55 protein-coding genes, 1 tRNA gene and 2 riboswitches (2 of these 58 cut by a window edge) are annotated in these 55,404 nt (G+C 63.5%); of the genes, 24 read left to right on the top strand and 32 right to left on the bottom strand.

The features are described from left to right. From LRQ04_RS04230 to LRQ04_RS04220, 3 genes are all read left to right on the top strand, one after another. Nucleotides 1-416, top strand: the 3' end of a protein-coding gene (locus LRQ04_RS04230; protein WP_235518668.1) for an ROK family transcriptional regulator. It extends 853 nt beyond the left edge of the window; only the last 416 of its 1,269 coding nucleotides appear in the window; its start codon lies beyond the left edge, outside the window; the stop codon is at nucleotides 414-416. Nucleotides 417-519: 103 nt separating this feature from the next. Beyond that, entirely contained in the window at nucleotides 520-1,599 is a 1,080-nt protein-coding gene (locus LRQ04_RS04225) for a YihY/virulence factor BrkB family protein (protein ID WP_235517892.1), read from the top strand. After that, nucleotides 1,571-1,822: a hypothetical protein gene (locus tag LRQ04_RS04220; protein ID WP_235518659.1), complete on the top strand. Its 252-nt coding sequence runs from the start codon at nucleotides 1,571-1,573 to the stop codon at nucleotides 1,820-1,822. Before LRQ04_RS04225 ends, LRQ04_RS04220 begins: the two co-directional genes overlap by 29 nt. A gap of 73 nt (nucleotides 1,823-1,895) precedes the next feature. Here LRQ04_RS04220 and LRQ04_RS04215 read toward each other — a convergent pair whose 3' ends face one another. Genes LRQ04_RS04215 through LRQ04_RS04205 form a run of 3 tightly spaced genes read right to left on the bottom strand, consistent with a single transcriptional unit; the run spans nucleotide 1,896 to nucleotide 5,118 of the window. Next, nucleotides 1,896-2,738, bottom strand: coding sequence for a sugar phosphate isomerase/epimerase (locus LRQ04_RS04215; protein ID WP_235517891.1), 843 nt, complete (start codon nucleotides 2,736-2,738; stop codon nucleotides 1,896-1,898). Then, nucleotides 2,735-3,949, bottom strand: a complete 1,215-nt coding sequence (locus tag LRQ04_RS04210) for a dihydrodipicolinate synthase family protein (protein WP_235517890.1) — start codon at nucleotides 3,947-3,949, stop codon at nucleotides 2,735-2,737. The genes LRQ04_RS04215 and LRQ04_RS04210 overlap by 4 nt, the downstream gene beginning before the upstream one ends. Then, complete coding sequence (locus LRQ04_RS04205) at nucleotides 3,949-5,118, bottom strand: Gfo/Idh/MocA family protein (RefSeq protein ID WP_235517888.1); 1,170 nt, start codon at nucleotides 5,116-5,118, stop codon at nucleotides 3,949-3,951. Before LRQ04_RS04205 ends, LRQ04_RS04210 begins: the two co-directional genes overlap by 1 nt. Before the next feature lie 199 nt (nucleotides 5,119-5,317). Here LRQ04_RS04205 and LRQ04_RS04200 point away from each other — a divergent pair, with 199 nt between their 5' ends. After that, complete coding sequence (locus LRQ04_RS04200) at nucleotides 5,318-6,355, top strand: LacI family DNA-binding transcriptional regulator (RefSeq protein WP_235517887.1); 1,038 nt, start codon at nucleotides 5,318-5,320, stop codon at nucleotides 6,353-6,355. 90 nt (nucleotides 6,356-6,445) lie between these two features. Here the strand turns inward: LRQ04_RS04200 and LRQ04_RS04195 are convergent, their stop codons facing one another. The 3 genes from LRQ04_RS04195 to LRQ04_RS04185 form a co-directional block, all read right to left on the bottom strand. Then, entirely contained in the window at nucleotides 6,446-7,219 is a 774-nt protein-coding gene (locus LRQ04_RS04195) for a sugar phosphate isomerase/epimerase (protein WP_235517886.1), read from the bottom strand. Between the two features lie 366 nt (nucleotides 7,220-7,585). Beyond that, entirely contained in the window at nucleotides 7,586-8,158 is a 573-nt protein-coding gene (locus LRQ04_RS04190; protein WP_235517885.1) for a GNAT family N-acetyltransferase, read from the bottom strand. Between the two features lie 48 nt (nucleotides 8,159-8,206). Further along, on the bottom strand, nucleotides 8,207-9,061 hold the full coding sequence (locus LRQ04_RS04185) for a LysR substrate-binding domain-containing protein (RefSeq protein ID WP_024818365.1): 855 nt from the start codon (nucleotides 9,059-9,061) through the stop codon (nucleotides 8,207-8,209). Between the two features lie 166 nt (nucleotides 9,062-9,227). On the opposite strand from LRQ04_RS04185, the gene LRQ04_RS04180 reads away from it, so the two are divergent. Next, nucleotides 9,228-10,628, top strand: coding sequence for an MFS transporter (locus LRQ04_RS04180; RefSeq protein WP_235517884.1), 1,401 nt, complete (start codon nucleotides 9,228-9,230; stop codon nucleotides 10,626-10,628). 51 nt (nucleotides 10,629-10,679) lie between these two features. Here LRQ04_RS04180 and LRQ04_RS04175 read toward each other — a convergent pair whose 3' ends face one another. The 4 genes from LRQ04_RS04175 to LRQ04_RS04165 form a co-directional block, all read right to left on the bottom strand. Next, nucleotides 10,680-11,837, bottom strand: a complete 1,158-nt coding sequence (locus tag LRQ04_RS04175; RefSeq protein ID WP_235517883.1) for a N(5)-(carboxyethyl)ornithine synthase — start codon at nucleotides 11,835-11,837, stop codon at nucleotides 10,680-10,682. Further along, on the bottom strand, nucleotides 11,834-11,968 hold the full coding sequence (locus LRQ04_RS20575) for a hypothetical protein (protein WP_011776304.1): 135 nt from the start codon (nucleotides 11,966-11,968) through the stop codon (nucleotides 11,834-11,836). The genes LRQ04_RS04175 and LRQ04_RS20575 overlap by 4 nt, the downstream gene beginning before the upstream one ends. 211 nt (nucleotides 11,969-12,179) lie before the next feature. Further along, nucleotides 12,180-12,253 (bottom strand) — tRNA-Gly (locus tag LRQ04_RS04170). 99 nt (nucleotides 12,254-12,352) lie between these two features. After that, complete coding sequence (locus tag LRQ04_RS04165) at nucleotides 12,353-13,810, bottom strand: D-alanyl-D-alanine carboxypeptidase family protein (protein WP_235517882.1); 1,458 nt, start codon at nucleotides 13,808-13,810, stop codon at nucleotides 12,353-12,355. 241 nt (nucleotides 13,811-14,051) lie between these two features. Here LRQ04_RS04165 and LRQ04_RS04160 point away from each other — a divergent pair, with 241 nt between their 5' ends. After that, a complete protein-coding gene (locus LRQ04_RS04160; RefSeq protein WP_235517880.1) occupies nucleotides 14,052-14,495 on the top strand; it encodes an SRPBCC family protein in 444 nt (147 codons plus the stop codon). Between the two features lie 51 nt (nucleotides 14,496-14,546). Here the strand turns inward: LRQ04_RS04160 and LRQ04_RS04155 are convergent, their stop codons facing one another. Then, nucleotides 14,547-16,475: a CAP domain-containing protein gene (locus LRQ04_RS04155; protein ID WP_235517879.1), complete on the bottom strand. Its 1,929-nt coding sequence runs from the start codon at nucleotides 16,473-16,475 to the stop codon at nucleotides 14,547-14,549. A gap of 125 nt (nucleotides 16,476-16,600) precedes the next feature. On the opposite strand from LRQ04_RS04155, the gene dcd reads away from it, so the two are divergent. Next, nucleotides 16,601-17,176, top strand: a complete 576-nt coding sequence (gene dcd / locus LRQ04_RS04150) for a dCTP deaminase (RefSeq protein ID WP_011776299.1) — start codon at nucleotides 16,601-16,603, stop codon at nucleotides 17,174-17,176. 180 nt (nucleotides 17,177-17,356) lie between these two features. Further along, entirely contained in the window at nucleotides 17,357-18,298 is a 942-nt protein-coding gene (locus tag LRQ04_RS04145) for an endonuclease domain-containing protein (RefSeq protein ID WP_235517876.1), read from the top strand. Between the two features lie 106 nt (nucleotides 18,299-18,404). Here the strand turns inward: LRQ04_RS04145 and LRQ04_RS04140 are convergent, their stop codons facing one another. Genes LRQ04_RS04140 through LRQ04_RS04130 form a run of 3 tightly spaced genes read right to left on the bottom strand, consistent with a single transcriptional unit; the run spans nucleotide 18,405 to nucleotide 21,541 of the window. After that, the gene (locus LRQ04_RS04140; protein ID WP_235517872.1) at nucleotides 18,405-19,604 is read right to left on the bottom strand and encodes a cation:proton antiporter; all 1,200 of its coding nucleotides are present in this window, start codon (nucleotides 19,602-19,604) and stop codon (nucleotides 18,405-18,407) included. Between the two features lie 5 nt (nucleotides 19,605-19,609). Beyond that, a complete protein-coding gene (locus LRQ04_RS04135; protein WP_211713611.1) occupies nucleotides 19,610-20,092 on the bottom strand; it encodes a cation:proton antiporter regulatory subunit in 483 nt (160 codons plus the stop codon). A gap of 48 nt (nucleotides 20,093-20,140) precedes the next feature. Then, nucleotides 20,141-21,541 carry an MFS transporter gene (locus tag LRQ04_RS04130; RefSeq protein WP_235517871.1) on the bottom strand — a complete coding sequence of 467 codons (1,401 nt, stop codon included), beginning with the start codon at nucleotides 21,539-21,541 and terminating at the stop codon, nucleotides 20,141-20,143. Nucleotides 21,542-21,700: 159 nt separating this feature from the next. On the opposite strand from LRQ04_RS04130, the gene LRQ04_RS04125 reads away from it, so the two are divergent. Genes LRQ04_RS04125 through mnhG form a run of 6 tightly spaced genes read left to right on the top strand, consistent with a single transcriptional unit; the run spans nucleotide 21,701 to nucleotide 27,985 of the window. Further along, on the top strand, nucleotides 21,701-24,706 hold the full coding sequence (locus LRQ04_RS04125; RefSeq protein WP_235517870.1) for a Na+/H+ antiporter subunit A: 3,006 nt from the start codon (nucleotides 21,701-21,703) through the stop codon (nucleotides 24,704-24,706). Next, nucleotides 24,703-25,203, top strand: coding sequence for a Na(+)/H(+) antiporter subunit C (locus tag LRQ04_RS04120; protein ID WP_235517869.1), 501 nt, complete (start codon nucleotides 24,703-24,705; stop codon nucleotides 25,201-25,203). Before LRQ04_RS04125 ends, LRQ04_RS04120 begins: the two co-directional genes overlap by 4 nt. Then, nucleotides 25,200-26,768: a Na+/H+ antiporter subunit D gene (locus LRQ04_RS04115; protein WP_235517868.1), complete on the top strand. Its 1,569-nt coding sequence runs from the start codon at nucleotides 25,200-25,202 to the stop codon at nucleotides 26,766-26,768. The genes LRQ04_RS04120 and LRQ04_RS04115 overlap by 4 nt, the downstream gene beginning before the upstream one ends. Next, the gene (locus LRQ04_RS04110) at nucleotides 26,765-27,331 is read left to right on the top strand and encodes a Na+/H+ antiporter subunit E (RefSeq protein ID WP_235517867.1); all 567 of its coding nucleotides are present in this window, start codon (nucleotides 26,765-26,767) and stop codon (nucleotides 27,329-27,331) included. Before LRQ04_RS04115 ends, LRQ04_RS04110 begins: the two co-directional genes overlap by 4 nt. Beyond that, nucleotides 27,328-27,606, top strand: a complete 279-nt coding sequence (locus LRQ04_RS04105; protein WP_235517866.1) for a monovalent cation/H+ antiporter complex subunit F — start codon at nucleotides 27,328-27,330, stop codon at nucleotides 27,604-27,606. The genes LRQ04_RS04110 and LRQ04_RS04105 overlap by 4 nt, the downstream gene beginning before the upstream one ends. Continuing rightward, a complete protein-coding gene (mnhG, locus tag LRQ04_RS04100; RefSeq protein ID WP_235517862.1) occupies nucleotides 27,596-27,985 on the top strand; it encodes a monovalent cation/H(+) antiporter subunit G in 390 nt (129 codons plus the stop codon). The genes LRQ04_RS04105 and mnhG overlap by 11 nt, the downstream gene beginning before the upstream one ends. 83 nt (nucleotides 27,986-28,068) lie before the next feature. Here mnhG and LRQ04_RS04095 read toward each other — a convergent pair whose 3' ends face one another. Both LRQ04_RS04095 and LRQ04_RS04090 read right to left on the bottom strand, forming a co-directional pair. Next, nucleotides 28,069-28,329: a DUF4235 domain-containing protein gene (locus LRQ04_RS04095; RefSeq protein WP_211713619.1), complete on the bottom strand. Its 261-nt coding sequence runs from the start codon at nucleotides 28,327-28,329 to the stop codon at nucleotides 28,069-28,071. Nucleotides 28,330-28,365: 36 nt separating this feature from the next. Continuing rightward, nucleotides 28,366-29,049, bottom strand: a complete 684-nt coding sequence (locus LRQ04_RS04090) for an NUDIX hydrolase (RefSeq protein ID WP_235517861.1) — start codon at nucleotides 29,047-29,049, stop codon at nucleotides 28,366-28,368. 199 nt (nucleotides 29,050-29,248) lie between these two features. Beyond that, a riboswitch (TPP riboswitch) is annotated at nucleotides 29,249-29,385 on the top strand. Nucleotides 29,386-29,461: 76 nt separating this feature from the next. Here LRQ04_RS04090 and LRQ04_RS04085 point away from each other — a divergent pair. Genes LRQ04_RS04085 through LRQ04_RS04075 form a run of 3 tightly spaced genes read left to right on the top strand, consistent with a single transcriptional unit; the run spans nucleotide 29,462 to nucleotide 32,438 of the window. Beyond that, entirely contained in the window at nucleotides 29,462-30,082 is a 621-nt protein-coding gene (locus LRQ04_RS04085; RefSeq protein ID WP_235517858.1) for an ECF transporter S component, read from the top strand. After that, nucleotides 30,082-31,647, top strand: coding sequence for an ABC transporter ATP-binding protein (locus LRQ04_RS04080; protein ID WP_235517856.1), 1,566 nt, complete (start codon nucleotides 30,082-30,084; stop codon nucleotides 31,645-31,647). The genes LRQ04_RS04085 and LRQ04_RS04080 overlap by 1 nt, the downstream gene beginning before the upstream one ends. Continuing rightward, a complete protein-coding gene (locus LRQ04_RS04075; protein WP_235517854.1) occupies nucleotides 31,644-32,438 on the top strand; it encodes an energy-coupling factor transporter transmembrane protein EcfT in 795 nt (264 codons plus the stop codon). The genes LRQ04_RS04080 and LRQ04_RS04075 overlap by 4 nt, the downstream gene beginning before the upstream one ends. Here the strand turns inward: LRQ04_RS04075 and LRQ04_RS04070 are convergent. After that, the gene (locus LRQ04_RS04070; protein ID WP_235517852.1) at nucleotides 32,435-33,034 is read right to left on the bottom strand and encodes a GNAT family N-acetyltransferase; all 600 of its coding nucleotides are present in this window, start codon (nucleotides 33,032-33,034) and stop codon (nucleotides 32,435-32,437) included. The two genes, LRQ04_RS04075 and LRQ04_RS04070, sit on opposite strands and share 4 nt — an antisense overlap. Before the next feature lie 49 nt (nucleotides 33,035-33,083). Beyond that, nucleotides 33,084-35,201, bottom strand: coding sequence for a penicillin acylase family protein (locus LRQ04_RS04065; protein ID WP_235517850.1), 2,118 nt, complete (start codon nucleotides 35,199-35,201; stop codon nucleotides 33,084-33,086). Nucleotides 35,202-35,290: 89 nt separating this feature from the next. On the opposite strand from LRQ04_RS04065, the gene LRQ04_RS04060 reads away from it, so the two are divergent. Then, nucleotides 35,291-36,025, top strand: coding sequence for a siderophore-interacting protein (locus LRQ04_RS04060; protein ID WP_235517849.1), 735 nt, complete (start codon nucleotides 35,291-35,293; stop codon nucleotides 36,023-36,025). Here LRQ04_RS04060 and LRQ04_RS04055 read toward each other — a convergent pair. Further along, nucleotides 36,022-36,375: a hypothetical protein gene (locus LRQ04_RS04055; RefSeq protein WP_235517844.1), complete on the bottom strand. Its 354-nt coding sequence runs from the start codon at nucleotides 36,373-36,375 to the stop codon at nucleotides 36,022-36,024. The genes LRQ04_RS04060 and LRQ04_RS04055 overlap by 4 nt on opposite strands. A 116-nt stretch (nucleotides 36,376-36,491) precedes the next feature. Beyond that, nucleotides 36,492-36,941 carry a hypothetical protein gene (locus LRQ04_RS04050; protein ID WP_235517843.1) on the bottom strand — a complete coding sequence of 150 codons (450 nt, stop codon included), beginning with the start codon at nucleotides 36,939-36,941 and terminating at the stop codon, nucleotides 36,492-36,494. A 371-nt stretch (nucleotides 36,942-37,312) separates the two neighbouring features. Here LRQ04_RS04050 and LRQ04_RS04045 point away from each other — a divergent pair, with 371 nt between their 5' ends. Beyond that, nucleotides 37,313-38,836, top strand: coding sequence for a UDP-N-acetylglucosamine 1-carboxyvinyltransferase (locus LRQ04_RS04045; protein ID WP_235517842.1), 1,524 nt, complete (start codon nucleotides 37,313-37,315; stop codon nucleotides 38,834-38,836). Between the two features lie 11 nt (nucleotides 38,837-38,847). Here LRQ04_RS04045 and LRQ04_RS04040 read toward each other — a convergent pair whose 3' ends face one another. Genes LRQ04_RS04040 through LRQ04_RS04030 form a run of 3 tightly spaced genes read right to left on the bottom strand, consistent with a single transcriptional unit; the run spans nucleotide 38,848 to nucleotide 40,727 of the window. Next, nucleotides 38,848-40,056: an O-succinylhomoserine sulfhydrylase gene (locus tag LRQ04_RS04040; protein ID WP_235517841.1), complete on the bottom strand. Its 1,209-nt coding sequence runs from the start codon at nucleotides 40,054-40,056 to the stop codon at nucleotides 38,848-38,850. Next, a complete protein-coding gene (locus tag LRQ04_RS04035) occupies nucleotides 40,057-40,467 on the bottom strand; it encodes a rhodanese-like domain-containing protein (protein WP_235517840.1) in 411 nt (136 codons plus the stop codon). It lies immediately after the preceding gene. Further along, on the bottom strand, nucleotides 40,464-40,727 hold the full coding sequence (locus tag LRQ04_RS04030) for a DUF1737 domain-containing protein (RefSeq protein WP_211713632.1): 264 nt from the start codon (nucleotides 40,725-40,727) through the stop codon (nucleotides 40,464-40,466). Before LRQ04_RS04030 ends, LRQ04_RS04035 begins: the two co-directional genes overlap by 4 nt. A 13-nt stretch (nucleotides 40,728-40,740) precedes the next feature. Next, a riboswitch (SAM riboswitch) is annotated at nucleotides 40,741-40,854 on the bottom strand. Nucleotides 40,855-41,019: 165 nt separating this feature from the next. Here LRQ04_RS04030 and LRQ04_RS04025 point away from each other — a divergent pair. Genes LRQ04_RS04025 through LRQ04_RS04015 form a run of 3 tightly spaced genes read left to right on the top strand, consistent with a single transcriptional unit; the run spans nucleotide 41,020 to nucleotide 44,980 of the window. After that, complete coding sequence (locus LRQ04_RS04025) at nucleotides 41,020-42,348, top strand: NtaA/DmoA family FMN-dependent monooxygenase (RefSeq protein WP_308194871.1); 1,329 nt, start codon at nucleotides 41,020-41,022, stop codon at nucleotides 42,346-42,348. After that, entirely contained in the window at nucleotides 42,348-43,913 is a 1,566-nt protein-coding gene (locus tag LRQ04_RS04020; RefSeq protein ID WP_235517838.1) for an aromatic amino acid ammonia-lyase, read from the top strand. Before LRQ04_RS04025 ends, LRQ04_RS04020 begins: the two co-directional genes overlap by 1 nt. Next, a complete protein-coding gene (locus LRQ04_RS04015) occupies nucleotides 43,907-44,980 on the top strand; it encodes a PLP-dependent cysteine synthase family protein (protein WP_235517837.1) in 1,074 nt (357 codons plus the stop codon). Before LRQ04_RS04020 ends, LRQ04_RS04015 begins: the two co-directional genes overlap by 7 nt. Before the next feature lie 151 nt (nucleotides 44,981-45,131). On the opposite strand, the gene LRQ04_RS04010 is transcribed toward LRQ04_RS04015, so the two are convergent. From LRQ04_RS04010 to LRQ04_RS04000, 3 genes are all read right to left on the bottom strand, one after another. After that, nucleotides 45,132-45,614 (bottom strand): carboxymuconolactone decarboxylase family protein, encoded by a 483-nt coding sequence (locus tag LRQ04_RS04010; protein WP_235517836.1) that lies wholly within the window; start codon nucleotides 45,612-45,614, stop codon nucleotides 45,132-45,134. A 193-nt stretch (nucleotides 45,615-45,807) separates the two neighbouring features. Further along, entirely contained in the window at nucleotides 45,808-47,262 is a 1,455-nt protein-coding gene (locus tag LRQ04_RS04005) for an amino acid permease (RefSeq protein WP_235517835.1), read from the bottom strand. A 251-nt stretch (nucleotides 47,263-47,513) separates the two neighbouring features. Further along, on the bottom strand, nucleotides 47,514-48,455 hold the full coding sequence (locus LRQ04_RS04000) for an aminodeoxychorismate lyase (protein WP_235517834.1): 942 nt from the start codon (nucleotides 48,453-48,455) through the stop codon (nucleotides 47,514-47,516). A 29-nt stretch (nucleotides 48,456-48,484) separates the two neighbouring features. On the opposite strand from LRQ04_RS04000, the gene cls reads away from it, so the two are divergent. Then, on the top strand, nucleotides 48,485-50,014 hold the full coding sequence (gene cls, locus LRQ04_RS03995; protein WP_235517833.1) for a cardiolipin synthase: 1,530 nt from the start codon (nucleotides 48,485-48,487) through the stop codon (nucleotides 50,012-50,014). Between the two features lie 4 nt (nucleotides 50,015-50,018). Here the strand turns inward: cls and pabB are convergent, their stop codons facing one another. From pabB to LRQ04_RS03980, 3 genes are all read right to left on the bottom strand, one after another. Continuing rightward, a complete protein-coding gene (gene pabB, locus LRQ04_RS03990; RefSeq protein WP_235517832.1) occupies nucleotides 50,019-52,052 on the bottom strand; it encodes an aminodeoxychorismate synthase component I in 2,034 nt (677 codons plus the stop codon). Further along, on the bottom strand, nucleotides 52,049-52,609 hold the full coding sequence (locus LRQ04_RS03985; protein ID WP_235517831.1) for a low molecular weight protein-tyrosine-phosphatase: 561 nt from the start codon (nucleotides 52,607-52,609) through the stop codon (nucleotides 52,049-52,051). The genes pabB and LRQ04_RS03985 overlap by 4 nt, the downstream gene beginning before the upstream one ends. Nucleotides 52,610-52,703: 94 nt before the next feature. Continuing rightward, nucleotides 52,704-53,330 (bottom strand): TetR/AcrR family transcriptional regulator, encoded by a 627-nt coding sequence (locus tag LRQ04_RS03980; RefSeq protein WP_235517830.1) that lies wholly within the window; start codon nucleotides 53,328-53,330, stop codon nucleotides 52,704-52,706. 100 nt (nucleotides 53,331-53,430) lie between these two features. Between LRQ04_RS03980 and LRQ04_RS03975 the strand changes: the two genes are divergently transcribed. Then, the gene (locus tag LRQ04_RS03975) at nucleotides 53,431-53,751 is read left to right on the top strand and encodes a hypothetical protein (protein ID WP_235517829.1); all 321 of its coding nucleotides are present in this window, start codon (nucleotides 53,431-53,433) and stop codon (nucleotides 53,749-53,751) included. 53 nt (nucleotides 53,752-53,804) lie between these two features. On the opposite strand, the gene LRQ04_RS03970 is transcribed toward LRQ04_RS03975, so the two are convergent. The 3 genes from LRQ04_RS03970 to LRQ04_RS03960 form a co-directional block, all read right to left on the bottom strand. Next, entirely contained in the window at nucleotides 53,805-54,128 is a 324-nt protein-coding gene (locus LRQ04_RS03970) for a hypothetical protein (RefSeq protein WP_235517828.1), read from the bottom strand. Nucleotides 54,129-54,244: 116 nt separating this feature from the next. Then, nucleotides 54,245-54,739 carry a GNAT family N-acetyltransferase gene (locus LRQ04_RS03965; protein WP_235517827.1) on the bottom strand — a complete coding sequence of 165 codons (495 nt, stop codon included), beginning with the start codon at nucleotides 54,737-54,739 and terminating at the stop codon, nucleotides 54,245-54,247. Between the two features lie 30 nt (nucleotides 54,740-54,769). After that, nucleotides 54,770-55,404 carry the 3' portion of an AraC family transcriptional regulator gene (locus LRQ04_RS03960; RefSeq protein ID WP_235517826.1) on the bottom strand. It continues 232 nt past the right edge of the window, so only the last 635 of its 867 coding nucleotides appear in the window; its start codon lies off the right edge, out of view — the gene reads right to left on this strand; its stop codon occupies nucleotides 54,770-54,772.

Here is a 55,404-nt window from a genome sequence, read left to right as displayed (position 1 = left end):
GGTGCCTGGAAACCTTCGCTGGTCAAGAGGCGATATTCGAGGCGGCGGGCATTCCGCCCGGCGCGTTGGAGGAGCGCGCTGAGTTGCTGCTCGCGGCTCTTCGGCAGCGGGACCCGCAGGCCAGGAAGGCAGTCGACGACGCCGGACGTTACTTGGGAGTCGCACTGGCCTCCTCTGCCCGGTTGATGGATATCGAGGCTGTAGTGCTCGGCGGACACTTTGCCGTGCTGGGAGAGTGGCTGCGACCAGCCCTGTTGGCCAGTCTGGAGCGCCACGCGCCCGGGCTCCTGGATCCGGAGAACCTGACATTGTCCGGCTTGGAGCATTCCGGAACGCTTCTGGGGGCAGCCGGCCAGGTGATCCGTTCTGTGATTGAGTCGCCGTTCGAGTTCCTGCTGGCCGCGAAGCTGGCGTAGTTTCCGGTGAAAGTCGGCGTGGGTTCTTCCTAAAGAATCATCAGCATGCTTAGTATTGATGGGTCAGTTGTTCGCGCAACCTACCCCCACGGACGAGTGCCCCATGACTACACAAGATTCAGCCCACACAAGCACTGCGAAGGCGCGGACCGCACCTTCCCCGGAAGACTCGCGCAAGCCGGACAGTCCCAACGACCTCGTCAAGCCCACTTGGATGTACATCGCCAAGAGGACCCTGAGGGAGTTCACCAAGGACCAGTGCCCGGACGCTGCGGCAGGCTTGACGTACTACGGTGTGCTCGCGCTCTTCCCCGCCCTCCTTGCCTTGGTTTCGCTTCTCGGCATATTTGGCGATGCAGGCAAGACCACCTCGGCGTTGCTGGACATCGTCCAGCAATTTGCTCCCGGACCGGGCGTTGACACCCTCCGAAAGCCCATCGAGGAACTGACCCAGTCCAATGCGGCCGGCTTCGCCCTGTTCTTTGGAATCGTGGTGGCCCTATGGTCGGCCTCCGGCTATGTTTCCGCTTTCAGCCGCGCAATGAACCGCGTCTATGAGGTGGACGAAGGGCGTGGTTTCATCAAGCTCCGCGGCACGATGCTGGCAGTGACGGTGGTTGCCGTGGTTGGCGCCGCCCTGGTCGCTGGCATGCTGGTCCTCAGTGGGCCAGTGGCAGAAGCGATCGGCGGTGCCATTGGATTGTCCCAGGCGTTCCTGACGGTCTGGAACATCGCCAAATGGCCGGTGCTCATCGTCATTGTGGTGGCCATCATCGCCGTCCTTTATTACTTCACCCCTAACGTCAAACAGCCCAAGTTCCGCTGGATGAGCATGGGCTCCCTTATCGCCCTAATCATTTTCGCCCTTGCTTCGCTGGGCTTCGGCTTCTACGTCGCCAACTTCAGCAACTACAACAAGACCTACGGCGCCCTGGCCGGCGTCATCATCATGTTGCTGTGGCTCTGGATTCTGAACATGTCCTTGCTGTTCGGCGCCGAATTCGATGCTGAAATGGAGCGTGGCCGCCAGTTGCAGGGTGGCATTGAGGCTGAAGAGAGCATTCAGCTCCCGCCCCGCGACACCAGGAAGAGCGACAAGATGCAGGAAAAGGAAGATGAAATTGTCAGGACCGGAGAGGAAATCCGTGAAAATCATGGCCGGGAACCGCGGAAAGACAAGTAGCCGGAACCCTGCCGCCGACGCCGTCACAACCAAGCTCAAAGCGATCAAGCACGGGGATAGCGTGAAGATCCGGAGCGAGGTGTTCCGGGTCCGTTCGGTGCAGTCCACGGGAGACTCCTCGAACATCACCCTGGAACTGCAAGGGCCCGACGGCGGTTCGGTCACCTTTATCGGTCTGCCGAAGGCCCGGCTGGAGCTGGCAGGAAGCGGGTCCCTGCCGTGACCGTGGCAGGGACCCGCTGGCTTTGGAGCGATCCTCCCGCGGCGCTTAGGGCATCCGCGGGAGGATCACGTAGTTACGCGAACGGGAGGACGAGCTCCGCGTAGCGCTGCTTCATGGTTTCCAGGACGCTGTCCCCATCGGCATCCCAGATCTCCTGGTTAAAGATTTCAACCTCAATGTCGCCCCTGTATCCGGCGTCCCTGACCCAGGCACCGATGGTCGCGAAGTCGATGACGCCGTCGCCCATCATGCCGCGGGACAACAGCGCGTCAGCGGCGATCGGCAGGTTGAAATCGCACACCTGGTAGGACGCGATGCGGTTCTCCCGGCCAGCACGTTCAATCTGGGCCTTGAGTTCCGGATCCCACCAGACGTGGAAGGTGTCGACGGCGACGCCAACAGCCCTTGCGTCGTAAGGCGCCGCGAGATCGAGTGCCTGGCCCAAAGTGGAGATCAGGGCGCGGTCAGCGGCGTACATCGGGTGCAGGGGTTCAAGAACCAAGCGGACGCCGTTCTCGGAAGCGAAGGGAACCAGCTCTTCCAGGCGATCGGCCACGCGTTGACGGGCCGCAACCACATCCTTTTCGCCGGGGGCGAGGCCACCCACCACCAGGAACAGCTCCTGGGTGTCGAGCGCTACTGCTTCGCGGACGGCGTCGAAGTTGTCTGCCAGAGCGGCGGCCTGTCCTTCGGCATCGGCCGCTGTAAGGAAACCGCCGCGGCACAGCGAGGAAACCCGGAGCCCGGCGTCCTTGATGAGCTTGGCTGCTTTGTCCAAGCCAGCCTCGGCCACGCGGTCACGCCAAGGGCCAATCGCGGGAATGCCGGCGCGGGCACAGCCGTCGACGGCCTCGGCAAGTGTCCACTTCTTGGTGGTGGCGCTGTTCAAGGACAGTCGCGAGAAATCGGTGCTCATGCGCCTACTCCGTTGATCCGGAGGTAGTCCGACATGCGGAAGGCTGCCAGTGACGGATCCTTCAACAATCCTGCCTTGTCCGCCAGTTCGAAGGTCTTGGCCAGGTGCAGGACCGACCGGCCGGAATGGAGCCCGCCCACCATTTGGAAACCGGGCTGCTTTCCGTTGAGCCAGGACATGAACGCGATCCCGGTTTTGTAGTAGAACGTGGGGGCGCTGAAGATGTGCTTCCCGAGCTCGCGGGTGGAGTCCAGGATGGCGCGGCCCTCGGCGCCCTGACCGGCGTCGTACCTCTGCAACGCAACCGAAGCGGCCGGGTAGATGGCGGCGAAGATGCCCAGGAGGGCGTCCGAGTGGTGCGTCTCGTCGCCGTCGATCAGTTCCGGGTAGTTGAAGTCGTCTCCGGTGTAGAGGCGGACGCCTTCCGGCAGGTTGGCGCGGAGGGCGACCTCGTGGGAAGCATCCAGCAGCGAAACCTTGACGCCGTCAACCTTGTCCGAGTGCTCGCGGATCAGGCTAAGGAACGTTTCGGTGGCGACGGAGACGTCATCGGAGCCCCAATACCCGGCCAGTGCGGGGTCGAACATGGTGCCGAGCCAGTGCAGGATGACGGGCTGGTCAACTTCCTGCAGGAGCGTGGAGTAGACGTGCAGGTAGTCGTCGGCGCCATTGGCCACCTTGGCGAGGGCGCGGGAAGCCATCAGGATCACTTTGGGTCCGGCTTCGCTGACGACGGCGATCTGCTCGCGGTATGCCTCGATGACTGCCTGGATGCCGGCTGTGCCGTCAGGCAGTGCCGTGATGTCCAACTGGTCCGTTCCAGCGCCGCAGGACACAAGGTCCTGGACGGACTTGCCTGCGACGGCGGCGTTTCCGGCGGCCACCACGGAGGCAGCCTCGGCACCCGTGCGCTTGATGAGCTGCTGGGTTGCTGCCCAGTCCAGGCCCATGCCGCGCTGGGCAGTGTCCATGGCGTCGGCAACGCCCAGGCCGTAGGACCACAGCTCGTGGCGGTAGGCCAACGTGGCCTCCCAGTCCAGTTGTGCGGGGGCGCCGGGGGTGTTGTCTGCGGCAACCTCAGGGATGACGTGGGCTGCGGCGTAGGCGCGGCGGGCAGTCAACGGAGCCGTGGGCTTGGCCCACGAAGTTGCGGGCTTGAGGCGGTACTCGCGGGTGCCGCCGTCGTCAGTGGGAAGAATCAGTGACGTCATTAGAGGGTGATCTCCGGGATGTCGATGGTGCGGCGTTCAGCCGAGGACTGCAGGCCAAGCTCAGCCAGCTGCACGCCGCGGGCTGCGGACAGCAGGCCGAAGCGGTGCTCACGGCCGGCGACGACGTCCCGCAGGAATTCTTCCCACTGCAGCTTGAAGCCGTTGTCCAGCTCGGCGTTGGCGGGAACTTCCTGCCACTGGCTTCGGAAGGATTCGGTGACGGGCAGGTCCGGGTTCCAGACTGGCTTGGGGGTGTGGGCGCGCTGCTGTGCAACGCACTTGTTCAAACCGGCGACGGCGGAACCGTGCGTGCCGTCGATCTGGAACTCAACCAGTTCGTCGCGGTAGACGCGGACCGCCCAGGAAGAGTTGATCTGGCCGATGACGTCGTCGCCGCCCGGGGTTTCGAGCTCGAAGATGCCGTAGGAGGCGTCGTCTGCGGTGGCCTTGTATTCCTTGCCGGCCTCGTCCCAACGGGCGGGGATGTGCGTGGCTGTCTTGGCGTTGACGCTCTTGACCTTGCCGATGATGCCTTCAAGGACGTAGTTCCAGTGGCAGAACATGTCCGTGGTCATTCCGCCGCCGTCTTCCTTGCGGTAGTTCCAGGAGGGGCGCTGTGCAGCCTGCACGTCGCCTTCGAAGACCCAGTAGCCGAACTCGCCACGGATGGAGAGGATGCGGCCGAAGAAGCCTTCGTCCACCAGGCGGCGAAGCTTGACCAGGCCGGGGAGGTACAGCTTGTCGTGCACAACGCCTGCGGTGACGCCGGCTTCCTTGCCGATCTGTGCGAGCTCGATGGCCTCTTCGAGGGTTTCGGCCGTGGGCTTCTCGGTGAAGATGTGCTTGCCGGCGCGCATGGCCTTCTTCAGGGTGGCGGCGCGGAGGCTGGTCATGGAAGCGTCGAAGATGATGTCCACGGTGGGATCGGCGATGGCGGCATCCAGATCGGTGGTCCATTCGGAAACCTTGTGGAGCTCGGCGAGTTCGCGGATCTTCGCTTCATTGCGGCCTACGAGGATCGGTTCGACCTGGACCTTGGTGCCGTCCTCAAGGGTAAAACCCCCAGCGTCGCGGATGGGAAGGATGGACCGCAGCAAGTGCTGGCGGTATCCCATGCGGCCGGTGATGCCATTCATGGCGATGCGGATCGTCTTTGTTTCGAAACCCATGTTTTCTCTCCAGTACCTTGTGTGCCGGTCGCTCTGCGGTTGCCGGTGCTTGCTCTTGCATGTGTGGGAAAGCGCATTCCCATTGCAAAGAATCATGCACCATGGCGCGACAGCTTGGCAAGCGCTTTCCCAAAATCCGGAATGAACTGCCATAATTTCCCTAGCGCCAGTCCCGACGCCTGCAGACAAGGAGGGCCCCGTGGCCGCCAGCACACTCAGTGAAGTTGCCCGTTTAGCCGGAGTTTCCCTGGCCACAGCCTCCCGGGTCCTCAACGGCTCATCCCGCAAGCCCGCGGAGGACATCGCGGAGCGCGTCCGCGAGGCCGCCGACAAACTTGGCTACGTCCCCAATGCGCAGGCCCAGGCGCTCGCGAAGTCCAGTTCGGGCTTGATCGGCCTAATTGTCCACGACATCGCCGATCCCTACTTCTCGGCCATAGCCCGTGGAGTGCAGGAAGCCGCGCGGCAGCAGAATCGCATGGTGCTGCTGGCAAGCACCTCAGGCGCCCCCGCCGATGAGCGCGAGGCAGTAGCAGCCTTCGCTGCCCGCCGCGCGGACTCAATCGTGATTGCCGGTTCACGCTCCGTGCGGGCCGAGGACCGGCAGGGCAACGCCGAGCTCGCCGCCGAGTTGGATCGGTACTGCCGCAACGGCGGACATGTGGGGGTGGTGGGGCACCCTATCGTCGGCGCTTCCGCCTCAGAGGGCTACCACGTAGTGAAGGTCCCTAACGAGGAACTCGCGGCTGGCCTTGCCGCAGAACTGGCTGCCTCCCATGATGGCCCGTTCCTGATCATCGCAGGCCCTGAAGGCCTGTACACCTCCGACGACAGGGTCCGCGGATTCCAGCGCGGACTCGGCGACGCCGGCAGGGCACCGGCCGAGGTTATCCGCACCGGCTTCAACCGCGCCGGAGGATACGACGCCGGCCTGGCGCTCGCGGAACGCATCAAGTCTTCCGAAGAGCGGCTCTGCATCTTCGCGGTCAACGACGTCATGGCTATCGGAGTCACAGCGGCGCTGCGGCCGGAAGGGGTGTGGATTCCCCGCGACGCCAACATCGCCGGCTTCGACGATATCGAGACCCTGCGCGACTTCCGTCCGGCGTTGTCCACAGTCCACCTGCCGCTTGAAGACATTGGCCGGCTCGCTGCCGGAGACCCGGATACGCCACCTGTCAGCGGCGTGGTCAAGCTTCGCCGCAGTACTGAGGCCCCGTCGCGGAATCCCGCATAACCATGCCGCCGCGCGGGCGACCCGGGCATTCGCGGTGATTACCGACGTCGGGCGTTCCGGTGTGGTTCCGCCGGGCACGCGGCGTTCGCGCTAGTCCTCGCCCAGGGTGATGGTGTGCAGGAACGCGGCGTCATTGAGGACGTTCTCCGGGAGGTCGTCCTCGACGAATTCCAACATGATGTCCATATCCTTGCCGTTGCCCCGCAGGACGTCGGTGACGGTCTGCCATAGCAACTTGCGGTTCCGCAGCGGGAACCGTTCGGCTTCGGGCCCCCACGAGAAGCAGTGGACGCCCACCACGTGCGGCAGGACCTGGTGGAGCGAGTCGAGTGCCTGCTGGTCGGAAAGCCCGACGGCGGGTTGCCAGTAGGTGCCGACGTTGGCGTGGTTGACGCGGTTCAGCAGCTCGAGGGTAGTACCGGGGGAGTCGGTGAGGGTGTTGCCGTGGTATTCGAAGGCGATGGTGACTCCGCGTTCGGCCCCAAGATCGGCAATACGCTGGGTGTCGGTCACCACCGAGTCCCAGTGCTCCGGGCCGGCACCCTCGGATCCGAGTTCCCCGGCCCATACCCGGATCCTGGGGGCGCCCAGTGCGGTGGCTAGATCCAAGGCCCGTCCGAAATCTCCGAAAGCACCGCATCGGTAGTACGAGCCAAGCGACAAGACCCTGAGCCCAGCGTCTTCCGTCGCGCGTTTGGCGTGGGCGGCTGATTCCGTGTCACTTACGTGGACATCGGTGCCCCATTCGATGCCAGCCAGGCCAGCCTCGGCGGAAACCCGCACAACGTCGTCTATCCCGTGCGCTCTGAGGGTGACGGAACAGATGCCAGGCGTGAGGTCAGCCAACGTGGTGAGGTCGATCATGCTTCACAGGATACCGGGAATGCGCTTACCCAGTAAGGGCGTATCGCCTGCTGAACATTGTGCCGCACCCTTTTGCGCCTAGTGCGCCGGGTATGACCGGGCGCCGCACCCTTTTGCGCCTTGTGCGCCGGAGGTTACTGGTGCGCACGGCGAAAAGGGGTGCCGTCGAAAGGGTATGCCCATACGCCGCACCAGTTCGCGCCCCGTACGCAGGGCACGCGGACGTGCCGCACCCGTTCGCGCCCGGGGCGCCGGGTATGCCCGTACACCGCACCCGTTTACGCCCCGTGCGCCGGAGGTTACTGGTGCGAACAGCGGAAAGGGGTGCCTCGGGAAGGGTGCCCGGACGTGCCGCGCACACGCACGCTACAACTGGACCCAGTAGCGCCGGATCGCATCGGTGACTCCCAACTCCGGGGCAAAACTCTCCGGTGGCCGGACGCTTTCAAGAACGCCGCCGCACGCCTCGATGGTGCGGGCCGACGCCACGTTCGGCTGCTTGCAGGTCACGAGCACTCGTTCCATGCCAAGGTCACGACCCTCCAGAAGGGCGCTTTTCAGTGCTAGTTTGGCAAGCCCCCGGCCCCGCGCACTGGGCCGGATGCCGTAGCCGATGTTGCCTCCCACCTCAACGAGGTAGTCATTGACCAACGAGTGCCTGAGGCTGGCGGCGCCCAGGTAGGTGTCATCCTCGACTACCCAGATGGTGGTCTGGTTGGCCAAGCCTTCGGGAGGTTGGAAGCTCCCCTTGGGCAACTCGTGCAGCAGGCCAACCCATTCCGCGAAGTCGCTGCTGTCGCGTAGATCCAGGCCGTACCTCGCGGCCACAAAAGCCGCCGAGCCATCCTGATTAAGGGTCCCCCACTCGTTCCAGCTCTCCACCCAGGAAGCATGGAAGTTTGCGGACGGCCTCGTGAGCTTGGCGTCAGCGTCAATCATTTGGTGAGCGTACTACGGCCGCTTCAACGGGACCGGCACACGTGGCCATTAATTCGACTTACTCAGTGTCCGGCCCATGATGGCCTGGGTCAGGGCATCGATCACCTCTGCGTTCGCCAGCGGATTCCGGATCAGGGTGAAGTCGACGTCACCCACCGGGGGCAGGCCGAAGCGCTGGGTGATGACTTTCAGGTCTTCCGGTACCAGCGAGGCAGGCATCACGGCCACGCCAATACCTGCCCGCACAGCAGCCAGGACCCCGCTGATCTGCTTGGTACTGCAGGTGATCCGCCAGGTGCGGCCTTCGGCTTCCAAGGCATCGATGGCGAGCTTTCGGCTGAGGCTGGGTGCCGGGTAGGCAATGAGCGGCACCGGAGCGCCCGGTTCCAGCACGGTCTGCTCGACGCCTACCCATGCGAAGTTGTCATGCCGAACCACCGTACCTTCCTTTGCTCCGGCCACCCACTTCACGAACACGAGGTCCAGTTGCCCCGCATTGAGCCTCTTGTACAGCTGATCGCTTTGGCTGACGGTGAGCTCCAGGTTGATCTGCGGGTACAACTGCCGGAACTCGCGCAGGATCCGCGGGAGGCCCGTGATGGCGAGGTCGTCGGCGGTACCGAAGCGGAGTCGGCCGCGCATGGCCGAACCCGAAAAGTATCGTGCGGCGGAGTCGTGGGCGGCAAGGATACTTCGGGCAAAGCCGGCCATGGCGTCACCGTTGTCCGTCAGCCTGACTTCGCGGGTATCGCGGGCCACAAGCACCCGTTTCGCGGCAGCCTCGAGCTTACGGACGTGCTGGCTGACCGTCGGTTGCGCAAGTCCCAGACGCTCTGCGGCTTTGGTGAAACTCAGCGTCTCTGCGACGGCCAAAAAGGAACGGAGCTGGACAGGTTCGAACACGGAACTCCTAAAGCGCAGGTCAACGCCGGGTCGGAGCACTGCGCCACCGAACACCGCTCATTGCATTCCGCAATGCTAGTTATAGGCGCAATACGCTTCCATAATTGCTGCTGGCAACCATAGCGTTAAACGCATCCCACCGAAACTCTCCATCCGAGGACTACTTTTGGCACCCCCACCGCCTTCAGCGGCACACGTCAGCCAGCCCGTCATCGATTCTCTGTCCGCCCGTCCCTTGCCGGACACAAACCAACCGGACACCGTCACCCAGCCACTCGCCGTCGTGAGTGAAAAGCTGCCCTGGCGGCATACCTTCATCTCCCTGAAGGTCCCCAACTTCAGGATTTTCGCGATCGGCCACTTCATCGCCGTGATCGCCATCTGGATGCAGCGCATCGCCCAGGACTGGATGGTGCTGGAACTTTCCGGTTCCGTTACCGCCGTCGGAATTACCGTGGCGCTGCAGTTCATGCCGTCGCTCTTCCTGGGACCGTGGGGCGGCATGATTGCCGACCGTTTCCCCAAACGGAAGATCCTCATCATCTGCCAGTCGGCAGCTGCGGTGCTGGCTGCCCTGTTGGCCGTGCTGTCACTGAGCCAGCGGGTTGAAGTCTGGCACGTGTATGCCATTGCCCTGGCGTTGGGCTTCGTGACGGTCCTCGACCAACCGGCACGGCAGGTCTTCGTCAATGAACTCGTCGGACCAAAATACCTGCGCAACGCCATCAGCGTGAACTCAACGACCTTCCAGCTCGGCGGCCTGATCGGGCCGGCCCTGGCCGGTGTGCTGCTCACCGCTGTGGGTGCAGGCTGGGCCTTCGCTGCCAACGCGGTTGCGTGCTGCTCTACCGTGACCATGCTGCTCATCCTGCGCAAGGACCAACTGCACCTCAGCCAGCCCACGCCACGCAAGAAGGGCATGCTGCGCGAAGGCCTGAACTATGCGCTCAGCAAGCCCACCATCTACTGGCCTTGGCTTATGGCGGGCTTCGTCGCAGTTTTCGCGATGAGCCTTCCGGTGCTGTTGGCGGCTTTTGCGGACCACGTGTACGACGCCGGAGCCGGAGGCTACGGCCTGCTGAACGCGATGGTTGCGCTCGGTGCACTGACCGGCGCGGTGGCGTCCACCCGACGTCGGCAGTTGAGGTTACGTTCGGTGGTCACGTCCGCCGGGTTGTACGGCCTGATGCTTTGCCTGTCCTCGATCATGCCGTCCATGGTGTGGTTCAGCGTCATCATGGTGCTCGCCGGATTCTGGTGCCTGATGTTCCTGACCGCCGCCAACCAGATGGTGCAGACCAGTTCCAACATGAGTATCCGCGGCCGCGTCATGAGCCTGTACCTCGTGGTGCTGATCGGTGGCCAGGCCATCGGCGGGCCCATGATGGGCTGGCTGGCCGAGCACCTCGGTCCGCACCTGGCTATTTTGATAGCGGGCGGCGTGCCGGCCATCGCGGCCGCGGTAGTCGCCGTCGTACTGGCCAGGAAGTCGTCCTTGCACCTGAAGGTAGACCTGCGCGACCGGCGCCGGGTGCTGCGGATTGTGCAGGAGCCCCAGACGGCTTAACAGAGAAGGCAGCGCCGGTGGCGAACCGCGGGCGCTGCCTTCTGTTTGGTGCTATGACGTTGCGAGGTGCGGGTACTCCGCCGAGCGACCTTGGAACTCCAGGACGTCTAAGTTGCGGATGACGCCGTCGCGGATTTCGATAGCGCGGCTGATGGTCTCGTTGGCATCCCACGCGTCCGGTCCCGCCACCACAGTGTCCAGGAAGGGCAACAAAGCCTCGCTGATTTCCCAGCTGGCCGAGTTCCACAGGTAGGACGGACTGTGGTCCACCGCGTAGTAATTGACGTGTCCACCCACGCGGAACATGGGCTCGTCGAACGTGGTGGTCCGCGCCCAGCTGAAGCCCATGCCTTCGTCGCAGGAAACATCCACGATCAAGCTGTCCGGCTGGAATTCAGCCAGGTCCTCGGTCCGCAAGTATGTCAGCGGCGCGTTCGGGTCCTGCAGGGTGCAATTGACCACGATGTCGGCCGCCGCAAGGAAGGGCGCCAACGGCTTGCGACCGTTGTTCGTGATGACTTCGCTGAGGAAAGGGGCCTTACTGTCATGGTCGAACTGTACGATTCGCACTGAATGGATCGGCGATCCCACGGCAGCGACACCCCGGTTGGTCAGGACCTGCACATCGTGGACGCCATGGGCGTTCAACGCGGTGACGGCACCGCGGGCAGTGGCCCCGAAACCGATGACCACCGCACTCAAGCGCCGGCCGTAGTCGCCCGTGGAACCCGTCAGGGCCAAGGCATGCAGCACGGAGCAGTACCCGGCGAGTTCGTTGTTCTTGTGAAAGACGTGAAGGCCAAAACCGCCGTCCCCTGCCCAATGGTTCATTGCCTCGAAGGCAATGAGCGTGAGCTTCTTATCTATCGCCAACTGGGTGATAGCTCGGTCCTGCACGCAGTGAGGCCATCCCCACAACGTTTGGCCGTCGCGGAGTTCGGCCAAATCCTGGGCCTGCGGCTTCGGGAGCAGGATGACGTCGCTGTTGGCGATCAACTCCTCGCGCGTCCCGAGCCCGCCCACCAAAGATTCAAGTTTGCTGTCCGGGACGCCGAACCGTTCGCCGTAGCCGTATTCGAACCGGAGCTGTTGACGCACTTCCGGAGCAATGCGCTCCAAATGCTGGGGATGGATGGGCAGGCGGCGCTCATTGGGCTTCAGCGAGGAAGCGAGGACGCCTATGCTCAGCTGGCCAGTTGGCGCGGTCACTTCTTGTTGCCGGTGGAAGGCTTCGCGGCCTCGGTGGCGGAGGACTCGGAAGCCCGCTTGTCCGCCCGCTTTTCCTTGATGGACTTACTGGACTTTTTCGATGCAGTTTGGCGCGGTGATTTGTCGCCCATGATGGCTCCCTTAGAGCGGAGTCGACATGACTCCTGACTCCTGACGATACACCTCCGTGGAACACGCTGTGGCCGGGGTCACTGGGGATCTGCGCGCAAGGGAGAGGTGAGCCTCGGGCAGGCGGCCCGCGGGGCGGTCAGCCTCGGGCAGGCGGCCGGAGATCAGGCCTGGGACAGAAGAAACCCCGGATCGCTGGATCAGGGGTTTCCTTGGAGCGGGCGACGGGAATCGAACCCGCGTATCGAGCTTGGGAAGCTAGCGCTCTACCATTGAGCTACGCCCGCACTGCCCAGGGAAAATCCCCTGAGCGAGTCCTAGCTTAGCGCAGTTCCAGCGCTGCTCTTGACCGCGCCGCGGTTCCCGTGCGCCGCTCCCTGTGGCATTTACTTGAACAGCTTCATGCCGCTCCAACCGTTGCCCACCTGGCGTTGCGTCGTCCAAGCGCCCAGTCCCAAGCCGTAGCTGACCAGGTAGCCGTCCACGGTTTGGGCCGTGATGCTGCGCGTACCGGGCCCGGACAATCCGAAAGTGGGGACCAACGCCTTCATGGTTCCCCAACCTGAGCCCGCCGTGACAGGGAGGCCCGCAAAGCCGCCCGCGCCGTTGCCGCGGTAACTGAGGAGTTGCCCGGACGTGTTGGTGGCAAGGATGTCGTTGGCGCCATCAGCGTCCCAGTCGGCCATGGTCAATCCCATGCCCGCCCACCCACTGCCGATGTCGACGCGGTAAGTCAGCGCCCTCCCGGACGTGTTGGGGTAATAGCGGAGCCCGCCATCCGGGAAGTAACCCACGATGCCCGGGTAACCCTGGGCATTCGACCATTTACCTACCGTGATGGTCATCTTGTCCCAGTCGCCCGTTCCCACCACAATTTGGGTTGAGAAAGCCCCGCCCGGCCAACCTTTGAACAGGCCAAGGGTGCCGTTGTTCCACTGAGCAAGAATGTCGTAGACGCCATCGGAGTCCCAGTCCACAACGAATGCCTGCTTCAGGCCAGTCCAATTGGAACCAATCTGCACGGGGGCTCCGTAGCCTCCCCACGCCTGAGCCGGATAACGCAGAAGCCGGCCGTTCGGGTCTGCGGCCACCAGGTCCGCTCCGGAAGTAATACTTGCATAGGCCGACGGATTACCGGCGAAATAATGCTCCATGGTGGGTATGCCGCGACGTTTCATATCGGTGGCCAAATCCACGCCCACATAGCGCAGGTGCCACGGCTCATAGCTATACCCCGTGGTGCCCGTGTAACCGTTGGGGTAGCGGACAATGAAGCCGTACTTATAAGCGTTGGCAGCCACCCAAATACCAGCCGTGGTGTCCCCAAAGCACGTGCTCAATCCGCACGAGCCGTTGGCATTCCCGACATCCACGGCCAGGCCTGTCTGATGCTCGCTGTACCCGGGACGGGCGGAGATCAAATCGGCTTGCGCCTGACCATAAATGCTGACGTAGTACGCATACAACTGCTGCTGCTGGGCGTATGAGCGGTAACCGCTGACCACCGCAAGCCCGCCCGTTCCGGCGTCCGCAGCACCCTGGAACAAACCATTCAGCCATGCCGCTGCTTCCGCGCGCAAATACTGCCCCGAGCCGCGGGCATTGACGAGGTCGCCGGGTGCGTAACTTGCCGGGTTGAGCGGTCGCGACTTGTTGACCAGCACAGACAGGCCGGCCGGATCGCCCAAGGGGTCCACGCCAGGGAGCGGATTCGCCGCAGCCGGAACCGCTGCCGCGACCCGGGTATCCACCGCCGACGCAGGAGCGGCGAGCACGGCTCCGCCAACCACCGCAAGACTGAGGAAAGCTGCGCACGCCGCAAGCCGCCGTCGGACGTTCCCCATGGAAACCCGACCGTTATAAACCCGCATTACGCCCCCAATTTTGGTTTTAGCCAGCGGCAGGCACTTTACCGGGCCAAGCCGCGCATGTCAGCCATGCCCCGAAAATTCGCAGGTAACCATTCGGTCAAGGCTCGTCAGTCCTGTGTCGAACACGTTCGAGGCTGACTATTCTGAAGGTGTTAGCTGCAGTGTATGGGGAACCCGGCTACGACAATTGAACCGTGCGCCGAAAGAGGTTTCCGTGGCATTCGCAGCCCATGAAGTGGTGATCAACAAGGATGCCATGACTGTTTTCCAGTTCCTGATGGATGGCACCAACAATTCCCTCTGGCGGTCAGGTGTTCGCAGCATCTCGCTCCGATCGGGAATTCGCGGAGAAAAGGGTGCTGTGTACCAGCAGACGCTCACCGGGCCCGGTGGCCGCCCGATTGCCGCCGACTTCAAAATCACCGACGCCCGACCCGGCGCTGAAGTCCGCTTTGAGGTAGTCAACGGACCGGCGAAACCCACCGGGGGTTATTACCTCAGCACCGAGGGCGCCACCACGCGCCTCCGCTTCGCGCTGGAATACCACCCCAAGGGCCTGCAGAAGCTGATGAATGGCATGATCCAGAAGACCATGGAAAGCGAAGTAGCCCAGCTGGAACGGCTCAAAACAGTGATTGAGTCGCGCTCGGCGGCTTAGGCCGCGTTAATTCACGACGGCGGTAGCCAGCCTTGGGTGCCCCAAACTGGTCTACTGCGCGAACTTCAGTCCGCCCCAACCAACCCCGATGGTCACGGGGGTTGTGAGACGCCCGGTAGTCAGGTCCCAATATTCCACCACTCCGTTGCGGTCCAAGCCGGCGATCCCCACCGAATCGGGCCCTGTGACACCCCGCAGGGCGCGCAATCCCGTGTAGTCGGTCCAGGCTGCGCCGACTGCCGGCCGTGATTCCTGTTTCGGAGTGCCCAGGCCGCTGCCGCGATAGAGCCGCAAGGTGCCGTTGGCCTCGGTGGTCAGTAGGTCCTGGAAGCCATCCGCGTTGTAGTCCACCATGCTCAGACGGATCGCTGGGTTGCCGGTACCGATGGCGGACTGCGTCTTTATGGGGCCCAAGCCCGCGTTTCTGTACAAATAAAAGTTGCCGCCGGAGTCCATGGCCACAATCTGGGGGAGCCTGTTGTTGGCGCACCATGTGCCAATTGCAATGTTGAGCGTCCCCCATCCCTGGCCCAACGTGATCGGCGGCTTGAAACCACCGCCCTGGAGGCCGGGGAACACCAAGAGGGCGCCATCGAGCCTCTGCGAGACGAGGTCGAATACGCCATCACGGTCCCAGTCCACGATGAAGAGGTCCTTGATGCCGGTGAACCCACTACCAATCGTTCTGCCCGCACCGTAGCGGCCGCCGCCCAAGGACGGGTAAGCCACCACGGAGCCGTTCCCGGAAATGGAGACAAGATCGGCCGCACTGCGGATGGATGCTTTGCTCAAGTTCACGGTTGGGGGTTGGTATTTGTTGTCGGGTTGGCACACAGCCACCGGATCGGTGGGCGGTGTGACCGTTCCCCCGGGCCGTGTGGTGGTCCCCGCCGGGAGGGTGGTGTAGCCAAAGAAGTTCACCACACCCCAAATCGTGTATCGGTTCGGCGTGGTCTGCCAGTTGCCGTCCGTGTACGTGATGCCAATGCCCATCACGTTGAACCGCGGATCCCGGAGGAGGGCATCGTGGCCCGGTGACTGCTTCCACCACTCCACAAGCTGCGCGGCGTCACGGTCCCAGCGGACTGCGATGACTTCACCCGCGCCGTTGTTCGGGTTGAGTGCCCGGGGGTCGGTCCAGAAATTAGGACGGTGCTGGATCACTTCGCGGGTCGCGATGTTGTTGGACCACTCCTGGGCCAGGCTTGCCACCGTTGCGTGGTACTTCACCGGTGCCAGGCCGAGGGACGCGCGGTAGCTGTTGATCGCGTTGAAGACCGTCAGGATCGCGGCCGCATTGCTGTCAGGAAGGAGCGCCAATGCTCCATTGTCGGGTCCGGTTGACTCGCTGGGTGCCTTGCCAGGGAAGGGGGTTGGGGTTGTCGTGGGTGATGTCGGTTTCGGGGTTACCACCGACGGCGTTGGGCTTGGCGTCTGGGTAGGGGCGGACGGCGCGGGGCTTGGCGTTGTTGCCGCGGACGGCGTTGGAGTCGGCGTCTGCTGTGGAACCGGTCCGATAGCGGGAGCCGTTGGCGCGGGATCGGGTACCACGGCGGATGTGGTGTCCCTTGGTGCGGGCTCAGCATCCGCTGAGGGAGGGTCAGTGATGCCGGTATCCGGGACACTGGGGTTGTCCGGTCCCCACGACGGGCCGATGTTCGGTACCGGCGGCGGCGTCTCGAACACTGGATCAATCGCTACCGGCCCACCGCCGCCAGCTGGTTCGGCAGCCGGAATGCTAGCGGGATCATCGGCGCTGCCGACTACTGGAGGGGCTTCGGAAGGTACAGGGTCGGCGATCGGTGCCGGGTCCGCCGTCGTGCTCGCTTCCGGGGCGTTCAGTCCCGACGGGACGCCGGCTGAAGAAGCCGTGCCGTCAGGGACGGTTTGGGTGGCCGGGAGGAGCTGGCTTGAAGCAGCCACGCACAAGGCCAGCGCTCCGGCCAGCACAATAGCGGCAGGCGCTGCCAGTTTTTTCACAATTACCCCGCGAATGCTCGATGCCCCCAGGTACGGGCGCGGTTCTACATGTCCGGGAACTATAGTCCCATGGGGCGGCCCGGACAATGCATCGGGTATTTGGTGCATGGGGTATTTTTGATGCTGTGCTGATCTCTGACCGCGATATTCGTGCCGAAATAGACTCCCAACGGATTGTTCTTGAACCGTACGACCCTGCGATGGTCCAGCCGTCTTCCGTGGACGTCCGGATTGACCGGTTCTTCCGGCTGTTCGACAACCACAAGTACGCCCACATTGACCCCGCCGAAGAACAGCCGGAACTGACGCGGCTGGTAGAGGTCGAAGGTGACGAACCCTTCATCCTGCACCCCGGCGAATTCGTACTGGGCTCCACCTACGAAACAGTCAGCCTGGCGGACGATATCGCCGCGCGCCTCGAAGGAAAGTCGTCCTTGGGCCGTCTCGGGCTGCTGACGCACTCCACTGCCGGCTTCATCGACCCCGGATTTTCCGGGCACGTGACCCTGGAGTTGTCGAACGTCGCCACTCTCCCCATCAAGCTGTGGCCGGGCATGAAGATCGGCCAGCTCTGCTTCTTCCGGCTCACGTCGTCCGCCGAGCACCCCTACGGCTCCGGCGAATACGGCAACCGCTATCAGGGCCAGCGCGGTCCCACCGCCAGCCGCAGCCACCAGAACTTCCACCGGACGTCCATCTAGTTCCATTGCGTCGAGGGTTAGCTCTCGCGTCTTTCGTCGGCGCTGAGGGGTGAGCTCTCGGCCCTTTTGGGTGGTGCTTTCTCCCGAGATCTCACCCCTCGATGAGGTCCCAAGGCCCCACTATCCCTCCACACTGTGGGTAACCCCATAGGTGCTGCTCAAACGTGCCAACAATGGCTGATGAGGATCACTCCGCCGCTTCCGCCTGAACTTCGAGGACGTTCGTTCACGCTCGCCGAACAACGAGCTGCCGGCCTCCCGGACCACCGGGCGTGGAACGATGATCTCCGCGTTGCCAGCAGGGGAGTTCGCGTTCCATGGGGCCAGGCGCAGGATCCCGCGCATACAGCCCGGCTCCTTACGGCTCTAAGTGAGGGTGCAGTGTGCTGCCGTGAAACCGCGGCGACACTGTGGGGTTGCCCGTTGCCGTGGGATTCCCAGCACGACCTCCTGGTGCATTTGACCAGGCTTGACGGCAGTTTTCGACCCCAGCGCAAGGGGGTTCGAGGCCACCGGATGGTTCTATCGCGTGGGGATGTTTGCCAAGTGGACGGCATTCCTGTCACCAGTCCTGCCAGGACATGGCTCGATCTCGCCGCGGTGCTTCCCTTCGAGGACCTCGTTGCGGCCGCGGATCACTTCATCTGTCGGCAGACGCGAAGCTTTGGGCATAACAGGGTGCCGTTCTGTTCTGCCGAGGATTTGAACGCCCAGGTCGATCGGCATCGCGGCGCACGAGGCATTCGGAAGGCACGTGCGGCGCTGGAATTGGCACGCGTGGGAGCCGATTCCGCCCCAGAGACAAGGCTGCGACTCGCCATTGGCCGCGCGTTCCTGCCCGAACCGGTGCTGAGCTACGTCGTTCGCGACCCCTTTGGCCGGGAAGTGGTGTGGCCCGATCTCACCTTTCCGGAGTTCAAAGTCGCAATAAATTACGACGGCGGTCATCACCTCAGCGCCGCGCAGAAGGAATCCGACCTCCGACGAGAGGCTTTGCTCGCAGCAAACGGCTGGATCTCCGTGGTGATTACGGTCGAGCAAGTTCGCGAGCATGGGTACGACGGCGTTGCCCGGCTCATCCGGCGGGCCCTCATCCGTGGTGGGTGGTCTCCGAGGGGTTAGCTTTCGGCTCTTTCGCGGGCCCTCATTCAGTCGAGACGTCGCCCCTCGGGGGAGGGTGGGGGTGAGATGTCGCCCCTCGGCGGGAGGGGAGGGTGGGCGGGGTGGCTTAGGCGGGGGCGCGGTCGGGGCGGCGGGGTGGGGCTCCTGGGGTTTTGCGGAACACTTTGACCACGGGTTCGACGAACCGTGCCGCCAGCGGACCGAGGATGGCCATGATGAGGACGTACGCCGTGGCCAGAGCGGCGACCTGGCCCGGGACTGCCCCGGACGTGACGGCGAGGCCTGCGATGACGATGGAGAACTCGCCGCGTGCGATCAGCGCTGCCCCTGCCCGGAAACGGCCGGGCACTGCGATGCCGGCACGTTTCGCAGCCCAGAATCCCGTGAGCATCTTGGTGAGGGTAGTGACCACGGCGAGGATAAGGGCCCACCCGAGCACAGGTGGGATGGACGTGGGGTCTGTGTTGAGCCCGAATGCCACGAAGAAGATGGCCGCGAAAAGGTCCCGCAAGGGTTCCAGGATCCGGACGGCGTTGTGGGCGGTCGCCCCCGAGATCGCGATGCCCAACATGAAGGCACCCACAGCGGCCGATACCTGCAATGCCGAGGCTATGCCTGCTACCAAGAGGGCGAGACCCAGCACGTTGAGAAGGAACACCTCGGAGTTTTCGCTGTGGATTGCTTGGGATACGCGGTGGCCGTGCTTGAGGGCGATCACCAGCACCACCGTGACCACTGCCAGGGCGATGCCCACGGTCTGCAATCCGCCCAGGAAGCCAACGCCGGCAAGGATCGCGGTGAGGATGGGGAGGTAGATGGCCATGGCGAGGTCCTCGAACACCAGGATGGACAGCACCACCGGCGTCTCGCGGTTACCGATGCGGCCCAGGTCGGTGATGACTTTTGCTGCAATGCCAGACGAGGAGATGTAGGTGACGCCGCCCATGACGATGGCGCCAACCAGGCCCCACCCTAGGAGGACAGCTATGCCGGCTCCTGGAATGAAGTTCAGGATGAAGTCCAGGACGCCAGCCTGCCAGGAGCGCCTCAGCCCGGTAACGAGCTCTGAAGCCGTGTATTCCAGTCCGAGCATCAGCAGGAGCAGTATGACGCCGATTTCGCCGGAGAGGTGCGAGAACTCGTGCATGCCGTCCAGCTTGACGAACCCACCGGCACCGAAGGCCAAGCCGCCCACGAGGTAGAGCGGAATGGGCGACATACCAATCCGACCCGCTAACCGAGCCAGGAGACCGAGGCAGAAGACGACGGCCCCCAGTTCAACGAGGGCTAGGGCCAGCGGATCCATCCGGGTTAGCCGTTACGCAGGATGTCGGCTGCTGAGTCAAGACCTTCCTGCGTGCCGACTGCTACAAGTAAGTCACCGGTGTGGAGTACGACGTCGGGCGCGGGCGAGGGGACGACCTCGCCTTCCCGCATGATTGCGACGATGGAAACGCCACTGCGGGTACGAACCTGGGCTTTGCCCATGGGCTGGTTGACGAAGGGCGAATCCGGGGTAATGGAGAATTGCCGGGTGACGATGCCCGGGACCTCGCGGTGGGCTTCGGCCAGGCGCATGGCAATGTGCTGGCCGCCGAGGAGGTTGCCCAGGGCGGCTGCTTCATCGGCTGTCAGGGGTATGGTCGCCTGGCACGTGTCGGGGTCGTCCCACGTGGAGACGAAGAGTTGGGTTTCACCTTCCCGCAGTTCCACCACGCCGATACGCCGGCCGGAGGCCGTGACGAAATCCTTGCGGACACCAAGGCCCGGGAGTTCAGTCTCATCCACATTCATAGTTACACCCTAACTCTGGGGACCGGTCCCTCCGCCGGTCCTATGTAGTTAACGCTCTGGCACCACAGCTATTTCCACTTTCGCGGGCGGCTTTACGGGCAGGATCACCAACAGCCCGGCGAGGAGAACCACCATGATCCCAAGGATGCCCCAACGTTGGGCCTGACCCTCCGCAACAAGGGGAGAGGCAATGGCGATGCAGAGGGTAAAGAGCGTAGGAGCCAGGAAGCTCACGGCACGTCCCGTGGTGGCGTAGAGGCCGAACAGTTCACCGGATTCGCCGGCTGGTGCAAGCCTGGCCAAATACGCGCGTGAGGATGACTGGGCAGGTCCCACGAACAAGCAAAGCATCAGCCCGAAGACCCAGAACGTGGCGGACCCCGGCCAGTCTTTGCCGAAGAACACGTAGTCCCCGTTGCCCAAGACCAGGATGAGCGTACCTGCCACGAGGAGGCCCACCAAAGACAGGACGATGACGGCCTTGGGACCGATCCTGTCGTCAAGGAAGCCGCCGATGATGGCACCGACTGCTGCGACAACGTTGCCGAAGATCGCAAAGAAGATGACGTCCTTGAGCTCAAAACCGAAGGTGCCCGCCGCGATGACGCCGCCGAAGGTGAACACGGCGGCCAGGCCGTCGCGGAAGATGGCACTGGAGAGCAGGAAGTAGATGGTGTGCGGGCTGGTCCGATAGATGGCCGCGATGCGCCGGATGAGCAACTTGTAGGACGCGAAGAATCCCAGCGAGGCGGTTGCTTTTTTCACGGATACTTCGGGTACCGCGAACATGACCGGCAGGGCAAAGATGAAAAACCAGAGTGCCGAGAAAATCGCGACGAGCCGGATGTTGAGGGAGTCCTGGGTGGACGCACCGAACCATTCAAACGACGGCTGGACAAAGAGTTGGAGCACCAGCAGGAGCGCCACGATTCCGCCGAGGTATCCCATGCCCCAACCGAAGCCGCTGACCTTGCCGATATTCCGCGGCGTCGAGATCTGGGCGAGCATGGCGTTGTAATTGACGCCTGCGAACTCGAAGAAGATGTTGGCCAGTGCAATGAGGCAGACGCCCAGCAAGAGAAACTCCGGGCGGGGGAAGACGAAGAAGCACAGCGCCGTGAGGACCGCAGTGGCGGCAGTGTTGACCCCGAGCCACAGCTTGCGCCGACCGCCCGCATCCGACCGCTGACCTGTCACGGGAGCAAGCAGGGCAATGGCGAGGCCCGCGATCGCCAAGGCGGCTCCCAACGCTGCCGACGCTGCGTCTTCTCCGCCGAAAGCATTCGATGTCAGGTAGACGGTGAAAACAAAGGTGGTCATCACCGCATTGAAGGCTGCCGAACCCCAATCCCAGGAGGCCCAAGCAAGGATCTGGCCCTTCTTTGACGCGACGGGACCGGAGGCGAGCTCGGACGATGGGTGGGTTTCTGGAACTGCAGCCGCGTTCATAGCTTGAATGCTATCGGGAGCACGCGAACAGCGCTGGCATGACAGACCCTATGTGGATATGACTGTCCGTGCCCCTTGATAAACTGTATGAACCGAACCCGACGTATGACCGCTTGCTCCAACTTTTGACAATTCGTTCCTGACTTTGCGGAGAAAACAGTGATCACAGTTCTCGCCATCACCTTTGTAGCGGCAACTGTGGCGCCCTTGATCTTCCGCAAATTGGGCCGGAACGCGTTCTACGTCCTGGCTGCGGTTCCCGCGGCGGCATTCGTGTGGCTGCTTTTCCAGTATGAATCCGCATATTCCACCGGCGGCATAGAAGAGATCCTGCCGTGGATACCCACGCTGAAGCTTGAGCTCGCGTTCCGTATGGACCCCCTGGCATGGGTGATGTCCTTGCTGATCCTCGGGGTGGGTTCATTGGTGCTGGTCTATTGCGCCCGGTACTTCAAGGACAAAGATCCCGATCTTGGTGGATTCGGCGCCCAACTCCTCGCCTTTGCGGGAGCCATGTTCGGTTTGGTTACCTCCGATGACCTCCTGATGCTCTTCATTTTCTGGGAGCTCACCACCATCCTGTCCTACCTGTTGATCGGCTACGCCCGGACCCGTCTGGCCGCCCGCCGATCGGCGCTTCAAGCCCTGATGGTCACCACAGCCGGTGGCCTTGCCATGCTGGTGGGCCTCATCATCCTGGGCCAGGCCGCGGGAACGTACCGCATTTCAACCATCCTGGACCAAGCCGGGTCCCTCATGGCCGGGCCCATGCAGGGGGCGGTTGCTGCCGCCGTCGTGCTTGTCCTGGCTGGTGCGGTGACCAAATCGGCGCTGGTTCCGTTCCATTTCTGGCTGCCGGGCGCGATGGCTGCCCCTACTCCCGTGAGCGCCTACCTGCACGCGGCCGCCATGGTGAAGGCGGGCATCTACATTGTGGCCCGTTTGGCCCCTGGGTTTGCCGAATCGCAGTTCTGGCTGCCCGTGGTCCTGGGGCTTGGCCTGGCCACCATGCTTGTTGGCGGTTACCGGGCGCTCAGGCAGACCGACATCAAGCTCATCCTCGCCTACGGCACGGTCAGCCAACTCGGCTTCCTGACCATGGTGGTGGGGCTCGGGCGTCCCGATGCTGCGCTGGCGGGGCTCGGGCTTCTTCTGGCTCACGGCCTGTTCAAAGCGGCGCTCTTCCTGGTGGTGGGCATCATCGACCACCAGTCCGGCACCCGCGATATCCGTAAGCTATCCGGTGTTTTCCGGTCTTCGCGGGCATTGGGTGTTGTGGCCGCAATCGCCGCAGCGTCCATGGCCGGCGTCCCGCCCTTGGCAGGTTTCGTGGCCAAGGAGTCGGTCTTTGAGGCATTCGTCCACTACGGAACAGGCCATGACGCACCTGTGTGGGGTATCTGGATACTGGTTGGCCTGGTGGTGGGATCGATCCTCACCTTCGCCTACAGTGCCCGGTTCATGTGGGGAGCCTTCGCCACGAAGCCCGGTGTGGAGCCCACACCGTTCAAGCCCATCAAACCCGCATTTCTTGCAGCCCCCGCCATCTTGAGCCTGCTCACGATCGCCTACGGCGTGTGGCCCGTGCCGGTGGATACGTGGATCCAGCCTTACGCGGCATTGTTCGCCGACCGTCCGGACGCGGTCGACGCCGGACACTTGGCTTTGTGGCACGGCGTCACCCCGGCTTTGGGCCTGACCGCGATAACGTTCGCGGCCGGCGCCGCGATGTTCTACGGCCGCAATCTCGTTGCCCGCGCCCAAGGCCTGGTCCCGGACTGGGTGGACGGCGACCGCGCCTACCAAAACACTATCGGCGCCTTGGACGATATTGCCGTGTGGGTCACGGGCCGTACCCAGCGTGGTTCGCTGTACTTCTACCTGGCTGTCATCCTGACGGTCGCGTTCGCGGTCCCGGCCACGGCGCTGATCATGGCCAACAAGCCCTTGCCGGAGGGCATCTATTTCATCGACCCCAATTCCCCGCTGCAGATAGTGGCCGGTGCGGGCATCGTGGTGGGAGCTCTTGCGGCCGTTCGCGCCAACAAGCGCTTCCTTGCCGTGCTCATGGTGTCCGTGACGGGCTACGGAATCGCCCTCATGTTCGCGCTGCAGGGTGCACCGGACCTGGCCCTGACGCAGATGCTGGTGGAGACCATTGTGCTGGTGGCCTTCGTGCTGGCCATGCGCAGCCTCCCCGCGGAGCTGCGGGACAGGACCGGAGGCAGGCTAAGGGTGATCCGTGTGATCATCGGTGCAGCGTTCGGCATCACCATGATCTTCGTCGCGATCTACGCCATGGGCGCCCGCGTGGCAACGCCTGTTTCCCTGGATTTCCCGCGCTTGGCCTACGAAGGCGGCGGGGGATTGAACGTGGTCAACGTGACCCTCGTGGACATCCGTGCATGGGACACCTTTGGTGAGATCTCCGTGTTGGCTATTGCGGCCACGGGTGTCGCCAGCCTGATCTTCGTCCGCAGCCGTGGCGACCGGATCAAGACCTCCGAAGCGGTGCCCGAAGGCAGCGTGGGGCGCCGCACCGGCGTCGAACGCGGTTCCCGGGCCGATGCCACGCTGGCCGTGGCGAAAAAGTTCACCGGCGTGACCCGCGACGCCTGGCTCGTGGCCGGCCGCACCTTGGCGCCGGAGCGGCGTTCGATCATCTTCGAAGTGGTGACCCGGCTGATCTTCCACTCGATGATCGTGTTCTCCCTTTACCTTCTCCTGGCTGGGCATAACCTGCCCGGTGGCGGCTTCGCGGGCGGCCTCACCGCGGGACTCGCCCTGACCATCCGTTACCTGGCTGGTGGACGGTTCGAGTTGAGCGAGGCAGCGACAGTAAGTGCCGGAACCCTTTTGGGGACGGGTCTTGCGACGGCGGCGGCCTCCGGCGTCGTTCCGCTCTTCCTGGGCGGGCAGGTTTTCCAAAGCGCGATTATCGAGTTCTGGCTGCCGGTGTTCGGCAACATCAAGTTCGTCACCTCGACCATTTTCGATATTGGCGTGTACATCGTGGTGGTGGGCTTGGCCCTTGACGTCCTCCGCAGTCTGGGCGCCGAGATCGACGAACATTTTGAAGGCCAAAATTCGCTGGCAGAGGAAGACGCCGGCGGGCTGGCCCAAGAAGCAGCCGAATCGGCCGCATCCGGGAAAGGTACCGCATGAGCATCAACCTGACCCTGCTGATCGTCATGGGCGTGCTCTACGCCTGCGGCATCTACCTGATCCTTGAACGCAGCCTGACGCGTGTGCTGTTGGGATTGATGTTGCTGGCCAATGCCACCAACATCCTGATCCTGAGCACCGGAGGCTACGCAGGGCTGGCACCCCTGTTCAGCAAGGAAACGAACCCCGAGGCCTACAGCGATCCCTTGCCGCAGGCACTGATCCTGACGTCGATCGTGATCTCGTTCGCGGTGACCGCTTTCATGCTGGGCATCATCTACCGGACGTGGGTCCTGGCCCGCCAGGACGAGATCCAGGACGACCTTGAGGACGTCCGCGTGGCCAAGACTCCGAGCTTCGACGCCGAGGATGACGCCATTGTTCCTTTGGAAACGTCGGAGTTCGCCGTAACACCCACCACGACGACGGACCGGAGCCATCCGGAAGCCACGGAGAAGCCGCACACCAGTACCACCCAGGAAGGAGGCAGCGCGTGAACCTCGCGAACCTGTCGCCGCTCGCTGTCCTCCTGCCGATCCTGGGTGCAGCTCTCGCATTCCTGTTGATCAGGCACCACTCTGCGCAGCGGGCGGTGAGCATCGGCATCCTCAGCGTGACTCTCCTGCTCGAGTGCCTGCTCCTGGTTTCCGTATGGAACGGCGGTACCACGTCCGTCACCCTGGGTGGTTGGCTGCCTCCGTGGGGTGTGGTGCTGGTTGTGGACCAGTTCTCCTCGCTGATGCTGGTTGTCTCAACGGTGGTGAGCCTGGCAGTGTTGATCTACGCCACCGGCCAGGGCATGGCTGACGGCGACCAGGAAGCACCGGTCTCGATCTTCCACCCCACCTACCTGATCCTGGTGGCGGGCGTGTCCAACGCGTTCCTCACCGGCGACCTCTTCAACCTTTACGTTGGCTTCGAGATCCTGCTCACGGCAAGCTACGTCCTGATGACCTTGGGCGGGACGGGCCCACGTATCCGGGCCGGCGTCACGTACGTGGTTGTCTCGGTGGTGTCGTCCGTGTTGTTCCTGGTGGCCATCGCCATGATTTACGGTGCCACCGGAACCATCACCATGGCCGACCTTGCGGTAAAGCTCGCCGAATTGGACCAAGGCACCCAGAACCTCCTGCACGTTATGTTGCTGGTGGCGTTCGGCATCAAGGCCGCTGTGTTCCCGCTGTCCTTCTGGCTTCCCGACTCATACCCAACAGCGCCTGCCCCCGTGACCGCGGTGTTCGCCGGGTTGCTTACCAAGGTGGGCGTTTATGCCATGGTCCGCACGGAGACGTTGCTGTTCCCGGGGGATACCCTCAACGTTCCCCTGATGGTGGTGGCGTTGCTGACCATGGTGGTGGGTATCTTGGGCGCGTTGGCCCAAAGCGACATCAAACGTCTCCTGTCCTTCACGTTGGTGAGCCACATCGGCTACATGGTGTTCGGCCTCGCCATGAGTTCCGTGGCCGGCCTGGGTGCCGCTGTCTTCTACGTGGCGCACCACATTACGGTGCAGACCAGCCTGTTCCTGGTGACCGGCCTTATCGAGCGCCGGGGCGGCAGTTCGTCCATCGACCGGCTGGGCGGTTTGGCCAAACTCTCGCCGCTGCTGGCCCTCTTGTTCTTCGTTCCAGCCATGAATTTGGCGGGCATCCCGCCCTTCTCCGGCTTCCTTGGCAAGTTGGGCCTCCTGCAGGCAGGCGTGGAACTGGGCACCCCGCTGGCGATCACTTTGGTGGTCGGCGGCGTGGTCACGAGCCTGCTGACGTTGCTGGCAATCGCCAGGGTCTGGAACAGGGCCTTCTGGCGCAAGCCCGAGGACGCTGAATACCCGGATCCTGTGCTGTTGGCCAGCGGGAACGTTGGGGTGCTCCCGCGGACCATGGTCGGTTCGACGGCGGGACTGGTGGTTTTCGGGGTGGCGTTGACGGTGTTTGCCGGGCCGCTCTTCCACCTCGCGGACGGATCAGCGGAGATCATGCTGGACCGCTCGGCTTATATCCATTCTGTCCTGGGTGATTCGGTGGAGGTTCCGGCGTTGCCGCAGAGGGATGGTGCCAAATGAGCCGTAAACCGAACTCCTTCCGTACTGAACTGCCTCTGCTCATCTGGCTCGTCATTGTCTGGGGTGCCCTGTGGCGGGATTTCAGTCCAGGCAACCTGTTGTTCGGCGCTCTGATTGCGGTGCTGGTGGCAAAGTTCTTCTACCTGCCTCCGGTTGAGCTCAGCGGCAGGTTCAACGTACTGCGCGCCATTCCGTTCGCGCTGATCTTCCTCGCCAAAGTGGTGGCAGCGAGCTTCCTTGTGCTGTACCTGGCTGTGGTCAAAGGGCCAAAGGTGCGCAGCGCCGTCGTCGCCGTTCCGTTGCGTAGCCATTCCGACCTCATGGTGACGGCAACAGGGCACGTCATCTCCCTGATTCCGGGTTCTTTGGTGGTGGAAGTGGACCGGTCGACGTCCACGCTGTACCTGCACGCGCTCAACATTTACCAAGAGGCTGACATCGAAAAGATCCGTCAGGAAGTCCAGAACATTGAAGCCGGCTTGATCCGGATCATGGGCACCCGCGAGGAAGTCCAGGCGTTGGGAGCCGAGATCAGTTCCGGCGTGAAAGGGGCAGCCCTGTGAAGGAAATCGTCCTCATAGTTACGGCCGTGATTCTCAGCCTGGCCGCTGCCGGTGCCATCGTGCGGATCGCGATTGGTCCCTCGTTGCTGGACCGGGTCTTGGCATCCGACGTGTTGCTGGCCATTCTCGGGGCAGCCTTGTCGATCGACATGGCGGTGAACCGGCACCTGAATAATCTGATGCTGCTTGTAGCGCTGGCCGTGATCGGTTTTATTGGCTCGGTGACAGTAGCCCGGTTCGTGGCTGAGCGGAGGGAACAGAGCAATGAGTCCTGATGCCACCGGCGTGGATGCCGTCATCGATGGTGTGACCGCCGTGTTCCTGGTGGTGGGAGCGCTGATGTCCCTTGGCGCTGCGGTTGGTTTGCTGCGTTTTCCTGACCTGATGAGCCGCATGCACGCTGCTACCAAACCGCAGGTCTTGGGCTTGTTCCTCATGCTGGCGGCGATCGGCCTGCAGATGCGGACCTGGTGGGTGTGGCCCGTGCTGCTGGTGGCGTGGATTTTCCAGCTGCTCACCGCGCCAGTGTCGGCCCATATGGTGGGCCGGGCCGCGTACCGCACCAAGCATGGCCATCGGGAGATGCTGACCAAGGACGAACTTGAGGCCGTCGTTCAGAGGGCGGCAGCCGGACAAGCCGACCCTGAGGGTTAAAGCCAAAGCGGGGTCACTTCCGGCCCATCCCACGGGGATTTATGGGCCGGGAGTGACCCCGCGTTGCTTCAAACGGTGATGCCTTAGACGATGTCCTGGGACTTCGCGAAGCGGGCGATGGCACGCTGGGTGCCCCTGCTGGCCAGGACCTGGATGAGTGTGCTCACGAACGCCGAGATCAGGGCGAAGGTGAGGGCGGAGCGAAGGCTCGTTTCCATGTCATCGTTGCCTACGGGCGGCTTGTTGCCTGTGGCCTTTTCCCACCCTTTGTTGACGAGTTTTGTTCCGACGAAGCCCGCCCCGAGGCTCACTCCGGCGCCGATCAGCTTGAAGAAGAGGTTCATGCCACCAGCCTAGCTGCAACGCGTGGACCGGCAACGCTAGCGGCGGCTTTCCCGTTCCGCGAGGAACGCGGCCAGGGAGCCTACGGGTGCCAGGACCGGGACGACAGTGTGCTCGGCGGACCATATGGCATCGACGGTCCCGTATCCGGCGATTTCCTTGAGGAGGTAGAAAGTGGGCGGCATCAGTTTCAGGGTGCCTGCTGCCTCTGCCGCGAGGATTCCCGCAACGGGCATCCACAGGGATTGCCACGCTTCGGTTGTTTGGTGATGGGGCTCCATGTCCGTCGAGGGCCTGGCCACGTAGAAGAAGGTGTCGAACCGCTTGGGCATGTCGATCGGCGTAATCCAGTTGGCCCATGGGCGCAGGTCACCGGCGTCGATGCTCAGCCCGGCTTCCTCACGGACCTCCCGAATCGCGGCGGTGAGCACGGTCCCTGCTTTAGTAGCGGCATCGTCGGAACCGATGGAGCTGGCCTGCCAGTCCGCCGCATGGCTGCTGAGCAGTCCGGGGGCGTAATCCCACCCCGAGTGGTCGGCAGGGTCCACACGTCCTCCCGGGAAAACCACCATTCCTGCGGCGAAGTCCATGGTGCTGACCCTGTGCTGGACGAACGCCTCAAGCCCTGACGGGGTATCCCGGAGCAGGATGACGCTTGCGGCGAGGCGTGCTTCCGCCACGTCAACGTTGCCTGGAAGGCCAGAGCCGGGTTGGTCCGTCATGAAGTGTGCCCCTTTGCGTCGGTGGTTGTTGCTGGATCATTCTCTCAGGTCCCGTTGCGAGGCCCGGTGTGCAGGGTATGTGCCCGAAGAAGGGTGTTCAGCCGGCCTCGCAACGGTGCGGGTGGGCCGGATTGTGACTGCGCGGCCGTCCTCACCGCGGAGTACAGGTGTAAACTGAACCAGCCCAGCAGGGCAGATTTAATAACGACAGGGGAGCGCCGCCGTCGGAACCTGCAGAGATGCGGGAGCCGCGAGGGCGCTGAGAGTGCGGACAGCCGCAGACCCTCGAACCTGATCCGGTTAGTACCGGCGCAAGGGAGTCGAGCTTCTCAGAGTGTCCGGAACCGGGCGGCGCAGGCCGGCCGGGAATCCGGGGAGCACTTTCCCCTCCTGTAACTCAGGAGGCAGAAAAATGACCACGGTCAGCGTGAAGAAGACCAGTTATAACTGGCGTGTTGTAGACATTGTGGTGGCAGCATTGATCGCCATCGCCGGCGGCGTGATTTTCTGGGCATGGTCCCAAGGCGCCGCACTGGTATCCATCCCCATGAACGCGGCCTATCCTCCGCTGACGGGCCTGATCGCTGGCGGTTGGATGATTCCGGCGGTCCTGGGCATGCTCATCATCCGTAAGCCGGGTGCCGCCCTGTTCTGCGAGTCCGTTGCAGCCACGGGCGAACTCATCATGGGCTCTCAGTACGGCACCACCGTACTGATCTCCGGCGTCCTGCAGGGCCTTGGCGCGGAGCTCATCTTCGCCGCGTTCCTCTACAAGAAGTTCAACCTGCCCACCTCGCTCCTTGCCGGTGCAGGTGCGGGTCTCTTCTGCGGCCTCAACGACTCGTTCCTTCCCTGGGGCTGGAACATTGCCTACGAGGCAATCGACAAGCTCACGTACATCACGTTCACCACGATCTCCGGGGCGATTATCGCGGGTGCACTGTCATGGATTGCCACCCGCGGCCTGGCGAAAACCGGTGTCCTGAGTTCCTTCGCTTCGCGCAAGGCCGCTTCGGAGCCCGTCTTCAGCTGATGCCCGTCATTGAACGCGGCGGCCACGTCCGGCCTGCCGCCATCACAGCCGAGGGCTGGGGATGGCGGCACGCCGGCAGGGCCACGCCAGCCATCCAAGGCCTTGACCTCAGGATCGAACCGGGGGAGCGGGTACTGCTGCTCGGCCCCTCGGGTGCGGGCAAGTCCACGCTCCTGCATGCCCTCGCCGGGGTGTTGGGGGACGAGGAAGACGACTCGGACGAGACCGGCTCGCTGCTGCTGGACGGCGCTTCTCCCCGCGAGCAGCGCGGCCGCGCCGGCCTGATGCAGCAGGACCCCGAAACGCAGGTTGTCCTGTCCCGGGTGGGGGACGACGTCGCCTTCGGCGCCGAGAACCTGGCCGTGCCGCGGGAGGAAATTTGGGCCCGCGTCCATGAAGCGCTCGACGACGTCGGGTTGCGGACCGCTGCCGGCGGCGGACTCGCGTTGGATCATCCGACCTCGGCCCTGTCCGGCGGGCAGAAACAGCGCCTCGCGCTTGCGGGAATTTTGGCGATGCGGCCCGGGCTGATCCTGCTGGACGAACCAACGGCCAACTTGGACCCTGCAGGGGTCCTGGAGGTGCGGGACGCAGTGGGCCGCTGCCTCGACAAGACCGGAGCCACCCTTGTTGTGGTGGAACACCGCGTGTCCGTGTGGAAGGACCTGGTGGACCGGATTGTGGTGTTGCAGCCAGGATCCGCCGGTAACGGCACTCCGGGCGTCCTGTTGGACGGGCCACCGGAGCAGGTCCTGTCAGAGGCGCGCACAATGCTGATGGCAGCGGGCGTCTGGGTTCCCGGATATGTCCCGGCAACCCGTGCCCGGCGCACTGAGACCTCCGCCGCGCAACTGCTTCTGGCTGCCCAGGACGTGGCGGTCTCGCGGGAAAAGCCCCGCCGAAAGGGATTCCGGACCATCCCTCCGGTTCCTGTGCAATCCGACGTCAGCGCCCAGGTCAGGGCGGGCCAAGCGCTGACCATCACTGGTCCGAATGGTGCCGGAAAGTCCACCTTCGCACTCACGCTGGCCGGCCTCCTGGCGCCCGTGGACGGCAAGGTGAGTGCCGCCGTCGAGCTTTCAGAAGGGGCCGGAATCGACCCGTTCAAGTGGAAAGCCGATCAGCTGATTTCCCGGATCGGGACCGTATTCCAGGAACCCGAGCACCAGTTCGTCACGGGTAAGGTGCTGGACGAGCTGATGTTTGGTCCCAAACACCTGGGCCACGGCGAGGAACGCGTGGACGAACTGCTGGAGCGGTTGCGGCTCACCCACCTGGTGGACGCGAACCCGTACACGCTGTCCGGCGGCGAGAAGCGCAGGCTTTCGGTGGCCACGGTGCTCGCCGCGCATCCCAAAGTCCTCGTCCTCGATGAGCCCACGTTCGGCCAGGACGCGAACACCTGGGCCGAGCTGGCATCGTTCCTTTCGGAGTTGCTCGACGCCGGAACAGCCGTGGTCTCCGTAACCCACGACCAGGAATTCAGCGACGTGCTCGGCGGCACGGAGCTGCGCCTGAACCCCGCGGCACGTGCAGCAAGCCGCCAGGAAGCCGGTGCAGCATGAGGGACGCATTGAACCTGCGGGGTAACCACGCCCTGTTGACCGCAGCGAACCCGTTGGCCAAGTTCGCCGCGGTTTTCCTCATCTCGCTGGTGTTGGCCCTCTCCATCGACTGGGTTTCGGCAACTACCGCGCTGGTGGCCGAGCTGGCGCTGTTCCCGCTTGCCGGGCTGACGCTGCGGCTTTTGTGGCAGCGGGCCTGGCCGTTGATCATCGCTGCGGCGATTGGTGGCTGGAGCACAGCGATCGTGGCGGCTGACAGCGGCGCGGTACTGCTCGACGTCGGACTCTGGTCCATCAGCGAAGGTTCCCTTGAGCTGGGGCTGGGTTTCATGCTGCGCGGCTTGGCGATTGCCCTTCCGGCGATCCTCCTGATGACCTGCACCGACCCCACGGACCTGGCCGATGCCTTGGCACAGAAAGCGAAGCTGCCGCACCGGTTTGTCCTGGGATCCCTCGCTGCCATGCGCTTGGTGGGCCTCATGGCCGAAGAATGGCAGACCATTGGCATGGCCCGCCGTGCACGGGGTGTCGGTTCGCAAGGCAACCCGTTCCAGCGGGTGAAAGCCACCCTCGGTCAAAGCTTCGGGTTGCTGGTCCAGGCTGTCCGGCGCGCTTCGCGGTTGGCTGTGACCATGGAAGCGCGGGGCTTTGGCGGCGGCCAGCGGACGTGGGCGCGCGAATCCACGTACTCGGTGCTGGATATCTGGGTGGTCCTTGGCGGAGTGGTCATCGCAGCGGGTGCTGTGCTGGCCGCCGTGGGCGCCGGGACGTGGAGTTTCGTCTGGCGCTAGCGGGCGGCGCGGTTCTGGACTTCATCGAAACCGGCCCGTGTGAGGAAACCCAGCTGTGCCTCCTTTTCCGCGAGCTGGACGATGGGTCCAAGCTCGAAGCACGTTGCTTCGAGGCGGCGCAGGGCCTTGGCGTTGCGGGCATCGGGCTCCACAACGATCCGGTCCTTGCCCGGCAGGGAAAACATGTACTTGATCAGCGAGGTTGCCAGCCGTGGCGTGAAGTGCGGGATGGGGCGCGTGGCCGGAGCCAGCAGCAGGTGCATGCCTATGTCTTCCTCGCGGGCGGGGTACGCCTCGCCCACGGGGTCGTGCAGGGGCTCGTAGGTCTGGAACAACGCCAGCGCCTCCCCGTCCAAGGTCACCAGGAACGCGTGGTGTGTCTCCAGGGAGTCCAGGAATTCGTAGATGCCCAGGACCTCCTCACGGGTGTGCTCGGTCATTCCCCAGAACCTGGCGCGGGGCTGGGTTACCCACTCGAAGACAAGTCCTATGTCCTCGTTGGGGACCAGCGGGACGATCCGCAGGGCACCCCATCCTTCGAGTTCATCGGAGTAGACGGTGGTGCGGGCGGAGAAGTCCGGGGCGGTGGTGGTCATGTCTTCCTTCGGGTGCTGGGTATTCGGGGTGCGACTGGGTGCAGAAGTGTCAGGGTTCGTCTTTGCCGAGGGCCGACCACCCGGTAACCACCGGGGCGAGCTGCCCGGCCGTCCACAAGGGCAACTGGTCCGAAAAGTGCTGGTGGCCCGGCGTTCCGGCTGCGCCAAAGGGAACAACCCACCGGCTGTTCCTGCGTTCGGCCAGATCCCAGACATAGCGGGCCACGGGGCCGCGGAAGCTCCGGTCATCCACGCCCGGGAGGCTCTCGGTGCACAGGACGCATCCGGTGTCGCCGCTGAGGCCGACCGTTGGTGCGGCTTTGGCAAGGGAGCCGGGGAGGAGATGAACGGGCAGCAGCTGATGGCGGTCACCCCACGAGGCTCCGTCCAGGGGTGCCTCTTCCAGCGCTACGTCTTCGAGGCTTGCAGCCGCTTCCACTCGCGCATCGATGCGGAGCAGCAGGGTCTCAAGGGCGAAACCGACCCGGGCAGGAACGGACAACCACGGCCCGAACAAGGACGAATACCCCGTGGGACTGTTCAGCGAGGCGAGGGATGGGTGCTTGGCCAAGCGTTGGACCAGCGCACCCCGCCACTCGGCAAACATGGCGGCGGGCTGGCTGCCGGCGTCCATCCGGCCATCCCAGCGAAGCAGTCGTGAGCGCACTTCCTTGGCTTCGCCGGACAGCTCGGCGGGGTCCAGGTCGGCCAGGATCGACCGGAACAACGGCCATGGGCCCAGCAGTGTGTCCATATGGATGGCCCGCATGTGGTCAGGGGTGAGCGGCCCTTCGACTTCCTCCAGCAGCTCGCGGATCCGCGCGGCGCGGTATGCGGGTGCAAACTCCATGGCGACGGCGTCCCCGCCGCCCGCTGCCCGGTCATTCGCGCTGACGGCGAACCTCTGCACCTCGGAACGGGGCAGGATCACGTACTGGCCATCCCACGCATGGCGGGCGGAAAACGCGGGTGCGGGCAGGCGACGGTTGGCAGGATTCCGCTGGGGGACCAGCCCGGCAACAAACTGGGTCACGGTTCCTGACGTATCGGCGGCAATCACACTGTTGACGGGCTCCACCCATGCATCCAAGGCCGCTTCCACCGCGGAGACGCTCCGGCTCCGCAGCATCGGCAGGAGGGCCTCGAAGCCCAGCCGCCCCTCAACCCGTGCGGGGAAACGCAAACTCAGGGCGCCGCCGTCGGGCGTTTCGGAGATGACCGGTCCGCGGGCGGTCTCAATAATGTCCACGGACACGGACTCACCGTCGCGGACGTGAATGGTCTCCAGATTCACGACGACGGTTTCCCAGCCTTCCGCGCCCCGGGCCTCGATGCGCTCGCCGGAGTAGTCGGTGACCCGGCGCAGCTCTTCCTCGAAGAGGTCCTGGTAGTCGGCCATGGCGTTGGTGACGGCCCACGCGGTGTGCTCTGTCTGGGCGAAGTGCGGAAGGCCGGGAACTCCTGGAAACGCGAACCCGACGGCGTCGAATTCCGGGCAGGCGAGCCGCACCTGCTGGTACACGCCGGGCAGTTCCATGAGGCGGTGCGGGTCACCGGCAACTAGTGGCAAACCGCTCACGGATGCCGAACCATGGGCCGCCCAGGCGTTGCTGCCGGACCAGACGGGCGCCTCAATGCTGAAAAGGCTGACGGCGTCGTCGCCCAGTGTCCGCGCTACGTGGGCGCGGAACAACTTGTTGGGGAACGTGGAAAAGAGGATGTGGTGCACCAGGAAGACGCCAAGGGGGGTCCAGGGATTCCACGGCTCGGGACTGCTTCCGGACTCGGTGAATTCCGGGCTGTCCCGGAGGCCGTCGGCGAGTGCGCGGTTGACGCCGTCCACGTATTGGCCACACCAGCGTTGGGTGTCGGCGTCGAGGTTCTCGAAGCAACGGCGGGCGGTGTCATCCAGCCGTGCCTGCCGGGCGAACCGGTCCCAGGTCACTGCGTCTGCGCCAAGTACTTCCGCGGTGCGCCCCTCGGATCGCCAGCGCTCCAATTCGATCTGCCAGGACCGGTCGATCGCGGCATTGCGGCCTTGCAGGAAGGCCAGTTCATTGGCAGATCCGGCCCAGAGATGCGGGATTCCCCACGTGTCCCGGTACGTTCCGGGGCCGCCTGCCGGACCTGATTGTTGCGTCGGGGCAGGCGTCATCTTCTCGCTCACTTTCATACTTAGGTTAGGCTTACTTAAGTTCAAGATAAGTGGCTTTGGCTCCGTGCACCAAATCGTGGCCATTCGTGAAGGAGAGTTCCTTGAAGCGCAGTTGGGAAGGCGTGGTCCTCAAGGTGATGGGCGCCAAGGACTTCACCCTGGAGGTGACGGGGCGCGAGGAGATCACCCCGGATTTCCTCCGGATTCATGTACGTGACGGCGGACTCCTGCGGCGCAGCGGGCTGCACCCCACCATGTGGATCCGATTGTGGTTCGACGACTCCGGAAAAGCGCACCAGCGCGCCTACACCGTGGTGAACGCGGACCCGGCGGCGGGCACGTTCAGCATGGACTTCGCGATGCACGATGGCGTGGCGGCGGATTGGGCATGGTCGGTGCAAGCCGGCGAAACCATCGAGGCCACCGTTCAGGGCAGCTTATTCACCTTCCCGCAACCCACACCGCGCCGCATCTGGGTGGTGGGGGACCCCGCGTCCATCCCCGCCATCAACTCACTGCTGGACGAACGGGACCGACGTGCCCCCGGAGTGGCGCCGGTGACGGCCTGGTTGGAATACCAGCACGACGCCGATACCTCACTCCAGGTGCGCACGTCTGGCTCCGACGTCGTCACCTGGATTCCGCGAAAACGTGACGGGGCCGCCTTGGTGGAGGAGGTCTGCCGCGCCCTTGTGGCGGATGCGGTCTCGGCATCCGAGGACTTCTTCTGGGTAGCCTGCGAAGCGTCCAGCACAAGGGCCATCGTCAAACATCTGCGCAAGGAGCTCGGTGTGGACAAGCACCGCATTGACGCCTTGGGATACTGGCGGGCTTAGGACTCCCTCCAGCTCAGGAAACCCTTCTGCCCGTCCGGCGGCGTAAGGACCACATCACGGCCATACTTCTTTTTGGCTTCGGATCCAATGAACGCGTCGGGAACGATCCGGACCGCCTTGGCAACTTTGCCGTCCTTCATGAAGACGAACAATGCCGGCGATGCCGTATAGCGGTTTTCCTTGGTGATGGGTTCGCCGAAAGCCGCTTCGATGTCTTTGGCCAAGGTCCCCTCCATCACGAAGCCGGCCTGGTCCCATTCGAAATCAGTGGCATCGGCAAGCTTCAAAGCGGTGCCCTTCGTTGCGGCTTCGAGTACTTGGCTGTTGAGTTTGTCGTTGGATTCGGGCATGACAGATCCTCCCAGGGAGCAGGCGGCCAGTATGCAGGCCAGGACGAGGGCGGCCAGGCCCAGCAGGGCAGCGGACGTTCGCCCTTGGGGTCGGGCCGGGTCAAGATGTGGTGGGTTCACGAGGTGGTCCGCGATTCGTTGTGGAAATCCGGGTCTTCATTGTTGTACAGATCCATGGCCTCGCGCGGGGCAGGGTTACCGGGGAGTTGCTCGTGTGCCGTGGCGTAGTCCTCAGCCCACTCTGCGCCGAATTCCTTCACCATCAGGGCGTTCCAGTACGCATGGCGGAAGGCGTCGATCTGGTCGTCGTTTTGGTCTGCGCTGGGGAAGCGTTCATCAGCGACATTGAAGGCGTCATCGTGGATGCCCTTGAAAGCGTTCAGTTCGAAAGGTCCAAGACCATTCAGCATTTCGGCCTCCTTCTCGGTGACAACCCTCTGGTCCACCACGAACTTCAAAGGGTCCCAATCGCCCGGCCAGTTAGTTGTCTCCGCATCGCTGACCTGGTATTCCTCGAGGATTTCCTGCGGGCTGGGGCGGCCGGGGTTGGTGTTCGTGGCGGCCAACTGAATGGTTCCGCTTCCACCGGACCCGCCACCGACGGTGGCTTCCGTGGAAGCACCTGAGAGTCCAGCTCGCGTGCCCGCGCCGTCAGCATGGAGGCGCCGTGCGCCAAAGACTTTGAGAGTGCTTTGAGTTGGTCGACGTCGGCGCCGTAGAAAGCCATGTTTCCCCCTTGAACTTTGGTGCAATGTTTCGCCATCGGGCTGTTGAGCACAACGGGGACAACTTCCCCTGTGGAAAGGGAGGCGCCTCACCCGCATAGGCGACTACCGACGTCGAGCTTCATATCTCACGGTACGGGTACGGTGTGACATTAACCGCTCGAGCGGAGTTCTGCTGGCCACTTCTAGCTCATTTGTGATATTTCTTGGTTATGACGCAAGCTACGCCAGAACATATAGGCCTCCTGCTCCGCAACGCTCGGAGCGAAAAGGGCTGGACGCAGGGGCAGTTGGCTACCGAGCTGGGAACCAGCCAAAGCGCAATCGCCCGCATGGAACAGGGCAAACAGAACCTGAGCCTCAGAATGATCGAACGCCTTGAAGCGATTTTTGGGCGATCGATCGTCAAAGTCGGCAAGCCCCAGATGACCCACCTGCGGGTAGAAGGTGGCCGGACGCTCTCCGGCGAGGTGGACGTCAACAGCAGCAAGAACGCCGGCGTGGCGCTTCTTTGTGCAAGCCTCATCAATCGTGGCACCACCACGCTGCGCCGCTTGGCCCGCATCGAGGAAGTCAACAGGATCGTAGAGGTCCTGACCTCCATCGGTGTCGAGTGCACGTGGCTCAACGGCAGTGATCTCCGGATCCGCAGGCCCGAGGTCCTGGACCTCGAATCGATGGACGTCGACGCCGCCCGCCGTACCCGCAGCGTCATCATGCTTTTGGGTCCGCTCCTGGACGAGACCAGCGAGTACCTGCTGCCCTACGCCGGGGGTTGCGACCTCGGAACCCGCACTGTTGAGCCGCACATGCAGGCCTTGCGTCAGTTTGGACTCGCTGTGGAGGCCCGCTCCGGGTTCTACTCGGTGACCGCACCACCCGCCGACGGCGATAACCGGTCCTTCGTCCTGACCGAACGCGGCGACACTGTTACCGAGAACGCCATCATGGCCGCCGCCCACCGCGAAGGTACAACGGTCATCCGCAACGCCAGCCCCAACTATATGGTCCAGGACCTCTGCTTCTACCTGCAGGGGCTTGGCGTGGAGATCGACGGCGTAGGAACCACTACCCTCAAGATCACGGGCCGGTCCGCCATTGACGTCGATATTGAATACTTCCCTTCAGAGGACCCCATCGAGGCCATGAGCCTCATCACCGCGGGCATCGTCACCAACTCGGAGGTCACCATCCGCCGGGTGCCCATCGAGTTCATGGAGATCGAGCTCGCCACGCTGGAGCAGATGGGCCAAAACCTGGAGGTCTCCGGCGAGTACATGGCCCGCAACGGCCGCACCCGCCTGGTGGATGTGACCACCAAGCCCTCCGAACTCCAGGCTCCCCAGGACAAGATCCACCCGATGCCCTTCCCCGGCCTGAACATCGACAACCTGCCGTTCTTCGCCGTGATCGCAGGCAACGCCGAGGGCCAGACCATGATCCACGACTGGGTCTACGAGAACCGTGCGATCTACCTGACTGAGCTCAACAAGCTCGGTGCCCAGGTGCAGCTGCTGGACCCACACCGGATCTACGTCAACGGACCCACCAAGTGGCGTGCCGCGGAAATCGGCTGCCCGCCGGCCCTGCGTCCGGCAGCCTGCCTGCTCCTGGCGATGCTGGCGGCCCGGGGAACGTCCGAGCTGCGCAACATCTACGTGATCGAGCGTGGATACGAGGACCTGGCAGAGCGACTGAACACCATCGGCGCGAAAATCGAGTACTTCCAGGACTAAGCCACGCAGGTTCAGACCTGTTTGAGGGCCTTCTCCAGATCCAGGATGAGGTCGTCGACGTCCTCCAGGCCCACGGACAGGCGAACCACGCCATCGCTTAGCCCAATTGCTGCGCGGCCCTCCGGACCCATGGCCCGGTGGGTCGTCGTGGCCGGGTGGGTGATGAGGGATTTGGAGTCGCCAAGGTTGTTGGAGATGTCGATGACTCCGAGGCCGTCCAGCAAAGCGAAGGCGGCCTCCTTCGCGGAACGTCCAACCGACGGCGAAAGCTCGAATGTCAGGACCGTACCGCCGGCCTTCATCTGCTTCGCCGCGAGCTCGTATTGCGGGTGCGACTTCAACAGCGGGTACTTGACCCAGCTGATGGCGGGCTGCTGCTCGAGCCATTCCGCGATCTTTAAAGCGGACGCAGAGCTGTGATTCACGCGCAGCCCCATGGTCTCCAACCCCTTGGTCAGCACCCAGGCGTTGAACGCGGACAGCGAAGGTCCGGTGTGCCGCATGAGCTGCTTGACCGGGCCGTCGATGAATTCCTTGGTGCCCAGGATGGCGCCGCCAAGAACGCGGCCCTGGCCGTCGATGTGCTTGGTGCCGGAATACACGATCACGTCGGCGCCCAGCTCACCACACCGCTGCAGCAGTGGAGTGGCAAAGACATTGTCGACGACGACGGTCGCGCCGGCGGCATGCGCCAGCTCGCTGACGGCGGCGATGTCGACGATCTCCTGCATGGGGTTGGACGGAGATTCGAAAAACACGGCCGTGGTGGGCTTGGACAGGGCTTCACGCCACTGGTCCAGGTCGGGTCCATCAACGAATACTGTCTCCACGCCCCAGCGCGGAAGAATTTCGTTGAGGATCACGAAGCAGGACCCGAACAGGGAGCGGGCGGCGACTACGCGGTCACCGGCAGCCAGCAGGGCACCCAAGGCGGTGAATACCGCAGACATGCCGGACGCCGTCGCAAAGCAAGCCTCGGTGCCTTCCAGCAGGCGGAGCCGTTCCTGGAAGGTGGCCACGGAGGGGTTGCCGTAACGGGAGTAGACGAATCGCTCGTCCTCACCGGTGAAGGCACGTTCGGCAGCGGCAGCCGATTCGTAGACGAAACCGGAGTTCAGGAAGACGGCCTCGGACGTTTCCTGGAAGTTGGTGCGGTCAAGACCGCCACGGACGGCCTGGGTATCAGGATTCCAGCCAGCGGCGTCGGGATTGAAAGTCACTTAGTCGGTCCCCAGGTTCGTTGGTAGGCCACGGTTTTTCCAGCCATTTACAGTACGCTCGCCATAGCGGTCAGGTTCGCCTTCAAAGCCCTCAAGGACGTTGTACGCGGTGAAGCCTGCCTGGGTTGCGGCGATGGCTGCTGCGATTGAACGCTGGCCGGAGCGGCACAGGAAGACGAGCTCCACGCCGTCGTCTTCGGGCGCTTGCTGCCGCAGGTCCTCAATGAAGCGGGAGTTGGGGATGCCGCCGGCGAGGTTCCACTGGATGAACAGGGGATCGTTTTCCGTGGCTTTGGTGTCCGGGATACCGATGTGGGCCCATTCGCCCTCGGTACGGACATCCACCAGGATGGCACCCGCCTCAAGTTTGGCCCACGCGTCCTGCGGGGTCAGGTCACCTGCGTAGCTCATGCGTGGCCCTCGAATGCTTCGTCGTCGTCATTTTCAAGCTGGTCGACGGCGTCGGCCACGGCGGCGTCTGCGTGGGCGATCGCTGCGGGAAGCACGATTGCCTGGGCGACGATGACGTCCGTGCCATTAAAGGTGGCTGCCGGGCTGCCATGGAGCACATAGCCCTCGGCGAGTGCGGAGCTGATCCGCTCGCAGAAATCGCGGGTGTCCGGGCCTGTGATCAGGCGGTAGGAGAGTTTTTCTTCAGTGGGTTCAGGCATTGCTGGTGCTCCTCAGTCACGCTTGCAGTTCGAATTTGTCCGATACGCCGAGTAGTCACCTGAGGCACCCCGCCGGAGAGAGGGTTGCCGACCAGCAAGTCAGGGCTTCGCGCTGGTACTCATTACTCAAGAAAAACGTAGCATTCAGGGCGCCCGGGCTGCATGTGGCGGAGGTTTGCCCGCCGTCATGTTGCGTAACCGGAGGGTGCTGTGGCAGGGCCCATTTATGACGTCCCGGGAGCATAATTGACGCAGTACGTCCCCCTGTAACTTCGCAAGAAACCAGGTCGCGGTGAACGAACAGAGCAGTCCTACACTCAAGCCCATGCTGCATTTTGGATGGTTCGTGGGCCACGGATTCGGAGTTCAGGGTTGGGGGACGCCCGGCTACGGGCTGGGCTATGACTGGAAGAAGCCGGCCCTGTACCAAGAGGCCGTGCGCGCCTTCGAGCGGTCCGGGCTCGACCTGTTCATCATCGAGGACTCGCTTACCGTTCCAGATACATATGGCGGTACGGCCGAGGTGTCCCTGGCGCATGCATCCTTCGCACCCAAGCACGACCCCCTCGCGTTGGTTCCCTACCTGCTCTCCGCCACCGAGCACCTGGGGATTGTGCCCACGGTCAGCGCTTCCTTCTATCCGCCCTTCACCGCCGCCCGGCTGCTGGCCACCTTGCAGCACTTCTCAGAGGGTCAGCTTGGCTGGAACGTGGTGACGTCCGGCAGCGACCTCGCGGCACAAAACTACGGACTGGACCAGCAGATTGAACATGACCTGCGGTACGAGAAGGCGGAGGAATTCGTCTACGTCGTGAGGCGGCTTTGGCGGAGTTGGGAACCAGGCGCCGTGCTGGAGGACGTTTCCGCCGGGGTATTCGCCGACCACACCAAAGTTCACCCGATCAACCATGAAGGCGACTTCTTCAAGGTCCGGGGCCCGCTGAACACGGCGCCCCTGCCGGAGGAGCCCGTGTTGGTTCAGGCGGGGGCTTCACCACGCGGCAAGGCGTTCGCCGGCGGACATGCCGATGTGGCGATCGCCCTGGCACGTGGTGTGGACGGGATGAAAGCGTACCGGGACTCGATCCGCGCCGAGGCAGCGAAGGCCGGCAGGAACCCTGATGACGTGAAGGTCTTGTTTGTCCTCAAGCCCACGGTGGTCGGTTCCGCTGCCGAAGCCGAGGAACTGCGTGCCCAGCGGCGTGAGCTCACCCAACGCGACATCGACAGCCAGCTCAACTCCATCTCCTACCTCTCCGTGATCGACTTCAAGCAGTTCGACCTCGATGCCCCGTTGCCCGAGCTGACTACCAACAGCAACCAAGGAACCTTGGAGCACTTCGCCAAAGCAGCGCCGCCAGGTTCCACGCTTCGCCAGATCCTGCAGGCCCGTAGCGGTGGGGCAGGGGACTCGATCATCGGTACGGTGGGCGAAATTGCCGACTACCTCGAAGAGACCGTCTCCGCGGTGGGCGGCGACGGGTTCCTTTTCTCCGGCTTCGTTGATCCCGTGACGGTGCATGGAGTGCTGGACAAACTCACCCCTGAGCTGCGCCGGCGGGGGCTGTTGAGGAAGAGTTACGGCAACGGCGGATTCCGGCAGAACCTCCTGGACTTCTGATGACGTCCGATGATGCAGGGACCCTGGTGATAGGAACGGCCCCGATACGCGCTGAACGCTTGGCCCTGGCAGCCAGCGACGACTCGTTTCACGTGAAACTCAACCATGATGCGTTGACTTTGATCGGCCGATCCCGGGAAATCCTGGAGCAGGCTGCGGCGTCCGGCCAGCGGGTCTACGGGCTCAATACCCTGCTGGGATCCGGTCGTGACACCGTTGTGGAGGACAAGTCGATCCTCAGCTATCAGGTTCAGGTTGTCCGGTATCACAACAGCGGCGTGGGCCCATATCTGGACCGCGCCGCCGCCCGGGCCGTCCTTCTTGCCCGCCTTGTGGGATTCAGTCGTGGTGGCTCAGGAGTGCGTCCCGAGACGGCCCGTTTCTATGCCGAACTCCTGAACCGCGGCGTCCACCCCGCCATCCCTTTCGAAGGCTCAGTGGGCTCATCGGACCTCACCCAGCTCGCCGCTGTCGCGGCCGTGGCCCTTGGCGAAGGTGAAGCGTTCGACGTCCACGGCACCTTGGTCCCGGGTTCCAAAGCGCTCGCTGACGCCGGGCTGCAGCCCCTCACTCTCGCAGCCGGTGAGGCCCTGTCGCTGGTGAGCGCAAACTCCTACTCCGTGGGCGTCGGTGCCCTGGTCCTTAGGCGACTGCGGCACCTGGCCGAACTTGCCGACGTCGCGCTTTCCTTGTCCCTTGAGACCATCGCAAGGTACGACGGCGGCGGGAACCTCAGCCCGTTTTCGCCGGCGATCCAGGCAGCCAAGGCAGTGAACGGGCAGCGGGACTCGGCCGCTGCTGTTCGTCGACTCTTGAGCGGCGGCTGGCTGGAGGATGTCCGGGCTGAGGTTTCGGTTCAGGACGCCCTCTCCTTCCGGGCCGCACCGCAGACACACGGGGCATTCCGGTCCTTGGTGTCGGATCTGGGTGAGGCGCTGGAAGTGGAACTCAACGGTCGCGGTGATAACCCGTTGGTGGATGTCGGGTCCGGGCAGGTGGTGTCTGGCGGGAATTTCCAGCCTACCCAGTTGGCGCTGTCCTTTGAAGTGTTGCGGCTCGCTTTGGCCCATGTGGGCATCTCCAGCGAGCGGCGCATCGCCAAGTTGTACCCGCCGCAACGGGCCATCCGCGCAAAGCACCTGGCGGCGGCCGCCAACGGGTCTGGCCTTGCACAGGAAGAACTGCCGGGATTGCTCTGGTACTCCGCAGCGGGGCTCCTCGCTGAACTCAAATTCCTCGCCGCACCGGCGACCCTTGGAGCACCGACCCTGTCCGCCGACGTCGAAGACCACTCCACCCTGGCCCCGCTCGCGTTGCAACAACTCGAAAAGTCGGTGGAGGCCTTGGAGAAGTTGTTGACGATTGAGGCCCTCACTGCGTCCTACCTGCTGCTCGAGGCAGGAGCTGTGCAGCCGCTCGGTAAGGGGACGGGCGCCGTCGTCGGTCGCTTGGCCGATGTGCTGGCGGACCGTCCGTCCGCGCCGGACCTGGTGGAGCGGGCGCGGGCGGAATTGCGCGATCTCGTGCACCACGTCATCGGGCCCGAAGGAGGGGAACCATGGTGAACACCGATATCCGCAAACACGGCGCGCATTCAGCCGGTCCAACACCGGACGTGCTGGATGCTTCAGTCCTGGAGAAGGTGGGAAACACCCCGCTGGTGAAACTAGAGGCCCTGAGCCGTGGGTTGGGCAGCGCCGTCCACGTCAAACTCGAATCCGAGAATCCCGGCGGCTCCATTAAGGACCGCACGGCGTTGAGCATGGTCCGTGCCGCTGAACGCTCCGGGGAGTTGAAACCGGGTGCCACTATCGTGGAGAGCACCTCGGGAAACACCGGGATCGGGCTGGCCCTGATCGGCCACCTCACCGGCCACCCTGTTATTGTCATCACCGGTGACACCATCTCGCAGGAGAAGCTCGCCGCACTGCACAACTACGGCGCGCGTGTGATCCTCACCGACTGGAATGCCCCCTCCGAATCGCCGGAGAATGCCCGTGCCGTGGCAGCCCGCATCACCGCAGAGACGCCCGGCGCCTGGCGGCCGATGCAGTTCGACAACCCTGCCAATCCCGCCGCGCATTATGAGAACACGGGTCCTGAAATCTGGGAACAGACGGGTGGCCTGATCACACATTTCGTGGCAAGCATCGGGACCGGAGGGACCATCAGCGGCAACGGGCGGTTCCTGAAGGAGCAGGTGGCAGCTTCACGCCCGGGCGGCCACCTGGAGGTCGTGGGTGCAGACCCCTACGGATCCGCGTACAGTGGCGGCCACCCCGGCGAGATCCTGGTGGATGGCGTGGGCAACTCGTGGCCCGAACCCGAGTGGCCCAAGGCATTCAACCGTGGGATCGTGGACCGTTTCCTCCGGATACCCAACGACGAGGTCTACACCACGGTGCACCGTCTCCTGGACGAAGAGGGGCTCGCCCTGGGGCCGTCGTCCGGGCTTGCTGTGGCTGCAGCCCTCCGGGTGGCCCGCGCCGCGCCGCACGGTTCGGTGGTGGTAGCCATAGCTCCCGACGCCGGCACCAACTACCTGAGCAAGGCTTTCAACCCGGTGTGGCTGGCTGAGCACGGCATCCGCCTCGCCGCCGACGTTCCCGACGCCCGCAACCCCCGCCAGTAGACGCTCTCTCACGTTCCGCCCGCTTGCGCCGGACGCTCTCTCACGTTCCGGCTGTTTGGGGGTGACGCTCTCTCACGTTCCGGCCGTTTGGGCCGGACGCTCTCTCACGTTCCGCCCGTTTGGGCCGGGCGCTCGCTCACTTTCTGGTTTGTTACTTCTTCGTCGCGCGGACGGGATGCTCGCTCAGAATCGACAGTCGATTGAAGGCGTTAATCCCGATTGCTGCCATGCAGAGGACGCTGATCTCTTCGTCGCTATAGTGCTGGCGCGCCTGTTCGAAGAGTTCAGGACTGGGCCTCGAGCTGCTCATACGCGTGATCTGTTCTGCGATCTCCATGGCTACCACTTCAGCTGCTTCGAACAACTGGACTTCCTGGTAAACGGCCACCAAAGAAAGCCGCTGTTCTGTTTCGCCGTACTTCAGAGCCCGGCGATGGTGAAGATCGAGGCAGAATGCGCAGCCGTTGATCTGCGAGGAAAGGTAGTTAATGAGCTCCAGGGTCCGGCGCGGAACGCCCAGCCGATCAGCTTCATCGACGAGCTGTTGGGAATAGTGGCTCAGCGTGGCGTAGAGGTCGGGCTGCTGCTTATCCAGATAGCCGGCAAGACGTGGTTTTGTTTCCTGTTCGGGCATGGTTGGAGCCTAACGCAACGCACGCGGGCCCACGAAGTGAGTGAGCGTTCGGGTGAAGGCGGTGGGGTGTGAGTGAGGGTTGGGGTGATGGGGGTGGGGTGTGAGTGAGCGTCAGACGGGACCAGCCCCTGGGAAACCGTTCAGGTTGTCCAGGGGCTGGTCCTTCGTCACGCGGGGTCGGGAGGCTCAGGGCCTAAGCGCCGGCAACCTTCTTGAGCGACCGCCGTCGTCCGTACTTGAAGTAGAAGAACGCGTAGCAGGCTCCAACAAACGGAACACCGAACAACAGCGCGGCGACCTGGTTGGGATCAAAGGCTATGCCGATCAGCGACACCAGGCATAAGGCGAAGGCCAGGATCGGGACCAAGGGGAACAGCGGGGCCTTGTAGGGGAGCGTTGAGAGGTCCCCTCCGTTCTTCACGAAGGTCCGGCGGTAGATGAAGTGTGAAGCGACGATCGACATCCAGACACCCACCGTCGCGAAGCCGGCGACGGACACCAGCACGAGGTAGACAGTGGAAGGCGCCACAACGCTGCTGATCAGCGAAGCCAGGCCGCCAAGCATGCTGACACACAGGGCGATCATGGGGATGCCGCGTTTGGTCAGCTTCTTAAAGGCCTTGGGTGCGTGGCCTTCGTCTGCCAGCGAGAACAGCATGCGGGCACAAGAGAAGAGCCCGCAGTTACCGGCCGAGAGCAGCGCCGTGATGATCACGAAGTTCATGATGTCCGCGGCGAAGGGGATCCCGAGCATGGAGAAGACGGTGACGAACGGGCTCTCATCCACGCTGACCTGCTCGTAGGGGATGGTGGCCGCGATGACCACGATTGCGCCGACGAAGAAGATCATGAGCCGGATGACCGTGGTACGCATGGCCTTGGGGATGGTGGCACCGGGGTTGGCCGTTTCCCCTGCTGCGACGCCGATCAGTTCGGAGCCGGAGAAGGCGTAGAACACGGCCAAGCAGGTTACGAAGACTCCCGTGAAGCCGTTGGGGAAGAGACCATCCGGAGTGGTGAAGTTCGAGCCAAATGAGGGGTAGTCGCCGGTGGCGAGCGGGTGGAAGCCAGCCAGCGCGGCACCGCCCAGGATGATGAGGCCGACGACGGCGGCGACCTTGATCAGCGCGAACCAAAACTCGGATTCGCCGAAGACCCGCGATGAGATGGCATTCAGTGTGAAAAGGACTGTTGCGAAGACGAAGCACCAGATCCATACGTCGACACCGGGGAACCACCGTTGCATGAGGAGGCCGGCCGCCGTGAATTCAGAGCCCAGGGCCACGGCCCAGCAAAGCCAGTAAAGCCAAGCGGTGGCGAAGCCCGTTGCAGGGCCGATGGTCCGGGCCGCGTAGATGTGGAAAGCGCCGGAAACGGGGAACGCTACGGCGAGTTCCCCGAGGCAGGCCATCACCAGATAAACGACGACAGCGCCGATAAGGAACGCCAGGACCGCGCCGAGTGGGCCCGCGGTGGCGATCGTGTAACCGGAACTGACGAACAGGCCAGAGCCGATGACGCCGCCCATGGCGATCATCACCAGGTGCCGGGCCTCCATGGACCGGCGAAGACCTGTTGACGGGGCGTCAGTCTGGGGCTGCGCCTTGGTTGCCGATGCTTCGGCCTCTGTGGGGGAGCTGAGTCCCATATTCCCTCCGGGAAGTTAGCCAGCAAAGTTTCGGGTTGTGCCAGCCGGACGTGATCCAACTAACACGAGAACAAGATTCATCACATGACGGATGAGCATTTCAAGGAGGATAAGAATCGCGATTGGACCCGCAGGAACGTTGTGGCTGAGGCCAAGCATTTCTTATCTATAAGTCACGCGAGCGATTACTCTGCTTGTGACCTGCTAGGTTCCAAGCGGAGCCCCCTAGCCGTGGGCTCCGCGGGGCCGGCCTACTCGATTCCGGCGAACAGCTCGTTCAACTCGGCTGTGAGCTGCTTCCGTACAGCGGGCGTGCCGATTTCCTTGCCGTTGATGTGGTTCACGGGAGCGATCAAACGGATGCTCGAGATAAGCCAGACAGCGTCGGCGTCGAACAGGTCCTGTGGGACGAGCGGCCCGTAGCCAAGCTCCCAACCTGCTGCCTTCGCTGCAGCAAACAGGGCGCCTTGGGAGGTTCCGGGCAGAATGCCGCTGTCGTGTTGGGGTGTGATGAGCCGGCGAACAGTCCTGACCGAACCCTCGCCGTCGTCAATTTCCTCAAGGTGAGCCAGCAGCACGGTGGACGTCGGGCCTTCCAGGACGCGGCCGTCTGTGGAGGTGAAGATGGCGTCGTCAGCGCCCTGCTTGTGCGCGTAGCGAAGGGCCGCCAGGTTGACCGCATAGGAGAGCGTCTTGGCGCCCAGCAGCAGCCAGGGTGCACGCTCTCCGGCTTCGGTGTCGAAGCCGCGGTCCAAAAGGACGACGTCGATGCCCGTCTCGCGCTGCCGGCGGCCGCCCGCGGGGGACGGCGAGGCCTGTACCCAGCAGGTGGGACTGGCCGCGCCTTCGACGCCGCGGGTCACGATCAGCTTGACGACTACCTCGTCCTCCTCCGGCGTCGGGGCCGGGTGGACGCGGCGGAACTCGGTTATGGCGGTATCTATGGCCCTGCGCCAGGCGTCCTGCTCCGGAAGTGTGAGATCGAGCGCATCCGCGGAACCGCCCAAACGGTTCAGGTGCGCCTGGACCTTGCGGGGGTGTCCCTGGACCGCCAGCAGCGATTCGAACACTCCATCGCCACGTGTGGCGCCCAGATCCGTTGCCATGAGCTGAGGTTGGCTGGAATCGGCAAGTCGGCCGTTTTCGAACGCGGGATCCAGGAAAACCAGGACCGTGGGGGCAGGTGAAGTCATGGTCCCAGCTTAGTGCCGGGCCATTGGATATGACTTTGCCGGATAGGCTGTGGTCACTGTTGTTCACGGAACGTGGGGGTTGGTCGGTGCTCTTTCCTTTTCCTTTGGGCCAGGAGTGGACCTGGTTACTGGGTGTTTGGGCCATTGTGGAAATTGCCATGCGCATCGTGCTGCTTGGCATCATTCCCGGCAACCGTCGTCCCACCACGGCCATGGCGTGGCTTCTGGCTGTGTTCCTCATCCCATCGGTCGGCTTCGTCCTGTTCCTTCTTTTCGGAAACTTCAAGCTGTCAAAGCGCAGGCGTGAGCAGCAGGAAGAAGTCAACCGCAGGGTCCGCGCCGTAACCTCCGATCTGTCCGACCCCGTGAGCGATTACTCGGGCCCCGAATGGGTGAAATCGGCAGGAGAACTCAACCATCGGCTGGGATCCTTGCCCATGGTTGACGGCAACAAAGTAGAGCTCATTCCTGGCTACGAAGAGTCCATCAAGGCCATGGCCGAGGCAGTCAGGGGTGCCACCAGGTACGTCAACGCAGAGTTCTACATCATGAGCAGCGACTCCGTCACGGACGAGCTGCTGACGGAGTTGGAAAAAGCGGCTGAACGTGGGGTTGAAGTCAGGCTGCTTTTCGACCACATCGGGACGCTCAGGGTGAAGGGCTACCGGCGGCTGATCCGCAGGCTCAAGGCTGGAAAGATCCAGTGGCGGCGGATGCTTCCTTTGCTTCCCATCCATGGCCAGTGGCGGCGCCCTGATCTCCGGAACCACCGCAAGATCCTGGTGATTGACGGAACCGTTGCCTTCACAGGCTCGCAGAACCTGATTGAGCCTTCATACAACAACCCCAAGCACCGCAAGGTGGGCCGCAAGTGGGTTGAACTCATGTCCCGGCTTGAAGGCCCGATCGTGGCGACCCTCAACGTCGTGTTCGCGACGGACTGGCTCAGCGAGACGGACGAATCCCTGGAGGACCAGCTCCGGCTGCCTTCCCAGCCGTCTCCGGGCAACGTTACGGCTCAGGTGGTTCCGAGTGGTCCGGGTTTTGCGACCGAGAACAACCTCCGCCTGTTCAACACCCTGATCTACTCCGCGCAGCACAGAATCTCCATCTGCAGCCCGTATTTCGTTCCGGATGACTCGTTGCTCTACGCCATCACCACTGCGGCGCAGCGCGGCGTGGACGTGGAGCTGTTCGTCTCCGAGAAAGGCGACCAGTTCCTGGTCCACCACGCCCAACGCTCCTACTACGAGGCCCTCCTGGATGCCGGCGTGCGGATCTACCTGTACCGGGCACCGTACGTCCTCCACGCCAAGCACTTCACCATTGACGATGAGGTGGCAGTTCTTGGTTCCAGCAACATGGATATGCGCTCCTTCTCCCTGAACATGGAGGTTTCGGTGATGCTGTTGGGCACCAAAACCGTGAACCTTATGCGTGCCGTGGAGTCCACGTATCGCGAGGTGTCCCGTGAGCTTATGTTCGAAGACTGGGTTGATAGGCCCCCGCTGGCCAAGTATGTGGATAACGTGGCCAGATTGACGGCGACGCTCCAGTAGTTCCTCAGCCCGGGAAGCCTGCACCAAGCGTGGACAGCACGCCGTACGCCTTGGTCCGGATTTCCTCGTACTCGTCATCGGCCACTGAATCCGCCGTGATGGCCCCGCCCACGCCCAGGCTCAGGGTCCGCCCGTTCGTTCCGGAAGGGTTTACCACCAGGGTTCGAATGACCACGGCGAGGTCCGTGGCAGCGTTGAGCGAGAAGTAGCCGATAGCTCCCGAGTAGATCCCCCGGGGCCCAGACTCAAGCTGGTCGAGGATGTCCATGGTGCTGATTTTGGGAGCGCCGGTCATTGAGCCCGCAGGAAATGCGGCGGCTACCGCTTCGGCCCGGGGAGCCCCCGGATTGAGGTGCGCATCCACTGTGCTCACCATTTGGTGGACCGTGGCGTAGCTTTCGATCGCGCACAGCCGGCTCACAGTGACCGAACCCGGGATCGCGAAATGGCTAAGGTCGTTGCGTAGCAGGTCCACGATCATGATGTTCTCCGCGCGGTCCTTCAGCGAGGTCACCAGGTCGTGCCGCAAGGCTGCGTCCTCAGCCGGATCGGAACTGCGCCCACGCGTGCCCTTGATCGGCTCGGCGCGCATACTGCCGTCGGACAGGATCCGGAGGAACCGTTCGGGTGACGTACTCGCGACCACCAGTTCGCCGAACCGCAGGTAACTGGCAAACGGTGCCGGGTTACGGCGTCGAAGGTTGAGGTACGCAACCCAAGGATCCAGGCTGCCGGCGGGTGCTTCAAGGGTGGTCGTGAGGCAGACCTCGTACGAGTTGCCTTCAGAAATTTCGTGTTGGGAGGCCGCGATTTTTCGCTTGTAGTCTGCAGCGGAGTCGCGGCTGACGAATTCAGGGACCGTCCCCGAAGGAGCGTCGACGGCGGTGGCAGCCCGGACGGCGGCGGCCACGACGGCGGTGCGTGCCGTGCGGAACCAGGCGTCGGCGTCGGGCGCATCCAGGGCCAGCAGCCATGCGGTTTGTTCGCGGTGATCAAGGACGATGGCGCGGCCGGCGAAGAGCAGCGCTGCGTCGGGGGTTTCGGACTGGACGTCGCTCCCGCCGGTTTCGCGTTTGAGCTCATACCCAAGGTATCCGAGCCAGCCGAGCGTGAACTGGCCGTCGTAACCGTGGGGTGCCCGGACTGCCCGGCGGCCCCACACGGAGTCGAGCCACCGGAAAAACGTCCCGGATGTGGCCACGGTGGCGCAGCCGGCAGTAACTTGCGTGACGCCGGATCGGTGCATCGCCAGCTGGCCGTAAGTGCCGCCGTCGTCAGCCAAAATGCTGAAGCGGCTGCGTGCCGCGGCCTGGGACGTCCCGGCAACGGCCGACGCGTTGGAGGAGTCCAGCCAGACAGCGTTGGCGGACTGGCCGTAGAGCGCCTCAAAAAGCCGGGCTGCGTCAGGCGTGGTGTCCACGCGCTCGGACCGGAGCTGAAGTCCCCTGCGGGCACTGAGCTCCGGGGCGAGGATTGCCGCCATGGACGGCAGGTACATGAGGGCCTGCAGGACGTCGTCGGGGGCGCTGCCATCGGCACGGTTGAGGACGCGGACGTCCGCGGCGCTGGCCACCGGGTCCGACTCCAGCCAGGCGTCTTCCTGCGCCGCCCAGGTGTCCCAGTACGGTTCGTAGGTACTTCCGTCACGCGTCAATGCCCGACGACGGCGGTCGTCACCGGGGGACTCGACCCAGACCACAGCGTCCAGCATCGGCCGGGCGGCTTCCGCAGCGGCGCCCACGCCTTCCACGATCACGATCTCGGCGGGCAGGGTAACTTTCAGGCCGCCGTCGTAATGGCGTTCCCAATCCCAACTTGTCCATTCGGCAGCGAGGCCGGCATTCAGCGGCGGGAGGACCGTGGCAACGTACCGTTCGATGCCGGGCATGAGGCCGTTCCAGCCCGGATAGACGTCTTCCAGGTGGAACAGTGAAACTTTGTGGTGCTGGCGCAACCGGGCCGCCAATTCGACGGCCAAAGTGGTCTTTCCTGCACCGGACCTGCCGTCAACAGCAATGATCACGGGTGCAGGGGTCATGACATAGAGGTTACCTGCTGGTGATCGCCGGATTTGGCCTCGACCTGGGGGCCGATGGCTGTTTTGACGTGTTGGACGATCCCGGGAATGGCGTCCTTGATGAGGGTCCACGTGGTGTCGAAGTCCGTGTGGCCCCCATACCAGGGGTCTTCGATGCCCAGATCGAGGGAGCTGCGACCCGCCGTGGCGGGGTCGAAACTGCGCAGCATCCGGACTCTTTCCAGTGCGCCGGCGTCCGGAGCGCCCTCCTGTAGCCACCCGAAGTGGTCAACATCCAAGGCGAGGATCAGGTCCCGCTCAGTGAACCATTCACTGCGCCACTGGCGGGCAACGTGGTTCTCCGAGGGTATGTGCTTGGCGGTCAGGACACGCGCGGCCCGGGGGTCTATGGGGTGTCCAACCTCGTACCCGGTGGTGCCGGCGGAGTCCACCACAACGACGTCGCTGAGCCCTTCCGCTGCGAAGGCTTCGGTGAGCATGAGGGCTGCCATGGGTGAGCGGCAGATGTTCCCTGTGCAGACCGTAATGATGCGGTATGGGCTCGACGTTGAGTACATGAGGCAAGCATGATTGATGGCACCCCCTCTTGGCTAGGGGCTACTTCACAAGCGAGTCACTTTTCGTGTCAAACCTGTCACAAGGTCGCTGGAGTCAGGCTGTTGCCGCTTCGGTTGTTGCCGCTTCGGATGCCGCCGCTTCGGCGGCCAGCGCGGCGGCCATCAAGTGGACGGTACGTACGACGGCGGCGCGTCGCCTTTCGGTGCGGCCCGGGTTATCGCCGGCCATCAGCCCGTCGAGAGCCGGCAGCACGGGAGCGGAATCGCACAGGCTGACGATGGTGATGAGGAGATCACCCGCGTCCTCCCGCGAGATGCCGGGGAGCGCTGCAATGGTGCTGTTGACCTTGGATGCGCAGTTGGCCATCCGTTTGGGTAGGCCCACAACGTCGGTTCCGCGTTCCAATCCCTCCCAGAACAGCAGTCGCGGGGCAGTGGCATCCACCTGGTGGTGATCGAAAAGCCTCCCGGCGTAATCAGCCATGGCTTCAGGGCCGGAGCCCTCGATGGGGACTTCGTCCATGAGGTTGGTCAGGGCGGTGACAATCACGGCGTCGAACAATGCGTTCTTGTTGCCGAAATACTGGTAAATCCGTTCCTTGTTGACGCCGGCTTCGGCAGCGATCCGGTCGATGCGGGCGCCAGCCAGTCCGCGCGTGCAAAATTCTGTGGTTGCTGCACTGAGCAGCAGCCCCTTGGTTCGCTCCGTGTCCCAGGCCATGCAGTCATCTTAGCATTTTCCAACTAAGTGGTTGTAATTTCCTGATGGCCGGGGTTATGGTGATTCCAGTCAATTGCAACTATCTGGTTGGAGAAACCTCATGACCATCGAAGCCACTACAGAACAGGCCACGCCTACCCGCGTCGAGCCAGCAACGCCAGTGCCCCCGAAAGCCCCCTCGGTCCACATGCGGGCCCTGATCACCTGGCTGGCAATTTTCCCGCTGGTTTCCATCGGCATGCTGCTGCTGGGCCCCATCATGGAACCCTTGCACCCCGTGCTTCGCGCCTTGATGCTGACGGCTCTGGTGGTTCCCGCTGCGGTATACGTTGTGGTTCCCCGGCTCATGGCCGGTCACGGCGCACTCAGCCGCAAGGCAGCGGAACGCTCAAGCCAACGCGCTGCCCGCCGGTCCGCCTAAGCGGCGTAGCCGGAGGTTGAGCTGGTGCCCGGCGGAGCGCGGCGCCGTCGGTCCTACTTGGAAGACGGACTGTAGTCGGGGTAGTACCGCTGGATCTCTTCGACTTTCAAACCGAACTCAACCATGCGTTCAAGGGACATGAGCGAACGGATTTCCTCGTCTGAGGACCCGGTGCTGTTCCAAGGACCTATTGTCTGGTAGCAGAAGTCATTAGGATCGTTGAGCTTGGTGGCGTTGTAGCACTCCGGGTGACTTTTCTCGCTCGCCCCTGCGGTCACGGCCCGCGAGGGTGAGGAAGCGACAGCCCACGCAAATCCGAGTCCAATTATTGGCGCAATAGCCAAGGCTGCGATGGCAGATTTGGTTCGTTTATTCATGGTTCCCCCAAGTTCCCGATGACTTGGAGAGCCTATAGCAAAGGAACGTGAAACGAGAGTCGGGAAGCGGGCCGGCGGTTGAATCCGACGCAGCTTTGGCCGGAAGCCGCAGGCCGCTAAAGGACGGCCTCCATGCACAGAAGGCGTGGCCGGTCTTCCCAAGATGGAACGGGAGCGAAACCACGTTTCGCGTACATGCGTATTGCATCGTCCCGCCAGTCCCAGACCGTCAGGCGGATAGGAAGATCCCTCTGTTTCATGGCGGCATCCATCAAGGCAGAGCCCACGCGGTGTCCCCGTGCGCTGGGTTCAACCCAAAACCGCTTGATCTCGCGCGCCTCTGCACTCTGCTGCACAACCACGATTCCGACCGGCAGATCGTCGAGTTCAGCGAGGTAAACAGCCGCGCTCCGGTAGGCCAGCTCAGGGGCGTCGACTTCTTCGCGGTAGCGTCCGGGGAGCGCCGCGTCATCGAAGATGCCGCCCAAGTGCTCGGCCTTCTCGCGCTCGGTCTGCATGAGATACGCCTCGACCAGCCGACTCACCGCCCCGGCATCGGCTCCGCTGAGATCGGCTGGTCGGACGGTGTTCACTCCTGATCCGCTTGCCATGGTCTTATTCTGCCAAAGGCCCGGTGTGCACTAGGAACGTTCGATCGGAAGCCAAAGTTCGCAGGTGGCTTCGCTGAAGTCGGCGGTGCGATCCAGTATTGCCACCATCGAGGGCCCGGGGCGCAGCCGCCAGGGATTGGATGGGAACCAATCGGTGGCCGTGGCGGCCCAGGTGGATTGCAGGACCTCCGGATAAGCCCCTTCAGCGTGGAACACTGCCCAAGTCCCTGCAGGTACCTTGATCACGTCAAGTTCTTCGGGCACCGTTGCGGTTTCGGTGACCACGACGCCGTGAAGGTAGGTCAAGTCGCTGCCCTCTTTGTAGTCGGGGTCGACGTCGGCGCTCACCTGGAGCAGGCCCTTAGGGTCAGTGCCGCTCAAGTCCTTAAGCCGGGCGTGTTCTTCCACTGGCAGTGAGGCGATGTGCGCCTGAATGTGGGGGTTGGGGCCGTGGTGGATAAGCGGCACACGAACAGAATGGCCTGCCAGCCGGAATGCCGGCCGGTCCACGATGCGGGTTTTCATGGTGGTGTTCCCTTCAACGGTCAGGTGGAACCTGAGCTGCGGTTGCGTATGAAGGGGACCGCCGTTCCGGCGTATATGGCCGGGGCCCACGCCGTGTACTGATCGGAAGGCCCGGTTAAAGGCTTCGGTCGAGCCGTAAC

The organism is Paenarthrobacter sp. AR 02 (genome assembly GCF_021538675.1).
GTDB lineage: Bacteria > Actinomycetota > Actinomycetes > Actinomycetales > Micrococcaceae > Arthrobacter.
The sequence above is the reverse complement of the archived record's forward strand: the minus strand, read 5'-3'. Positions and strand labels throughout refer to the sequence as shown.

Bases quoted from the DNA above. Each gene is read 5' to 3' on its own strand.
- LRQ04_RS04225 (WP_235517892.1), top strand. From the start codon at position 520: ATGACTACACAAGATTCAGCCCACACAAGCACTGCGAAGGCGCGGACC.
- LRQ04_RS04220 (WP_235518659.1), top strand. From the start codon at position 1,571: ATGGCCGGGAACCGCGGAAAGACAAGTAGCCGGAACCCTGCCGCCGAC.
- LRQ04_RS04215 (WP_235517891.1), bottom strand. From the start codon at position 2,738: ATGAGCACCGATTTCTCGCGACTGTCCTTGAACAGCGCCACCACCAAG.
- LRQ04_RS04210 (WP_235517890.1), bottom strand. From the start codon at position 3,949: ATGACGTCACTGATTCTTCCCACTGACGACGGCGGCACCCGCGAGTAC.
- LRQ04_RS04205 (WP_235517888.1), bottom strand. From the start codon at position 5,118: ATGGGTTTCGAAACAAAGACGATCCGCATCGCCATGAATGGCATCACC.
- LRQ04_RS04195 (WP_235517886.1), bottom strand. From the start codon at position 7,219: ATGATCGACCTCACCACGTTGGCTGACCTCACGCCTGGCATCTGTTCC.
- LRQ04_RS04190 (WP_235517885.1), bottom strand. From the start codon at position 8,158: ATGATTGACGCTGACGCCAAGCTCACGAGGCCGTCCGCAAACTTCCAT.
- LRQ04_RS20575 (WP_011776304.1), bottom strand. From the start codon at position 11,968: ATGGGCGACAAATCACCGCGCCAAACTGCATCGAAAAAGTCCAGTAAG.
- LRQ04_RS04165 (WP_235517882.1), bottom strand. From the start codon at position 13,810: ATGGGGAACGTCCGACGGCGGCTTGCGGCGTGCGCAGCTTTCCTCAGT.
- LRQ04_RS04145 (WP_235517876.1), top strand. From the start codon at position 17,357: ATGAGGATCACTCCGCCGCTTCCGCCTGAACTTCGAGGACGTTCGTTC.
- LRQ04_RS04140 (WP_235517872.1), bottom strand. From the start codon at position 19,604: ATGGATCCGCTGGCCCTAGCCCTCGTTGAACTGGGGGCCGTCGTCTTC.
- LRQ04_RS04135 (WP_211713611.1), bottom strand. From the start codon at position 20,092: ATGAATGTGGATGAGACTGAACTCCCGGGCCTTGGTGTCCGCAAGGAT.
- LRQ04_RS04130 (WP_235517871.1), bottom strand. From the start codon at position 21,541: ATGAACGCGGCTGCAGTTCCAGAAACCCACCCATCGTCCGAGCTCGCC.
- LRQ04_RS04120 (WP_235517869.1), top strand. From the start codon at position 24,703: ATGAGCATCAACCTGACCCTGCTGATCGTCATGGGCGTGCTCTACGCC.
- LRQ04_RS04110 (WP_235517867.1), top strand. From the start codon at position 26,765: ATGAGCCGTAAACCGAACTCCTTCCGTACTGAACTGCCTCTGCTCATC.
- mnhG (WP_235517862.1), top strand. From the start codon at position 27,596: ATGAGTCCTGATGCCACCGGCGTGGATGCCGTCATCGATGGTGTGACC.
- LRQ04_RS04095 (WP_211713619.1), bottom strand. From the start codon at position 28,329: ATGAACCTCTTCTTCAAGCTGATCGGCGCCGGAGTGAGCCTCGGGGCG.
- LRQ04_RS04090 (WP_235517861.1), bottom strand. From the start codon at position 29,049: ATGACGGACCAACCCGGCTCTGGCCTTCCAGGCAACGTTGACGTGGCG.
- LRQ04_RS04085 (WP_235517858.1), top strand. From the start codon at position 29,462: ATGACCACGGTCAGCGTGAAGAAGACCAGTTATAACTGGCGTGTTGTA.
- LRQ04_RS04080 (WP_235517856.1), top strand. From the start codon at position 30,082: ATGCCCGTCATTGAACGCGGCGGCCACGTCCGGCCTGCCGCCATCACA.
- LRQ04_RS04075 (WP_235517854.1), top strand. From the start codon at position 31,644: ATGAGGGACGCATTGAACCTGCGGGGTAACCACGCCCTGTTGACCGCA.
- LRQ04_RS04070 (WP_235517852.1), bottom strand. From the start codon at position 33,034: ATGACCACCACCGCCCCGGACTTCTCCGCCCGCACCACCGTCTACTCC.
- LRQ04_RS04055 (WP_235517844.1), bottom strand. From the start codon at position 36,375: ATGCCCGAATCCAACGACAAACTCAACAGCCAAGTACTCGAAGCCGCA.
- LRQ04_RS04045 (WP_235517842.1), top strand. From the start codon at position 37,313: ATGACGCAAGCTACGCCAGAACATATAGGCCTCCTGCTCCGCAACGCT.
- LRQ04_RS04035 (WP_235517840.1), bottom strand. From the start codon at position 40,467: ATGAGCTACGCAGGTGACCTGACCCCGCAGGACGCGTGGGCCAAACTT.
- LRQ04_RS04030 (WP_211713632.1), bottom strand. From the start codon at position 40,727: ATGCCTGAACCCACTGAAGAAAAACTCTCCTACCGCCTGATCACAGGC.
- LRQ04_RS04020 (WP_235517838.1), top strand. From the start codon at position 42,348: ATGACGTCCGATGATGCAGGGACCCTGGTGATAGGAACGGCCCCGATA.
- LRQ04_RS04015 (WP_235517837.1), top strand. From the start codon at position 43,907: ATGGTGAACACCGATATCCGCAAACACGGCGCGCATTCAGCCGGTCCA.
- LRQ04_RS04010 (WP_235517836.1), bottom strand. From the start codon at position 45,614: ATGCCCGAACAGGAAACAAAACCACGTCTTGCCGGCTATCTGGATAAG.
- LRQ04_RS04005 (WP_235517835.1), bottom strand. From the start codon at position 47,262: ATGGGACTCAGCTCCCCCACAGAGGCCGAAGCATCGGCAACCAAGGCG.
- LRQ04_RS04000 (WP_235517834.1), bottom strand. From the start codon at position 48,455: ATGACTTCACCTGCCCCCACGGTCCTGGTTTTCCTGGATCCCGCGTTC.
- cls (WP_235517833.1), top strand. From the start codon at position 48,485: ATGACTTTGCCGGATAGGCTGTGGTCACTGTTGTTCACGGAACGTGGG.
- pabB (WP_235517832.1), bottom strand. From the start codon at position 52,052: ATGACCCCTGCACCCGTGATCATTGCTGTTGACGGCAGGTCCGGTGCA.
- LRQ04_RS03985 (WP_235517831.1), bottom strand. From the start codon at position 52,609: ATGTACTCAACGTCGAGCCCATACCGCATCATTACGGTCTGCACAGGG.
- LRQ04_RS03980 (WP_235517830.1), bottom strand. From the start codon at position 53,330: ATGGCCTGGGACACGGAGCGAACCAAGGGGCTGCTGCTCAGTGCAGCA.
- LRQ04_RS03975 (WP_235517829.1), top strand. From the start codon at position 53,431: ATGACCATCGAAGCCACTACAGAACAGGCCACGCCTACCCGCGTCGAG.
- LRQ04_RS03970 (WP_235517828.1), bottom strand. From the start codon at position 54,128: ATGAATAAACGAACCAAATCTGCCATCGCAGCCTTGGCTATTGCGCCA.
- LRQ04_RS03965 (WP_235517827.1), bottom strand. From the start codon at position 54,739: ATGGCAAGCGGATCAGGAGTGAACACCGTCCGACCAGCCGATCTCAGC.